Source organism: Bacillus sp. V2I10, from assembly GCF_030817055.1.
Classification (GTDB): Bacteria; Bacillota; Bacilli; order Bacillales; family Bacillaceae; genus Bacillus_P.
The window spans coordinates 1,954,659-2,012,329 of record NZ_JAUSYV010000001.1 but is presented as its reverse complement, the minus strand read 5'-3'; the positions used below and the strand labels follow the sequence as shown (position 1 = coordinate 2,012,329).

The window sequence follows — 57,671 nt, the reverse complement described above, 5'->3', positions numbered from 1 at the left end:
TGTTAAGCTCTGATACCATCAGGTTTGCGTTTAATCCTGAAAAAGGCTCCCCAACATGGGTTTCAACTCCGCTGCAGTAAAATCCCGCAAGCACTTTGCCGATTGAACCGCTGTATACATAATAATTCTTATCGTTTGGATATCTCGAGAACATTGGTTCTGAATTTACGCATGCCCGGTATGAAAGGTTAAACTGGTTTTTCAGATCTTTCAAAACAGGTACCGCGCCAAGCATACCGGCAGAATTCACTTCTTCATCAGGGACGGTCAGCAAAAGAAGATTCCCTTCAAACTCCCCTTCCATTGCTCGTTCAAGCATTCCAAGCTGTACGGTCAGACCCGCTTTCATATCCATTGTGCCCCGGCCAAACAGCCAGTCGCCTGTTTCAATATCTTCTTTTACATGAGGAGGCAGCAGATCCGCTGAATTCAGCAGCTCCTTCGTTAATTCGTGAGGATGGAACGCTAAATGCTGCAGGTGACCATAATCTTTCACATCAACAACATCAAAATGACTCAATAAAAGAACGGTTTCGTCTGTCTGCTTCTTGCTTTTTACAAGCGCAGTCAGAAAATACCGTCCATCAGCAAGCGGATGCAGCTGAAGAAAATCAGGATTTTCTTTAAAATAAGGAAAATCATTCAGTACATAATAAAGATGCTGGGCAAGTGCAATCTCATCTTTTGATCCTGTAATGCTTGCAAGGTTCACTAGGCCTGTTAAAAGTTCCGTCAACTGCTGTTTTGATTGCCATTTTGAATTCATGATGAGACCTCCTATAATAAATGCTGTTTCTATTCTATAGAATTTTCGCAATTTTTAAAAGAGGTGTCAGGCAACTTCAATGAAGTATGCATTTAAAGCTGTTATACTTTTTATGAAATTCATTTCAGGGAGGCAAAGCTAGATGAAAAATCATTTATTCACACCATATACCGTAAAAAATGTCACACTGAAAAATCGCATAGTGATGTCTCCAATGTGTATGTATTCTTCCCATCGCGAAGGCGGCATGGTCGAAGATTTTCACATGACACACTATATCAGCCGGGCAGTCGGCGGTGCTGGACTGATCATGGTAGAAGCAACATCTGTCACTCCTCAAGGAAGAATCTCCCCTCAGGATTTAGGGATTTGGAACGAAGAACATGTAGATGGACTTGCAAAGCTTGTAGACAGCATGAAGCAATATGGGGCGAAAACAGCCATCCAGCTTGCACATGCGGGACGAAAGGCTGTTTTAGAAGGAGAAATCATTTCGCCTTCAGCACTTGCTTTTAATGAAAAAATGAAAACTCCCGCTGCAATGACGAAGGAACAGATCTCTGAAACCATTCAAGCATTTAAGGACGGGGCGAACCGCGCTAAAAAAGCGGGATTCGATATCATTGAAATTCACGGGGCGCATGGTTATCTAATCAATCAATTCCTGTCCCCTCTGTCAAATAAACGGACAGATGAATATGGCGGAAGCAAAGAAAACCGCTACCGTTTCCTGCATGAAGTGATAGAAGCAGTAAAAGATGAATGGGATGGTCCATTGTTTGTCAGGGTATCCGCAACAGACTATCATCCTGAAGGATTAGACGTAGAAGATTATGTGGAATTCAGCACCTGGATGAAGGAACAGGGCGTTGATTTAATTGATGTCAGCTCAGGGGCGTTAGTGCCTGCTGATATAAAAGTTTTCCCTGGATATCAAGTGAAATTTGCCGAGCGCATCCGGGAAGGAGCAGGCATTGACACTGGTGCGGTCGGACTCATCACATCAGGAATCCAGGCAGATGAGATTCTCGGAAACGAACGTGCGGATTTGATTTTCCTTGCACGCGCACTTCTGCGCGATCCATATTGGCCTCGGACAGCAGCACTTGAGCTTGGAGCGGAAATTGAAGCTCCGAAGCAATATGCACGAGGATGGTAAGGAATTTTTAAGTTTATACCTGAAAAAGCAGCCATGACGGCTGCTTTTTTTAGAAAGTAATTCATCTATTCTTTTCTCTGGCACAAAGACAAGATACAATCGTCTGGAGAACGCAATAAAACTTTTTCAATTTCCGTTCCATCCTTCCTTGTTGAAAACCGAGTTGCGGTACCCAGACCTCTTTTCTCCCTGTTTCTTTCATTTCAGAGCAAGCACCAAGTCGTTCGTGTTGACTTTAAATTTATGGGACTGCTCCTGGTCATCGCCTTAGAATGCAATTGTACAATCAATATAGAAAATGTAAATTCAATAAAAAAGGAGCTACATCAGCCCCTCTCAACTATCGCTAAAAACCCTTTTCGTCTACAAGCTTCACTTTATCCTGAAGGAGCTCAACCTCTCCTCCTCCGGGCACCAGCTCATCTTGCTGATAATACCAGAGGACCGTGTTTTGCAGATTGTATTTTTGGGCGATTTCTTTCTCCAGCATGCCGCCTACTTGGAGAGTGCGTGCTTCGGCCCCGTTTATTTTCACTTCCAGAGATCCTTTCTCATCTGAGAGAAGACCATAGATCATTGAGTTTCCGTAGAAATGATAATTTAAAAGTTCACTTTCAGCTGGACGGTCTTCGAGCGGATTCGTTGAGATGGACCCAGCTTTCCATCCATAAATTCCTTCTTTTAAAAAAGCCATTCCCAGATGATTCTTTTGGTCAATAAAAAAGAAGAGGGCTTCATCATTTATTTTATAGGCTGGAATGACTACTTCCATATCATGTTTCGTATGCTGCAGCGCTTCAAGAGGCTCATCGAAGGATTGTGATATTTCTGTCATTGACCAGATGACAAAGGCCAGACCAAAACAAATGAATAAACCTAAGAATACTTTGTATTTATTCACTAAATCCCCCCATTCTTCAAGTGTCTCCTGTTATTTTTTATATTCTAGGCCTTTAAGCTGTATTCCTGTTATCCGTACAGGGAAATAATCTGCACTATTTCGCCATTTTCAGGCAAGAAAAAAGGAACTTCATCAAAATCTGATGCCGTTCCTCCTCAATCATTATTTTGTTTCGCGGTGCAGGGTTACTTTTTTAAGTCTGGGTGAATATTTTTTCAATTCCAGACGGTCTGGATTGTTTCGTTTGTTCTTTTTTGTTATGTAATTGCGATCACCAGTCTCGGTGCATTGCAGGGTTACGTTCACTCTCATGTCATATTTCCTCCTATAAATCATAAAACGTAATAGTTACGATTTGATAATATTATTTTATCTGGTCCTTTCTCCTTTGTCAACTCCATATTCTCTGAATGTCCGCTTTCCCATCGTGCTTGAGAATAATTTTAAACACATCGGGATTCGACATGCTCATCAAATGATCATATCCGAATGAATGATCAAAAGATCTCAGCAGCAAGGTTGTTAAATTTCCATGACTGACAAGTATTGTATGTTTTTCTTTTGCAGCAGTAATCTCGGCCAGAAGAGAACAAACCTGCTCCAAGCCCGATTGGTTAGACTCGCCTCCTTCAAATGCAAGAGACAGATCGTCAAATGTATCCTTAAGCCTGTCTTTCCAATCATCCATGCTCTTTCCGCTCATCACTCTTTCGGATAAACGCTTATCAAGGTGCAGTTCAAGCTTTTTCTTTTCGGCAAGCGGAGCTGCCGTTTGAATGGCACGGAGAAAGGGACTTGAGATGATTTTGTCAACTTCAAGTCCTTTAAAAAACTCAGCAAGATCTAAAGCCTGGGCAAGTCCTTCATTTGTAAGCTCAGCATCAAATGCCTGACCCTTCGCCTGACAATGCCGAACAGCATATATGATTTTAGTCATTTGCTCTCTCCACTTCAAAACATGAAAAATCCTCCGCAACCGATGTGTTAGTAAATATTGAGGCTGCTTCACTTAAGAGTGTGTCCTTATCATCATCCTGATAGCGGGCACTAATGTGAGTCAGAACCAGTTTTTTTGCATTTGCTTCTAAAGCAGCTGCTGCAGCCTGGGTTGTTGAGGAATGAAAATACTGGTATGCAAGCAGTTCATCTTCCTCACCGAACGTCGCCTCATGGACAAGCATGTCTGCGTTTCGTGCAAGATCCAGAATTTGCGGACATGTTCTCGTATCTCCTAATATTGCCACAACTCTTCCTTTTTTAGGTGCTCCAAGAAAGTCAGCGCCAGATAACACTCTGCCGTCTTCTAAATAAACGGTTTCGCCATCTTTTAATTTTTTATAAACAGGACCCGGCCCTACTCCTTCCTCTTTTAATTTGTCCACAAGGAGCATGCCCGGAGCATCCTTTTCAGTAATCCGGTAACCGTATGAAGGAACGCCGTGTTCCAGTTTCTTCGCCGCAACAGTAAATTGCTCATCTTCAAAAACAAGACCTTCGTCAATTTCAACGATTTCAAGCGGATATTTTAAATGTGTAAAACTAAGCTGAAGAGAAGACTGAACATATTCTTTAATTCCGGCAGGACCATAAATCGTCAGAGGCTCTTCCCCTCCCTGAAACGAACGGCTCCCCAAAAAACCCGGCAATCCGAATATATGATCACCATGCATATGTGTTATAAAGATTTTTTCAATTTTCCTCGGTTTTATTGTAGTATATAAAATTTGATGCTGCGTTGCCTCCCCGCAGTCAAACAGCCAGACGGATTTGCGTTCCTCTAAAAGACGCAGCGCGATTGAGCTGACATTTCTTGCTTTTGCGGGCATTCCCGCACCCGTTCCTAAAAACAGCAGATCCAAAATTGCTTCACCTCGTCCGATTTTCTTATCTATTAGAATACATGACTTCCCGGAAAATATGAAGAATGAAAAGGGATTTAAATGGTTTAGAAGAATATATCAATAGCTTGAAGAAAGGGGATTCTATGAAAACTCCAAAACACATCGTGGCTGTGATCTGCTTTCATTACAAATAAAAACAATGAAGTGCTGCTGGTGAAAACATTCCACCGAAAAGACACATGGGAGCTTCCAGGAGGCCAGGTTGAAGAAGGCAAGCCGCTCGAGCAGGCCCTCTGCCGCGAGATTCTTGAGGAAACAGGGTTTATTATTCAGCATATAGGCATAAGCGGAGTTTATTTCATCCCGACGGGCAGCATTTTAAACATCGTGTTTCATGCTGAGCTGCAGAGCGGGAAACTTGAAAAACAGCCGGATGAAATCATGGAAGCAGCTTTTTTTAAACTGGAGAAAGAAACGATCAAACACTATATTAGCCGGGATCACTTAGTTCCCCGTGTACTTGATGCCATGGTCTCTAAATCAGCCGTTCCCTGCGAAACTTGGACAACCGATCCTTTTAAAAGAATAGAACGCCTGAATTAATGCGAAAAGACACCGGGAGCGGTATCTTTGCACCAAAGATCTTGGAATCATAAACAGATCGTTCTCATTTTGTACGCCGTAAATGTAATCCGGCAAGTGCACATGCGCTGTTACGGTATAAATGTCCCCTCCGGCTTTCCACTTATCGCCGACCTAAAGGCTGTAGTGATTGCCATAAGCAACCGTGACGCAGCTTTCTTATCCTCGTCAGGGCGTGATCCTTTTTCAATAAAGGGAAGATTCATGCCGTTTTCCAGAGACAGGAAACGGACTTTGGTCCCTTCCATTCAACATCAACAAGGATCTTTCCTGCGACCGAGTATTATTTCATCTTTTATCTTTTTTTCCGATTTATGGATTTTAATCAATTGGTTCATACTACTTATGTATGAAAATAAACTTAAATGTTTGATTTACTTCATTTTTAGCATTAAAATTAAGTACTTAAACAGGTTACATACTTTTTTAATAAATCCGGCTGATATAAAGTGAGGTACAATACATGAATACGGAACAAAAACCAAAAGCAGTTATAGTAATATTCGGAGCAACAGGAGACCTTGCAAAACGCAAGCTTTTCCCCTCTCTCTACCGCCTGTACCGCAGCAAGAAAATCGATGCTGATTTCGCAGTTGTCGGTGTAGGAAGAAGACCCTGGACGAAAGAAGAATTCCGTTCGAATGTCAGTGAATCGATTCAATCATCGATTAAGCAATCAACAGAGCTTGAAGAATTCTCATCACACTTTTATTATCATCCGTTCGATGTGACAAATCCATCTTCATACTTAGAGTTAAAAGGTATCCTGTCAGATATGGACAGCAAGTATCAAATCCCGGGAAACCGGATGTTCTACATGGCCATGGCACCTGAATTCTTCGGAACGATTGCACGCAATCTTAAAAAAGAGGGATTAACTGCAACAGAGGGCTGGAGCCGCCTTGTGATCGAAAAACCGTTTGGACATGATTTGCCTTCAGCACAGCAATTAAATGATGAAATCCGCGAAGCTTTTTCTGAAGATCAAATCTACCGGATTGATCATTACTTAGGAAAGCAAATGGTCCAAAATATAGAAGTGATCCGTTTCTCAAACGCATTGTTTGAGTCTGTCTGGAACAACCGCTATATCTCAAATATCCAGGTTACTTCAAGCGAAGTGCTAGGTGTAGAAGACCGCGGACGTTACTATGAAAACTCCGGCGCACTTCGGGATATGGTCCAGAATCACCTTATGCAGATGGTTGCCCTGCTAGCGATGGAGCCGCCGATTAAGCTTGAAACAGATGAAATCCGATCTGAAAAAGTGAAGGTCATGCGAGCCCTTCGCCCGATGACGGAAAAAGATGTTGCTGATTACTTCGTTCGCGGACAGTACGGCAAGGGCGAATCTGAAGGAAAAACGGTTCCTGGCTACCGCGAGGAAAGCAATGTGGATACCGAATCCAATACAGAAACATACGTAGCAGGCAAAGTCATGATTGATAACTTCAGATGGGCAGGTGTTCCATTCTACATCCGTACAGGAAAACGAATGGCGGCAAAATCCACAAAGATTGTTGTTCAATTTAAAGATTTGCCGATGAACCTATATTCAAAAGATGTCGACAGCAAGCATCCAAACCTGCTCGTCATTCATATTCAGCCTGATGAAGGCATTACCCTTCATTTGAATGCAAAAGAATCAGGCGGCGGATCATATGTGAAACCGATCAAACTCGACTATTGCAGCAATTGTGTCGATCAGTTCAATACGCCTGAAGCCTATGAAAAATTAATCTACGATGGCCTGCGCGGAGATGCTACAAACTTCACGCACTGGGATGAAGTTTCATTATCATGGAGCTATGTTGATACCATCTCTAAAGCATGGGAATCAGCAAAAGCAGACTTCCCTAACTACGCTGCCGGGTCAATGGGCCCGAAAGCAGCAGATGAAATGCTAGAAAAAGACGGCTTTCACTGGTGGCCGATTACAGATATTGTAGAATAAAAAGTTTAAACGCCTGGAAATTCCAGGCGTTTTATTTTTGAATAAAAAAAGCCTCCTCACAGAGGGGCTACTGGTTGAAATCCTTTTTACTTTTAAGATAATACATAAGAAAAACGGTCAGTGAGCATATAATTAGTCCCGATAGCCCTGCAAAAATATTAGTATAAATCAGCTTAGGTGCAAGTCCCTGCTGCCATTCAATAAACAGCCCGGAGAGAGCAACTCCGAAAGCTCCCCCAAAGAATTGCACAAGCTGTGTCATCCCCATACCCGCTCCAATTTCTTTTTTTGGCAGGATGCGGGTTGCCTCATTTGCAATGCTTGATGTTAAGCTTGAAAAACCAGTGCTCATAAACATATAGGCAATTAAAATGGCATAAGGTGAGAAGCCTGAGAAAAAGACCAATATAACGGTTGAAATCAATAGTGCTGCATGACCAAATAAGATGAGCGGAAGATTTCCGAACTTATCGATCAAACGGCCAATAAACTGAGCTGCGACTGCAGACAAAATAGCTCCCGGGAAGATAATCATTCCGATGGCAGCCGGATCTTTCTCAAAAATGACTGTCAGGATAATCGGCATTAAAAACAGAGTTGAGAAATGAACAATAAAAGCAGAAAATCCGACTCCGGCTAATTTCAAGTATGGCCGATTACGCAAAAGAGACGGCTGGACAAACGGTATGTCGACTTTATGCACATGTCTCCAGAGAATAAATAATAGAATGATTGTGCCGGCAAGCAATGGTATGGACATCGTTGATAAAAATAACAGCAATCCAGTAACGCCAAGTCCAGTCAGCAAGCCTCCGAAAGAATCAAAGTGGACTTGCTTTGCATCTTCTTTCGGCAAGAGTTTTTGAAAGAGCGGCAAAAGCAGGATGACAAATCCCGTAATTAAAAAAAGATAATGCCAGCCGAAATATTGTGTAATGGCTCCTCCTATAACAGGACCTAGACCAAAACCAAGAGAGGCAGCTGATGAAATAAGCGACATAGCTTTTCCCCTTCTTGATATAGGAATGTATTTCCCTGCAAGAACCATTGCAAGACCAGGAACAGCCCCGGCACCTGCAGCCTGCAGGACACGGGCAGTTAAAAGCATATAAAAATCGTTAGAGAAAAATCCGATGATGGACGAGATTCCAAGCAGGATTAACCCAATAGAAAGCAGTTTTGATATCGGAATAAAATCAGATAAGCGGCTGTAAGTCAAAGTGGAAATAGCAAAGGCAATCGAATAGCCGGATACAATCCATGATGCTGTTCCAGATGATAAGCTCAGGTCATTTAACACACTTGGCAGCGCTACATTGAACATTGTCGTGTTCATTACGACAAGCCAGACTGTTAAGCTCCATAACAAAACAATCTTTGTTTCGTGGGCTAATCCATGTTCATTTTTTTCAATAGGTATTTCTGTTGTGATAGCTGACATGTGATCCCGCCTTTTTATTTCGTGTACCTAATGAAATATACGCGCTCCATCCAAAATCGTCAACTAATTTGAATTCATGAAAAAACCGGACATACGCTTACATGCCCGGCCTATCTATTAATAATGACTGCCATACTTTTTCGCTCGTTTATCTGCCTTCGCATCTTTTACAACCAGTACCGCATGAATGGCTCCCGGAATATAGAAAATCAATGTTAAAATCAAATTCAGCAGCGCCTGAAATGGTTTGCCAACAAAAAGCACGGCTGCAGGCGGCAGCAATATGGCCAGTAAATAAAGCATTCGTTTTCACCCCGTTTAATCATTCTGTTTCTTTTTTACCCAGAAACATCAAGGAGAAAACATAAAGAAAACACGGCGCTCGGGTGGCACCGTGTTTTGTTTTTCTTATTTTGACATCCATTCCGTATGGAAGATCCCTTCTTTATCCGTACGCTGATACGTATGAGCTCCAAAGTAGTCGCGCTGTGCCTGAATAAGGTTGGCAGGAAGCGTTTCTGTCCGGTAGCTGTCATAGTATGATAACGCAGCTGAGAAGCTTGGCACCGGAACTCCCTGTTCAATCGCAACCGTTAAGACTTTGCGAAGTGCTCCCTGGTAGCTTTCTGCTATTTCTTTAAAGTATGGATCAAGCAGCAGGTTTGCAAGGTTTGCATCACGGTCATATGCATCTTTGATTTTTTGCAGGAATGCAGCGCGAATGATACAGCCGCCTCTGAAAATCATGGCGATATCGCCGTACTGAAGATCCCACTTGTATTCATCAGAAGCTGCTCTCATTTGAGCGAAACCTTGTGCATAAGAACAGATTTTACTCATATAAAGAGCTTTGCGCACAACTTCAATCAGTTCTGCCTTGTCGCCTTCAAAAGGAGAAACAGCAGGTCCTGATAAGATTTTGCTTGCTTTCACGCGCTCATCCTTCATGGCAGAAATGAATCGTGCAAAAACTGATTCTGTAATAATCGGCAGCGGAACACCTAAATCAAGGGCGCTTTTGCTTGTCCATTTTCCAGTGCCTTTTTGGCCTGCAGTATCTAAAATGACGTCAACAAGCGGCTTTCCGGTTTCTTCATCCGTTTTAGTGAAGATGTCAGCTGTGATTTCAATTAAATAGCTGTCAAGCTCGCCTTGATTCCAGTCCGCAAATACTTCATGCAATTCCTCTGCAGATAGACCTAGAACATTTTTCAAAATAAAATAAGCTTCTGAAATCAGCTGCATGTCGCCGTATTCAATGCCGTTATGAACCATTTTCACATAATGGCCAGCACCATCAGGACCGATGTATGTAGTACATGGATCACCATCAACTTTTGCAGAAATCGCTTCGAAAATAGGCTTTACTAGATCGAAGGCTTCTTTTTGGCCGCCAGGCATAATTGATGGCCCTTTAAGTGCCCCTTCTTCACCGCCGGATACGCCAGTGCCGATGAAGTGTATGCCGCTCTCGGCAAGCTCCTTGTTGCGGCGCTGTGTGTCTGTATACAGCGTGTTTCCGCCGTCAATTAAAATATCCCCTTTATCTAAATGGGGAAGCAATTGTTCTATTGTAGCATCTGTTGCAAAGCCCGCTTTGACCATCAGCAAAATTTTGCGGGGAGTTTCAAGTGATTGAACAAATTCTTCAATGCTGTATGTACCAACCAGATTTTTACCGCTGTTTTCTTTCAGCATCTCTTCTGTTTTATCAGAAGAACGATTATAAACCGATACGGAATATCCGCGGCTTTCTATATTAAGAGCGAGGTTTTTGCCCATGACGGCCAAACCGATGACGCCAATTTGCTGTTTTGACATTATGATACTTCCCTTCTCAATCAATTTTTTATATACAGAGTTCATGCATACAGTCACATGGATTCTTCATGTAAAAATAACACAGGAGCCTTGCTTTTATCAAGTAAAGCGCATTAATCATTCCCTTAAAAAATCTTTATTAAAACTTGTGCCGCTTGTTTTATCATCTTCTGATTTGTCCACTTTCATCCCGCGTTTGACCATGCTGCTGCCGTATTTTCTATTAATATCTTCAATGGTTTTGTAAAGCGGTTCTTTTTTTGCGTCCTCCTGAAAAGAAAAAAGATCCAGCTGCTTATAAGCATCCTCTTTCGGAACAAGATCCTGGCATGTTACTCCAAGGAGCCGGATTGGTTCACCCGTCCAATGCTTATCAAACAGCGCTTTAGCATGTGTAAGAATATCCTCTGTCTCAACAATGGGGTTATTCAGTTTCTTACTACGAGTATATGTGCTTCGGTCAGAATAACGAATCGTCGTAAAGATTTTCGTGCCGAGAACATCCTTTCGTTTCATTCTGCTGCTTACCGAATGTGACAGACGGTTCAGAGTTTCATACAGAATTCTGGCCTCTGTCGTATCTTTTGATAAAGTAGTTGAGTTTCCGATGCTTTTAAAATCATAGATGGAGTCAGGGTTTACCTCTCTATCATCTATTCCATTTGCTCTTTTTTTCAGGCGCTCGCCGTTGATTCCGAGAAGCTGCTTTAATCCAATCGCATCAGCACCTGCAAGGTCTTTTATCGTTTGAATACCAATTGTTTTTAATTTCTCGGCCGTTTTTTCTCCAACCCCATGCATTTCGCTAACAGGAAGCGGCCAAAGAGTCTTACCCAGCTCCCGCTTTCTGAGTACAGTGATGCCGAGGGGTTTTTTCATGTTGGATGCCATTTTGGCGAGAAATTTATTAGGTGCTACGCCAATGCTTGCCGGCAGCAAAAGCTCTTCCATCAGCCTGTCCTGAATGGTCTTAGCGATTTGAAGAGGATTGCCCTCCTTTAAAAACTCCGTTAAATCCATATATCCTTCATCAATTGAAACGGGCTCTACCAGATGTGTAAACTCCCTTAAAAGGCCGAACATGGCTTTAGAGGCTTTTCTGTAACGGTCAAAGTTTGGTTTTCGGACAATCAGTTCAGGACAATGCCGTTTCGCCTGCCAAAGCGGCATGGTCGTTTTCACTCCCTTAGCCCTCGCTTCATAACTGCAAGTAACCACAATTCCTTTTCGTTCTTCTACGTTTCCTGCAATTGCAAGCGGCTTTCCTCTAAGTTCGGGGTCAAATGCCATTTCAACAGATGCATAAAAGCTGTTCATGTCCACATGTAAAATTACTCTAGGTCCACTTAGCTCTTTCATCTTATTCATCTTCTTTCCAAACAATCGTTCTCTTTTCATTTTATCATATAATCTAAAAAAGCCGCCATCAGATGAATGGCGGCGGTGCGGCTGTTCATTTTTTTCTGCTGTACTTTAACTCCGAACGGACCCTATTGTAATGGCAAGAATCAGAACCGTTCTTCTTAATAAGGAAAGTACCCTGCTGCACACTTTGACAAACTATTATCGGCACATTAAGATAAGCGCAAGTACGTTATTAAACCTTAAAAAAGCCCGCTGTCTTGTTATAAGGCAGCGGGCTTTTTTTTACTGATTCCAATTTTTCTTTATAAATTCTTCTCTTCCGGATTCTTCTCTTTCTTGCTTATATTTCTCCGGATTTTTAGCATAAAACTTTTGATGGTATTCTTCTGCATGGTAAAAAGGAGCTGCCGGAAGGATTTCCGTTACAATCGGTTTCTTAAAGCGGCCGCTCTCTTCAATCGCAGTTTTTGACTGCTCTGCTTTTAGCTTCTGCTGTTCTGTATGATAAAAAATGGCTGTGCGGTACTGGCTGCCCCGGTCAAAGAACTGTCCGCCATCATCTGTCGGATCAATTTGCGGCCAATATAACTCGAGCAGTCTTTCATATGAAAATACTTCAGGTTCAAATGTAATTTCCACAGCTTCCAGGTGGCCTGTTTCACCTGTTTTAATTTGTTCATAAGAAGGATTTTCTAATGTTCCTCCTGTATAGCCAGAAACAACCTCAATGATGCCTGGCTGCTCGTCAAACGGCTTCACCATACACCAGAAGCATCCTCCGGCAAAAGTTGCTTTTTCTTTCTTTTTCATGCTGAACACCTCTATTTCTGAAATAAGAAACAGCAGGAGCGATCGCTGCGCCTGCCATTCTTTTTGGATTATTCGCCTTTAGCTACTTCCTCAATGATCGCGACAACAAGCTCTGCTGTTTTCACAAGCTCTTCTATCGGCATCTTTTCATTGGTTGTATGAATATCTTCATACCCGACTGCCAAATTCACAGTTGGAATGTCAAACCCGGCAATAACATTGGCATCGCTGCCACCGCCGCTTGTTTGAAGCTCGCTTGTTCGGCCGATTGCTGCAGCCGCTTTTTTAGCGACTTCAACAACATGATCTCCCTCGCCAAATTTAAAGCCGGGATACATCACTTCAATATCCACTTCAGCGCGTCCGCCCATTTCAGCAGCAGCACTTTCAAAAGCTTCTTTCATTTTCGCCACTTGAGCTTCCATTTTCTCAGGAACCAAAGATCTTGCTTCAGCTAAAATATTCACTTGATCGCAAACGATGTTTGTTTGCGTGCCTCCTTCAAAACGGCCAATGTTAGCTGTTGTTTCATGATCAATTCTGCCTAAGGGCATTTTAGCAATTGCTTTTGCAGCAATGGTGATCGCAGATACGCCTTTTTCAGGGGCGACACCAGCATGAGCCGTCTTGCCAAAGATGGCTGCTTTTACTTTAGCTTGTGTTGGAGCTGCAACAATAATTGTCCCGACTTTTCCATCACTGTCTAATGCATATCCGAATTTTGCCGTGATTTGAGATCCATCAATGGCTTTCGCGCCTACAAGACCTGATTCTTCACCGGCAGTAATAATAAATTCGATTTTTCCATGAGAGATGTTATTTTCCTTCAACACACGAACGGCTTCAAGCATCGCGGATAAACCTGTTTTATCATCAGCACCTAAAATCGTCGTACCGTCTGTCACAATATAATCATCTTTAATAGAGGGCTTAATGCCTTTTCCAGGAACAACAGTGTCCATATGTGAAGTAAAATAAATCGGATCTACTCCGTCTTTTACAGCTTCCAGAGTACAAATTAAATTTCCTGCACCATGTCCGGTAACACCCGTTGTATCATCTTCAACAACATGAACACCAAGTGATGAAAACTTTTCTTTTAATACTTTTGCAATTTCTGTTTCGAATTTCGTTTCTGAATCAATTTGCACAAGCTCCAGAAATTCATTAACTAAGCGTTCTTGATTAACCATATGTATTCCTCCATAAAGTGTATTAAAGCGGAATGTTCCCATGCTTTTTGGCAGGTCTTTGCTCTTGCTTTGTCCGGAGCATTTCAAGTGCCTGAATCAATTTAATTCTTGTATCCCGCGGATCAATGACATCATCAACCATACCCTGACTCGCAGCAACATAAGGATTTGCGAACTTCTCTCTGTATTCTTCGATTTTATTTGCTCTTGTCTCTTCAGGATTATCGCTGTTTTCAATTTCTTTAGCGAAAATGATATTCGCAGCACCCTGAGGACCCATCACGGCAATCTCGGCATTCGGCCATGCAAAAACAAGATCCGCTCCAATCGATTTGCTGTTCAGTGCAACGTATGCTCCGCCGTAGGCTTTTCGCAAAATAACCGTCAATTTAGGAACGGTTGCTTCTGAATAGGCATACAAAATCTTTGCCCCGTGTCTGATGATTCCCCCGTGCTCTTGCTTAATACCAGGGAAAAACCCAGTAACATCTTCAAACGTAATAATCGGAATCTGGAACGAATCACAAAACCGGATGAAGCGGGAAGCTTTATCCGAAGAATCAATATCAAGTCCGCCGGCCATGTATTTTGGCTGATTGCAGACGAGTCCAACGACCTCACCTTTTATTCTCGCAAAACCGACAACTATATTTTTTGCAAAGTCCTTTTGCACTTCATAAAAAGAATCGGCATCAGCCACTTCTTGAATAACCACTCGAACATCATAAGGCCTGAGGGCATCAAATGGGATGCAGTCTGTCAGGTTCGGACGATAATCCGCATCATCATCGAATGGCAAAATCGGCGCTTTCTCCTGATTATTCTGCGGCAAATAGGTGATTAATTTCCGGACTTGAGAAAGCACCTCTTCTTCTGTTTCGCCTGAAAAATGGGCATTTCCGCTGATCGTATTATGTACTTTAGCTCCGCCTAAATCTTCGGAACTGATTTTTTCGCCTGTTACCGTTTCAATCACTTTAGGACCTGTTATAAACATTTGACTTGTTTTCTCGACCATAAAGACAAAGTCTGTAATTGCAGGAGAATATACGGCACCGCCTGCACACGGACCAAGGATAACCGAAATTTGCGGTATTACGCCCGAGTAGATGGTATTGCGGTAAAAAATCTGCCCATATCCATCTAATGATACCACACCTTCCTGAATTCTAGCACCTCCGGAGTCGTTAAGGCCAATGAACGGCGTTCCGCTTTTTGCTGCCAGGTCCATAACCGCAGCAATTTTCTTTGCATGCATCTCTCCAAGGGCTCCTCCAAAAACCGTAAAGTCCTGTGAAAATAAATAGACAGGTCGTCCGTTCACTTTGCCGTAGCCTGTGACGACTCCGTCACCCGGCCCTTTTTTCCCGCTCAGACCAAAGTCATTGCACCGGTGCTCTATGAATGGATTCATTTCAACGAATGTTCCTTTATCAACGAGAAGATCGATGCGCTCTCTTGCTGTCAGCTTTCCTTTTTCATGCTGTTTTTCAATGCGCTCATCTCCGCCGCCCATTTCCACTTCACGTCTTCGATCATATAATTCATTTATTTTATCGAAAATATCAATGCTCATAGAACTGTACCCTCTCTCTTTTCACATAGTTCCACTAATACTCCGTTTGCAGATTTCGGATGCAAAAAGGCAATGGCAGCGCCGCCTGCACCGTTCCTTGGAGTTTCATCAATCATTTTCACTCCATTTACCCTCAATTCTTCAATCCTTTTCTTTATATCATCCACTCCCAAAGCCAAATGATGTATGCCTTCTCCCTGTTTTTCAATAAATTTGGCTACAGCACTGTCCTCAGAAGTGGGCTCAAGTAATTCAATTTTGGTATCGCCTATTTTCAAAAAAGCGACGTTCACCTTTTGTTCTTTTACGTGTTCAATGCCTTGAAGCTGTAAACCGAGAGTTTCCTCATAAAACGGAAGCACCTCAGAAATCGAACGAACAGCTACCCCTATGTGATCTACCTTTTTAATCATCTTTTCCCCTCCTCTTGATGAAAACGCTTAACTCCTATGAACATGACTTACTTCTTTATTAGCTGTCAAAATTCCTGCTGCTTCGACTAAAATGTGCAATTTTGTTCATATCTCATCCCTTGTCCAACCCATTTATTCACGTTAAAATATAGATAGAATCCTATATAGGAGTGAAAATTATGTCTAAAAGATTTCAAAAAGTGGTTATTTATCTGATGCTTGCCGTAATGATTGCCACGACTTTACTTGCTGGAATGAGTATGTGGTTTTAATAGAAAAGCGGCTTTGCCCGTTTAGCTCCGACAGACAGATAAGGCTCCGGCAGAAAAGGCGCTTTTTCCTTTACTGCCGGAGCCTGACATCGTGAAAAATCGTAATCGGCATATGACCGACATTAAAAAATAAAAAAGGTGATTCCCTCGGGTCAGGAATCACCTTTTTTCATTGCTCCTTTTTCAGCAGCAATTTCTTCAAACGGCTTGGCGTTTTTTGTTATAAATACTTTTGTTCCAATTGGAATATGTTCAAACAGAATTTCTACTTCCTCATTGTACATGCGCACACATCCCTGTGTAACAAAGGTGCCAATTGAATCTTCATTATTCGTTCCGTGAATGCCGTACGTTCTGCCATCTGAATCTTCCGCATCAAATCCAATCCACCTGGTGCCGAGCGGATTTTTAGGGTCACCGCCCGGAATGTTCTTTTTTCGGTAATACGGATCTGCCGCTTTCACGGTGATGGTAAATTCGCCTTCGGGTGTAAGCTCTTCATTCTTGCCTGTAGCAACGTCAAATACTTTCACTACCTGACCATTATCAATAAATGCAAGTTCGTTTGTCTGCTTATTGATAATGATATAAGGATCGCCGACAGATGGATTTTCACCAAGCGGCCAAAGCGGAGAAAGGAACATGATGAAAAGAAGCAATGCCTTCATTATGAATCACCCTTTTTTCTTTATGTTGCACGGGAAGGGCGAAATTCATGCTCTGCAATTATGCCTTTAAACTGACTTTTTAAGACAAGATACTGCTCCATTTCCCGCACAAAGTGCAAGAGAGCAGCTCTTGCTTCAAATTCTTCGCGTGTTTCAGGAAGCGGCATCTCTTCAAAGCTTTTTCTCATATGATGCAGCTTGACTAAAAACTTGTGTGCCGTATTTCCAGGATGTATCGCTTCTCTCACTTCCTGAATAAAGTCAGCGATAATTTGCGCCTGATCAACCGTCACATTAATAGAAGTAATAATTGGGAGAACACGTTCAATAATTTCAAATTGTTTTTCCCTCATCTTGAAATAGTGGTAGTATAGATTTTCATGTCTCATAAAGTGGTTTTCGACATCTCTGAATGCCAGAGTTTTTGCTTCATTAATTAATAGAGCGGTCTCCGTTATTTCTTTTCCGTCCCATGAACTATCGTTTGAAAGTAAATATTCTTCGATCTCCAGAAAGATTTTTGAAAGATTATCTTCAATTTTCAGCTGATATTCCTTCAGCTTTTTATCAACACTCGGCATATAAAGGTTCATAATCAGGGCCACCCCTATTCCAGTGGAGATAAGTGCGATTTCATTCAAAACAAGGCTGAACGTAATATGTGAGGATGTGTTTAAGTGCAAAATAATGACGGAACTAGTTACAATCCCTTCTTTTGCATGAACAATCACAGTCACAGGGATAAAGAATAATAAAAGAAGTCCTATGACAAAAGGATAATAGCCAATTCCTTCAAAGAAGACAAAAGAAAAAAGAATGGCAATTAAACAGGCAAAAAATCTAGCCCAGGATGTCTGCAATGATTTTTTCTTTGTTACCTGAATACAGAGAATCGTTAAGATTCCGGCTGATGCAAAATTATCAAGCTGAAACAGCTGTGCCAGACTGATGGCAATCGCTGCTCCCAATGCTGTTTTAAGCGTGCGGTATCCGATTTTAAACATTTTCTTGCCCCTTGCTTCATCATTCTGTTTGTTAGTGTAACCAAAAGAAGAATAATTTTTTGAATAATTTAGATGTTCGCTGCTGAAGATTTTTTTTGAGCAGTTAATGAAATAGCGTTTCTTTTGAATTCGATATCTATAAATGAATAGGACTAAATCATTAGAAAGCGCCAAAAAGAAAAAGATGATCATCATGATCACCTTTTTCTTTAGGATTATAGCATTTTTTCAAGGAAAATTTGAGCACGTTTCGTTTTAGGATTTGTAAAAAATTCCTTAGGCGGTGCATCTTCAACTAAAATGCCCTCATCCAGAAAGAGGACTCTGTCTGCTACTTCTCTTGCAAATCCCATTTCATGGGTAACAATCGCCATTGTCATACCGGAGAACGCCAGATTTTTCATAACCTCTAACACTTCCTTGACCATCTCTGGATCAAGAGCAGAGGTCGGTTCATCAAACAGCATAACCTCTGGGTTCATCGCAAGGGCCCTGGCAATGGCAACCCGCTGCTTTTGTCCGCCTGATAACCTGCTTGGATATACTTGAGCTTTTTCAGCAAGACCGACTTTCTTTAAAAGCTCGTGCCCCTGTGCTTCTGCTTCCTTCTTGGAAGTTCCCTTAACAGTTAATGGAGCGTATGTTAAGTTTTCAAGAACGGTTTTGTGAGGAAAAAGATGAAAATGCTGAAAGACCATGCCGACATTTTGACGAACTTTGTTTATATCTGTTTTGGGATTCGTAATATCCTGATCTTTAATCCAAACATGTCCGTCTGTAGGGTCTTCCAAACGATTTAAACAGCGGAGAAAGGTTGATTTTCCAGAGCCCGATGGCCCAATAATCGCCACTACTTCTTTTTCAGCAATAGATGTAGTGATTCCTTTCAGCACTTCTAATTTTCCAAATGACTTATGAAGCTTGTCTACTTTAATCACTGCGCGCCATTCTCCTTTCAACGAGTTTGCCAAGGAGCGTTAATATGATAACCATGACATAATAGATTAAACCCGCAATTAAGATCGGTTCAAAATAACGGTATGTTTGTCCGCCGACAATATAAGAACTTCTCATAATATCCTGAACTCCAATGATGGTTACAATAGCTGATTCCTTTGTCAGTGTAATGAACTCGTTCATTAAAGCAGGAAGAATATTTTTAATAGCCTGAGGGAAAATGATATCCTTCATCATCTTTGAATAAGGAACACCAAGAGCCATCGCAGCTTCGCGCTGTCCTTTATCGATTGCCATGATGCCTGCTCTGATGACCTCAGAAATATATGCACCTGAGTTCAGGGCAAATGTTGCAACTGCTGCAGGATATGGATCAATCTCAAAGCCAAGGATTTGCGGTGCACCATAATAAATAATTAATAATTGCAGAATGAGCGGCGTGCCGCGAAAAATGGACGTATATGCATCAGCAATCCACATTAGCGGCTTAATTCTGCTGATCTTCATGAGAGCAAGAATGACAGCCAGAATAAATCCAATTAAAGCAGAAAGACCGACAATTTTCAATGTAACAGGTATCCCTTGAAGAATAAAGGGTATGGAAGGCGCTATAGCCGGAAAATCCAGATTCATTTTTCATGACACTCCTTTCTGTATATGGAAATAAAAAACGTTCAACATTCGTTCCGTTGAACGTTTATTTAAAGAAATAAGAAAGTATAAAGTTTTGGGCTATGCTGCCCTAGCTCCATCTCCCAACGCCTCAGCCAGAACAAATCCGGCAAAAAAGTCAGGACCCAGACTTTTCTGCCGGATTCTTACCTGTCATGCCTGAGCTAAACGGGTGTTTCCGCTTTTCTTATGTTTTGCTTATTTTGCTCCGCCGAACCATTTCACTACTAATTTTTCCAGCTCGCCGTTTTCTTTCATTTCCTGAAGTACTTTGTTGAATTCTTCAGTATATTTGCTGTCTTTAGGGAAAGCAATCGCAGAACCTGCTTCTTCAGTTTCCCCGTCTTCAATTGTTATGCCTTCTAACTCTTTATCCTTTTCAAAATAGCCTTTTGCTACAGTATCTTCAATAATTGCTGCATCGAAACGGCCTGATTTCATTTCTTGGATAAGTTCAGGAATTCTGTTGCGGTTTTCAACTTTGATATTTACTTCTTTAGCAATTTCTTCCGCTTTGCCCTCTTGGATGGAAGAAAGCTGAACACCAACCGTCTTTCCTTCTAAGTCTTCAACAGATTTAATGCCGCTGCCTTTTTTAGAAATAATCATATGTTTAGCTGTATAATATACATCTGAGAAATCCACGCTTTTTTTGCGTTCTTCCGTTGGCGTCATCCCAGCTAAAACCATATCAGCCTTCTTAGCCTGAAGTGCTGGAATTAAACCAGTGAAATCCATGTCTTCTACTTTAATTTCGTAGCCAAGCTCTTTTCCGATTGCTTTTGCAAGATCAACATCAAATCCGATGATGTCGCTGCCTTTTGCCGTATCAATGTACTCAAACGGAGGATAATCTGCAGATGTTGCCATTTTTAATACCTTTTTCTCTTCTCCTGATTCATTCTCTGAAGATCCGCATGCAGCGAGAACTCCAATTACTAAGATCGAAATCATAAACAATAATACTTTCTTCATTTTCTTCCTCCTTGTTATTTTCTCAAAATTCTAAATTTAATAATATTATCTTCTATAGAATAATATTTTACAAGTATTTTTTCACTAATGAATATCCAACTTAATGTATTTTAACACATACTTATAAATATGCAATATAAAGATAAATTATTTATTTTTATGCAAAATTACTATATTGGTAAAGAATGTTAAACTTTTCAGAAATAAAAAAACAAAAAAAAAACTGCCGTATTAACGGCAGCTTAAATTTCTTCACAATGCTGATCAAAAGCTTCTTGAAGCTTTGCTACAACACTCATTGGATCGTGTCCTTCAATTTCATGGCGCTCAACCATAGCCACAAGCTTGCCGTCTTTTAGCAGGGCAAACGATGGTGAAGAAGGCGGGTACCCAGTAAAATGCTCTCTTGCATACGCTGTTGCTTCTTTATCCTGTCCTGCAAAAACAGTCACAAGATGGTCAGGTCTTTTATCATAATGAACAGAGTGTGCAGCTGCAGGTCTAGCAATACCGCCTGCACAGCCGCAAACCGAATTGACCATCACAAGGGTTGTTCCCTCTTTTTTAAACGTTTCTTCCACCTCTTCAGGTGTTGTCAATTCTGTATATCCTGCAGCCGTGATTTCTTTTCTTGCCTGTGCGACTACATCATTCATAAACATATTAAAATCGATATTCACGTTATAACCTCTCCTTTGCATACAATAAATACATTTTACCAAGAGTTGCGGCAATTGACCACTGAAATGCGGAACTGCCCCCAAAGCTTCGGCAGAAAAAAACACTTATCTGCTTAAAAAAGCAGATATCAGCTCTTTCACACTGCCTGAAACCGGCCGCTTTCCTTCCACCACGTCTTTTTCATAGTTCAGCATATTGCCTTTTATATAGGTATGCTGAAAAAAGTGATGCTTCAGCTGTTCCTGAATCATTTCATAGAGCCATTCCTTTTGCTGAAGTTTCCTTCTGCCTTCAAATGTTCCGTTTTCTTTCGTTTTATATGCGAAAACGGATATGGTCTCCCATATTTCGCGTATTCCTGTTTCATGAAGTGCAGAAGCGGTCACTGCTTTGGTTTCCCATCCTTGTGTATAGGATTTTAGAAAATGAAGAATATGATTGTACTCATGTTCAGCTTTTTTTGCATTTTTAAGGTTATCGCCATCTGCTTTGTTGACAACCACGAGATCGGGAAGCTCCATAATTCCTTTTTTCATCGTCTGCAGCTCATCTCCGGCACCGGTTAATACTAATAAGAGGAAAAAATCAACCATGCCCCTTATTGCAAATTCCCCCTGCCCGACACCCACCGTTTCAACGAGAATCACATCATACCCTGCTGCCTCGCATACAATAATGGATTCCCTTGTTTTTCTCGTTACCCCTCCAAGTGTTCCGCTTGATGGAGAAGGTCTGATAAAAGCATCAGGATTACGGGAGAGCCTCTCCATTCTCGTTTTATCACCCAATATACTTCCTTTTGAAACCTGGCTGCTCGGGTCGACAGCCAACACAGCAACTTTATGTCCGAGACTGCACAAATACGTCCCGAAAGAATCAATGAACGTACTCTTTCCTGCACCCGGAACCCCTGTTATCCCAATTCTTATGGAAGAGGTCTCTTTTTGCTGAAGCTCTTCAATCATTTGCTGCGCTTTTTCAAAATGCTTTTCGGCGTTGCTTTCCACTAGAGTAATCGCCTGCGCAACAGCCACTCTGTCGCCATTCAGTACACCCTCAATATATTGTTCTGCACTCTTTTCAATGCTTCCCGCTTTTTTGCGCTTTTGAGGACTTCCTGTCATTCTTCTGCATCCTCATAGCCAAGTCTTTCGTAGATCTTCTCGAGCATCACCTTCGCTGCATTCGGAATAACGGTACCGGGTCCAAAAATAGCAGATGCCCCGCTGTTTAATAAAAATTCATAATCCTGATAAGGAATAACGCCCCCGACTATTACAACAATATCTTCTCTGCCGAGCGCCTTCAGTTCTTTTATTAATTGAGGAAGAAGAGTTTTGTGGCCGGCAGCAAGAGAACTCATGCCGACAATATGAACATCATTTTCAACTGCCTGGGCAGCAGTCTCCGCCGGTGTTTGAAATAAAGGACCAATATCCACATCAAAACCAAGATCTGCATAAGCCGTTGCCACAACCTTTGCACCGCGGTCATGACCATCCTGGCCCATCTTGGCAATTAAGATGCGGGGTCTTCTTCCTTCCAGCTCGGAAAATACATCCGTCATTCTTCTGACACCTTCGATTTCTTCTTCATTTGAAAATTCAGAGCTGTACACACCGCTGATGGAACGGATCACTGCCTGATGCCGTTTGGATGCCTTCTCAACCGAATCGGAAATTTCGCCTAAAGTTGCTCTTGCTCTTGCTGCCTCTACAGCAAGCTCAAGCAGATTGCCTTCTCCGCTTCTAACAGCTTCTGTTAACGCTTCAAGGGTTTGGTCTACCTTGACCTGATCTCGTGTATCCTTCAAAGTCTGAAGTCTTTCGATTTGTTTTCTTCTTACTTCTGTGTTATCAATATTTAAAATTTCAATTGGGTCCTCTTCCTCCACTTGAAATTTATTGACGCCAATTATGGTTTCCGTTCCGGAATCTATTTTAGCCTGGCGCTTGGCTGCTGCTTCTTCGATTTTCATTTTAGGCAGTCCTGTTTCAATCGCCTTTGCCATTCCGCCAAGGTTTTCAACCTCTTCAATATGCGCCCAGGCCTTATCCATCAGCTGTTTTGTAAGAGATTCTACATAATAAGAACCGCCCCATGGATCGATCACATCACATATTCCGGTTTCCTGCTGCAAATAAAGCTGAGTGTTTCTGGCAATACGTGCTGAAAAATCAGTTGGAAGAGCGATGGCTTCATCCAGAGCATTTGTATGAAGTGACTGTGTATGGCCCATAACGGCAGCATGGGCTTCAATGCATGTTCTGACAACATTGTTAAACGGATCCTGTGCCGTCAAACTCCATCCTGAAGTTTGTGAATGCGTTCTGAGGGCCAGTGATTTAGGGTTTTTAGGATCAAATCCCTTCACAATTTTTGCCCACATTAATCTGGCAGCCCTCATTTTTGCAACTTCCATAAAATAATTCATGCCGATTGCCCAGAAAAAAGACAGTCTCGGAGCAAATTGATCAATATCCAGTCCTGCTTTTAACCCTGTCCGGATATATTCAAGCCCGTCGGCCAAGGTATATGCGAGCTCAATATCCGCTGTGGCCCCCGCTTCCTGCATATGGTACCCGGAAATACTTATGCTGTTGAACTTAGGCATATACTTCGCCGTATACTCAAAAATATCCCCTATTATCCTCATCGATGTATCTGGAGGATAAATGTATGTATTCCGGACCATATATTCTTTTAAAATGTCATTTTGAATGGTGCCTGCAAGTTTCTCCATTGAAACACCCTGTTCCTCAGCTGTCACAATATAAAATGCCATAATGGGCAGGACAGCTCCATTCATCGTCATCGATACAGACATTTGATCCAATGGAATTTCATCAAAAAGGATTTTCATATCAAGAATGGAGTCAATAGCTACGCCTGCTTTACCCACATCCCCTTCGACCCGCGGGTGATCTGAGTCGTATCCTCTGTGCGTCGCGAGATCAAAAGCGACTGATAAACCCTTTTGTCCCATTGCTAAATTCCGGCGGTAGAAAGCATTGCTGTCTTCTGCGGTTGAAAAACCGGCATACTGTCTGATCGTCCACGGTCTGTTTACATACATGGTTGAATAAGGACCTCTTAAAAATGGCGCAATACCCGGATAACTGTCCAAATAAGGCATATTTTTCCGGTCTTCTGAAGTATAAGCAGCTTTTAAAGGAATCCCTTCATTCGATTTAAAAGGTTCTGCAGCTTGTCCGTTCTCCTGATTTTTTTCAGCAAAACGATCGCTGATCAATTCTACATTTGCAAAATTAATTCGAGCCATATTACGATACCCCCAGTTGAAACTGCAATTTTTTCAAGAAGGCATAAACATCCATTCCCTGATAGATGCCTTCATGAATGCCGCACTGCTCAAGTTGATCTTTATTAAGACGGCCCGCTGCGTAAACATTGGCGCCTTGCGTTACCTGTGTGAAATCAAACGATTCGTATGCCTCATCTTTCCCGCATACGATTATAGGCTTGTCCCCTGAAAAGCTTTCAGGCTGATCAGGCTTCAAGATCACAGCTTCTATTCCTCCTGCAGAGAGCAGACCTGTAACAAAATCAAGTCTTGGTTTATAGTCGAGCAGATTCCCGAGCACCATAATATGAACGTTCGGATAATGGCCAAACTTGCTTTTGTATTTAATGGAATCAGCCCTTAGTCCTTCGAATTGTTCAGCGAGCCTCATTGATGACAGAGGTTTCACTTCAGCCATTGACTGATCACTTAATATTCCCGCATTTATTTCACTTGCTTTAACCGTTTTTGCTGCTATCATCCAATCTTTCAACCTCTTACCGCGGTCATTTTCAACAGCTTCTGTAATATGGATATACGCTTCAGCTTTTTGGATTTCTCTTTCGGGCTCCTGCAAATTCGCATAATGGTTCGTTCCAATTAGCTGTACCTTGCGTTTATTGACATCTTCAAGCCTTTGCGCAAGAAGTTCCCGCAATTTGTCCTGAATATAATTTTGCCTTGCTGCCTGCACGAATCCGCCCATGGTTTCGATAGACTGAATTTCCTTCCAGGCAAGATCTGCAAGCTCTGCTGTGAGCTCTTCAATGTACCATGAGCCGCCTGCAGGGTCAGCGACTTTAGACAGCAGACTTTCTTCTTTCAAAATAAAATGAGTATTTCTTGCAATCCGGTCTCCTGTTTTACTAACTTCTCCAAGCACTTCATCAAAAGGTGCAACTGTTATGCTGTTCACTCCGCCGATAGCGGCTGAAAATGCTTCTGTAGTTGCTCTCAGCATATTCACGTGCAAATCATGCTTTGTTTTGTTAAAAGAAGATGCTGCAGCATGTAAAACGATTGGATGACGCTCGGGACTTGTCCCGAATGCTGCCAAAATGGTTGCCCATATTTTTTTAGCCGCTCTGAACTTGGCAATCTCCATAAAAAAATGAGATCCGGCAGAGAAAGAAAAGCCGACCCTCTCAGCAAGTTTATCGATGGAAAAGCCTCGTTCTTTTAATGCATTAATAAGCTCTATTGCATTGGAAAACGTATATGCCAGCTCTTCTCTTGCAGATCCCCCCGCATTATGGAATATTTCACCACCGAATAAAACAGCTCTTACATTAGACAAATTCTCCTCATCCAGTATAGTGATCATCTCGGCCAGCATTTCAATCTTCTTTGCCGGTGAAAGCAGATCCGTTCCGCCAATCCATTCTCCATATGGATCAAAAGCGAATGTTCCTCTACATTTCTTGTTTTTCAAATAAGTAATAAATAATGGAAAAAATCCGATATTGCCCTGCAGTGAAAGATGGAATTCTTTTTGTTCAAAATCAAGTCCATCAAATGCTGTGCAAATGTCCTGATAGGTTTCCAAATAGCCAATGTCTTCTATGTGAATGATATCCTGTCCCCGCTTCAAAGCTTCCTGGATTTCTTCTTTTAACTGAGCAGGCGTATTTGAACGCTGAAGCTTTTGGCTGACAGACCACTCATTTTTCTGCTGGGCAGTCATACCCAGTTTTTCCCCGCTGGAGTGTGTATTGTGCTGAGTATATAATGGAATTAAAGAAATACCTTCATATGTTTTTTTTGAAAGACTTTGAATGCTTTTCCCCTTTAAAGCTTTCTCAGCCTCTTCCACCCACATTTGTTCGGATGCTTTTTCAAAATCATTTATTTCGTGATTGATTCTTTGCTTCATACTCCTGCTTCCCGGTTAGGAAGCCCACCCCCTTGACGCAAAAGAATGCGTTTACATTTTTGAAAATAGTAAAAACTTAATCTATTTCATTTTATTATACCTTTAGGAAATCAGCAATTCCAATTCACTATTGAAACCTTAAAGCTCAGTGAGGCGTATTTATCTAATAAATGTTTCAATTATAGTAAGAGAGGTTATTTTAATGATGAAGAGAAAATTCGGAGAAAAAATGAAACGGAAAAAACGGGGGAAACGGGTAATCGACACTTTACTGGAGTGTACCAACTTCATTGAATTTCTTATTCTCCTTCCGATTAGAATTCTTATCTCTACTATAAGGTTCATTATCAATTTACTAAATTTCTAAACCTATTCTGTAAGCACATAAGGGGTTTTTTTATGGCAAAATATAAAAAAGGCATGCTGATATATAACGGTAATGCCGGCCAGAAAGATGCAGAAAAGACGCTTGGCATCTGCGTTCCGATTATTTCCCTGCATGTGGAAAAGCTTTTGCTGCTTCAAACTTCAAAACCTCTCGATGCACAGGAATACTGCATGAAGCACGGTGAAGACATGGAAATCGTGATTATTCTGGGTGGGGATGGCACGGTACATGAGTGTATAAACGGACTTGGCGGATTGATTCAAAGGCCGGTAATCGCCATTTTGCCCGGCGGTACATGCAATGACTTTTCAAGAACGCTTGGCATTCCGCAAAATTTAAAGAAAGCTGCTGAAGCATTATTTACAGGCGAAATTCGGGGTACGGATGCTGCAGAAACAAGCGGGGGATACTTTCTCAATTTTTGGGGCATCGGCCTTGTTGCTGAAACATCAGAAAATATTAATGACACCGAAAAATCTCTGCTCGGAAAAGTCAGCTATTTTCTGAGTGCCTTTCGGACGATCAAAAGCATGAAGCCATTTCACTTCAAACTGAAGCTTGATGACACCTGGATTGAGGAGGAAGCCATCCTGGTGCTGATCGCCAATGGCAAAATCATCGGCACAAATGTGCTGCCATATCCAGATATAAAAATTGACGACGGTCTAGCCGATATTTTTATAATCAAAGAAGCCAGTTTTTCACTTATTAAAGAAGTATTAACGATGAAGGATAACATTGACTGGAATCATATTAATTCTCAACTGATGCACTATCAGGCAAGCAGCATGCAAATTGAAACAAAAGAAGAAATGTGCGTCGATACAGACGGTGAGGTTTATTTAAAAACACCGGAAACCATCACGATTTTACATAATCATTTTCAAATGCTCGCTCCTAAAGATGAATGATAAGGAACGTAATGGATTCGTCCTGACCGGGGGGAGTTCGTACAGATACCCACTGCTGAAATTAATCTTTCATAAAACAAAAAAAGCCATCACATGACAAAATGTGATGGCTTTTCTATTAATAAACAGAAGTCGTGTCTTTAGACGTATTCTCTAAAATTTCTTTTACTCTGGCCAGGAACCTGCCGCACACTAATCCGTCAAGAACACGATGATCAAGCGACATGCACAGATTCACCATATCTCGCACTGCAATCATGCCGTTGTTCATTACTACAGGACGTTTTACGATTGATTCCACCTGAAGAATGGCAGCCTGCGGATAGTTGATGATTCCCATAGACTGCACAGATCCAAATGAACCTGTATTGTTTACAGTAAAGGTGCCGCCTTTCATTTCATCTGCAGTTAATTTACCTGCACGGACCTTGCCTGCAAGTTCAGAAATTTCACGGGCTATGCCTTTAATTGTCTTCTCATCTGCATGCTTAATCACCGGCACAAACAGAGCATCATCTGTTGCAACCGCGATTGAGATATTGATGTCTTTCTTCTGAATAATGCTTTCGCCAGCCCACATAGAATTGATTTGCGGAAATTCTTTTAAAGCTTGAGCGACAGCTTTGACGAAAAACGCAAAGAAAGTAAGATTAAATCCTTCTTTTTGCTTGAATTCATTCTTGATAGAATTTCGGTATTCAACCAGATTGGTTGCATCCACTTCGATCATCGTCCAGGCATGAGGTGCTTCGTGTTTGCTTCGAAGCATGTTAGAGGCGATCGCTTTACGGATGCCAGTAACAGGAATTTCAATATCTCCCGGCTGTGCCGAAACAGAAGCTGCAGCTGGTTGTGCAGCTTTCTGAGGTGCAGCTGCCGGTACATTTTGCTTCGCTTCAGCTTTAGCTGGCGCTTCTTGAACAGCTGCATTTCCCTTGTTTCCTGATGACGGGATATTTCCGCTCTCAATGATTTGCTGCAGGTCTTTCCTTGTGATTCTTCCTCCGGCGCCTGTACCGGTAACCTGTTCAAGATCAATGTCGTTTTCCTGGGCCAAGCGCAGGACAGCAGGAGAATATCGTTTCTTATTTGACTGATCCGTTTGCTGTTCAGGCTGCTCTTTTATTGTTTCCTCAGAAGCCGATATGACGGGTTCATTTGCTGCTGGAGCCCCTTCGCTTCCTCCGCCGACTTCGACTTTACAAATGATTTCGCCGACAGCAAGCGTATCGCCCTCATCTGCAACCAATTCTTTGATTACACCTGTAAATGAAGATGGAACCTCTGCATTTACTTTATCTGTCATAACCTCAGCAATCGGATCGTATTTGTTTACTGTATCACCAACTGATACAAGCCATTTACTGATGGTGCCTTCCGTTACACTTTCCCCAAGCTGGGGCATGGTCATCTGTTCAACTGCCATGTCTGTTCCCTCCTCATGAAAATCTTATTTAAAATTCAGCAAGCTTCCGCATAGCCGCTTCTACTTTATCTGGATTGATCATAAAATGTTTTTCCATTGTTGGAGCATATGGCATTGCCGGCACATCAGGACCTGCAAGACGCATGATTGGGGCATCCAAATCAAATAGGCAGTTTTCAGCGATGATGGCTGACACTTCGCTCATGATGCTGCCTTCTTTGTTATCTTCCGTCAGCAAAAGCACTTTTCCTGTTTTAGATGCAGCTTCAATAATCGCTTCTTTATCCAGCGGATAAACTGTGCGCAAATCAAGAATATGCGCTGAAATCCCATCTTGAGCAAGCTTTTCTGCAGCTTGGAGAGCAAAATGAACGCACAAGCCGTAAGTGATGATTGTAAGATCTTCACCTTCACGTTTTACATCAGCTTTTCCGATCGGCAGCACATAATCATCATCCGGAACCTCGCCTTTGATGAGACGGTAAGCTCTTTTATGCTCAAAGAACAGAACTGGATCATTGTCTCTAATAGCAGCCTTTAACAGTCCTTTTACATCATAAGGAGTTGAAGGCATCACAATTTTCAGACCCGGCTGATTAGCAAACAAAGCCTCGACTGATTGAGAGTGATAGAGAGCGCCATGTACGCCTCCGCCATAAGGAGCGCGAATCGTAATCGGGCAATTCCAATCATTGTTTGAACGATAGCGGATTTTGGCTGCCTCTGAAACGATTTGATTGACTGCAGGCATGATAAAGTCTGCAAATTGCATTTCTGCGATTGGTCTCATTCCGTACATGGCTGCGCCAATTCCTACACCTGCAATCGCTGATTCTGCAAGCGGAGTATCAATGACGCGCTCTTCTCCAAACTTGTCGTACAATCCAGCTGTTGCTTTGAAAACTCCGCCTTTTTTGCCTACATCTTCCCCAAGCACGAAAACTTTTGGATCACGTTCCATCTCTTCACGAATCGCCATCGTGACAGCATCTATATAAGAAATGACTGGCATTGTTCTTCCCCCTTACTCTGCGTATACGTATTTAAGTGCCGATTCTGCATCTGCATATGGAGCACTTTCAGCGTAATCTGTTGCTTCGTTTACAACCTTCATGATCTCGTCATGAATTTCTTTTTCCTTCTCATCCGTCATGACGCCAGTCTCTTTTAAATAAGAGGCAAATTTTAAGACCGGATCATTCTTCTTAGCTTCTGAGACTTCTTCCTGTCCGCGGTATGAACGATCATCGTCATCACTTGAGTGAGGAGTTAAACGGTATGAGATTGCTTCTATCAGTGTAGGGCCCTCTCCACGGCGCCCTCTGTCTGCAGCTTCTTTTACTGCCTGATACACTTCAAGAGGATCATTACCATCCACCGTATAGCCAGGCATTCCGTAGCCAATCGCGCGGTCTGAGATTTTCTCACATGCAACTTGCTTCTCGTATGGAACGCTGATTGCATATTTATTGTTTTCGCACATTAAAATGACAGGAAGCTTATGCACTCCGGCAAAGTTTGCTCCTTCATGGAAGTCTCCCTGATTCGATGATCCTTCGCCGAACGTGACAAACGTAACAAGATCCTTCTTCTCCATTTTGCCGGCAAGAGCAATTCCAACCGCATGAGGCACTTGAGTTGTAACCGGTGATGAGCCTGTTACAATGCGGTTTTCTTTTTGTCCAAAGTGTCCGGGCATTTGGCGTCCGCCTGAGTTTGGATCTTCTGCTTTTGCAAATCCCGAAAGCATCAATTGCTTTGCAGTCATGCCAAACGCAAGAACGACACCCATATCCCGGTAGTAAGGAAGTGCATAGTCTTTTTTGCGGTCAAGAGCAAACGCAGCACCAACCTGAGCCGCTTCCTGTCCCTGACATGAAATAACGAATGGAATTTTTCCTGAACGGTTCAACAGCCACATGCGTTCATCGATTTTGCGCGCCATGACCATTGTTTCATACATTTCAAGAACATCTTGATCAGATAAACCAAGTGTTTTATGACGATTCTCAGCCATCATTTTGCCTCCTCAAAAATCAGTATGTAAGGGACATGATCCCTTTAAGAGTGGATTGCTTTCCCATCAACTGCAAGTGCCGCTTCACCTATTGCTTCAGAGAGCGTTGGATGAGGATGAATGGTTTGTCCAATTTCCCAAGGAGTTGCATCAAGCACCATTGCAAGGCCTGCTTCAGATATCATATCTGTCACATGCGGTCCAATCATATGAACACCAAGGAGATCATCTGTTTTTGCATCAGCTATTAATTTGACAAACCCATCAGATTCCCCATAAACAAGCGCTTTGCCGATTGCACGGAATGAAAATTTGCCTGTTTTCACTTCAAAACCTGCTTTTTTCGCTTCATCCTCTGTATACCCGACGCTTGCAATTTCAGGTGTACTGTATACACATCTGGAAACTTTTTTATAATCAATTGCAGAAGGGGTATGTCCTGCAATATGCTCAACAGCTGTAATGCCCTCATGTGAAGCAACGTGAGCGAGCTGAAGACCGCCTACAACGTCGCCAATCGCATAGATATGTGATTCTTTAGTCTGCATAAATTGATTCGTTTTAATAAAGCCATTTTCAAGCTGAATATCTGTATTTTCAATGCCGATGCCTTCAACATTTGCCTGACGTCCCACTGAAACAAGAATTTTTTCAGCAGAGAAGGTTTTCACATCACCTTTATGTTCAGCACTGATAGAAACAGCTTTTCCTTTTTCAAGGGTTTCAGACAGCACTTTAGCACCTGTTACAAGGTTAACGCCTTTTTTCTTAAGCAAGCGCTGCATTTCTTTCGATATTTCAGCATCTTCAGTAGGCAGGATACGCTCTGCATACTCAAGTACAGTAACTTCCAGTCCAAAATCAGAGAGCATAGAAGCCCACTCTATTCCGATTACCCCTCCGCCGACAATAATGATTGATTTAGGCAGCGATTCAAGCGCAAGTGCTTCATCAGACGTTAAAACAGATTCACCGTCAATTTCTAAACCTGGCAGACTGCGGGGTCTTGAGCCTGTAGAGACAATCACATTTTTCGGAATAAGCATTTCATTTTCCTCGCCGTTATTCATCTCAACAGAAATTGTTCCGGGCATTGGAGAGAAAATAGAAGGACCTAAAATACGGCCAGTTCCTTCATAAACATCAATTTTTCCTTGCTTCATTAAATGCTGAACGCCTTTATGAAGCGTATCAATAATCGATTGTTTCCTTTCCTGAACCTTCGAGAAATCGAGCTCAACTCCTGAAGTGATGACGCCAAACTCTTCGCTTCTTTTTGCAGTTGCAAAAACTTCTGCACTTCTAAGCAGTGCTTTGCTTGGAATACATCCCGCATGAAGACAAGTGCCTCCAAGTTTTCCTTTTTCAACAATGGCTGTTTTTAAGCCAAGCTGGCTTGCGCGAATTGCGGCTACATATCCGCCTGTTCCGCCGCCTACAATGACGAGATCATAATCTGTTGCCATACTGATGCTCCTCTCTATTAAACCTGGTTGTAGATCTTAGAGTTCACTTTTTTATTCGGATATTCTTTCGCCTCTTCTTCACCTCTGAGAACGCGAAGAGCTCCTTCCGTTAATGCCTGAAGTTCATTTTCACCGGGAAATACATTCACATCGGCGATCCAGTCTATGTAGGAAGAGATTTCTTTAACGAATTTTTTCCCGTAGGCAAGACCGCCTGTTAGAATAATCGCATCTACTGTCCCTTTTAAAACGGCGCTTGCTGCACCTATTTCTTTGCCGATTTGATAGGCCATTGCATCAAATATCAGTTTAGCCTTTTGATTTCCTTCAGCAATCATGCGTTCTACCTTCTGGCCATCATTGGTGCCAAGATAACCAACAAGCCCGCCATTGCCGACAAGCATTTTCATAACTTCCTCGCGATAATAGTCACCTGAATAGCATAGATTCACCAGATCCCCGGCAGGAACTGTCCCTGCACGTTCAGGACTGAATGGTCCATCGCCATGAAGGCCATTGTTGACATCAATTACTTTCCCGAGCTTGTGAACTCCGACCGTTATCCCGCCGCCCATATGAGCCACAATCAGGTTCATTTCGCTGTATTTTTTTCCGTACTGCTGAGCAACTTTTCTCGCAACGGATTTTTGGTTTAAGGCATGAAAAATGCTCTTTCGTTCAATAGATGGAACTCCGGATACTTTCGCGATCGTTTCCATTTCATCAACAACGACCGGATCCACAATGAAAGAAGGAATATTTAACCCGCCGGCTATTTCAAATGCGATGATGCCTCCCAAATTTGAAGCGTGCTGTCCTGCAAAACCGATGCGAAGATCGTGAAGCATTTGTTCATTCACATGATAAGTTCCGCCTTCTATTGGACGAAGCAGTCCGCCTCTTCCGCATACAGCGCTTAATTTAGAGATATTAATGCCTTCTTCATCCAGCGTTTCAAGTATCGTCTGTTTTCGGAATTCATATTGATCAATGATGCTGTTAAAGGCATTTATTATATCCGCATCATGCCGGATTGTTTTTTCAAAAATAGATCGTTCATTATCAAACACACCAATTTTCGTCGAGGTTGAACCGGGATTTATGACGAGAATCCGATATTCTTTTTCTTGCAACTTCTAAAACCTCCAAATATGAGAAAGATCAGACAGCGCTCTTACACGCTGTCTGCGTATCTCATCTCAAAAAATTGCCTATTAGCGTCGGCTTAAAATGTGATTGCTATTTTGCAGAAACTGGCTGCGTGAATTTCTCATTCTTTCGATGCGCTCTTCTGCCAGGCGATCAGCAGCCGCATACGTAGGGATGCCGTCGCGTTTTGCAATTTCAAATACTCGTTCAATATTTTGATAAATGCCCTCTACTTTTTTCATTGCTCTTTCGCTGTTGTACCCAAGCAGCTCATCAGCTACGTTTATCACGCCGCCTGCATTAATGACATAGTCTGGCGCGTATGCAATTCCCATTTCATGAATCGTATCGCCATGACGAGTTTCTCTTAACTGGTTATTTGCAGCACCTGCAATGACCTTAGCTTTGATTTGAGGAATTGTATCGTTATTAATAGTAGCCCCAAGCGCACAAGGTGCATAAATATCGCAGTCCACTCCGTAAATTTCATCAGGATTTACTGCTTTGGCACCGAAAGCTTCAACAGCTCTTTGAACAGCTTCTTTATTAATATCCGTCACAATCAGCTGTGCGCCTTCTTCGTGCAAATGTCTGCAGAGGTTGAAAGCAACGTTGCCGACACCTTGAACTGCAACAGTCTTGCCTTCTAAAGAATCTGTTCCAAACGCAGCTTTTGCAGCAGCTTTCATTCCGCGGTATACGCCGAATGCCGTTACAGGTGAAGGGTTTCCTGAAGATCCGAAAGCAGGTGAAATACCCGTTACAAAATCTGTTTCTTCGTGGATCAAGTCCATATCTTCAACAGTAGTGCCTACATCTTCAGCAGTAATATAACGGCCATTTAGTCCTTGAATGTAACGGCCGAAAGCGCGGAACATTTCTTCATTTTTATCTTTGCGCGGATCTCCGATGATGACTGTTTTTCCTCCTCCAAGGTTTAACCCTGCAGCTGCATTCTTGTAAGTCATGCCTTTAGCCAAACGAAGAGCATCTTCAATAGCATCGGCTTCTGAAGCGTATGTCCACATGCGCGTTCCGCCAAGTGCAGGTCCTAAAGTTGTATCATGAATAGCGATAATAGCTTTTAAACCTGATTGTTTATCTTGGCAAAAAACCAATTGCTCATAATCATATTGTTCCATATATTTGAAAATTTCCATGTGTAAATCCTCCTAATGTCTTTTCGAATTCTTAAGCTTAGCATTTCCTCTTAACTTGAACATATCGCCAAAGCGAGCGAATAAAGTTTGCTTTCGGCTGAATCAGCACGGCTTGTTAAAACAATCGGCGCTTTTGCCCCTGCAATGATGGCTCCTACTTTTGCATTTGCAAAATACATGAGCGATTTATATAAAACATTTCCAACTTCAATGGTTGGTACTAAAAGGATATCAGACTGCCCTGCCACTTCGCTTTTGATGCCTTTATGCACTGCAGCTTCAAATGAAACTGCATTATCAAGTGCAAGGGGACCATCGACGATACAATCTTTAATCTGGCCTCTTTTGTTCATTTGCGTTAGAGCAGCAGCATCAATCGTTGCCTGCATGGAAGGATTAATAACTTCAACAGCTGCAAGCGGAGCTACCTTGGGCATGTCTATCCCAATCTTCCTTGCAACCATGACAGAATTTGCAAGAATTTGCTTTTTCTGATCTAGATCTGGTGCAAGATTCATTGCTGCATCCGTTACAATTGTAAATCTGTCGTAGCCGGGCACTTCAAAAACAGCGACATGAGAAAGAATTTTGCCTGTTCGAAGTCCGTATTCCTTGTTTAAAACAGCCTTTAAAATAACGGCAGTTGGAATATTTCCTTTCATTAAAACATCAGCTTCATTTTGAAAGACAGCTTTAACAGCAAATTCTGCAGCCTGTTCTACGGATCTTGCATGCTTAATTGAAAACTTTTTTACATCAGCACTTCTTTCTAGAAGCATGATTTCGAGTTCCTCTTTATTTCCGAACAAAATAAAATCGGCAAGCCCCCGCTCTGAAGCCTCAATAACTGCTTCAAGCACTTCTGCATCTTCTGCAGATGCAACTGCTACCGTTTTGTTCTCAAGCCGGGCTGCTTTTTCTAGCAGGTCTTCTAAGTTCATCGTGTTTTCAATCCCTTCAAGATGTATTCACAGCACCCGTTATTTTATAATGCAAGAAGCGTGCCAACATAAAAACTTGTAAACGCTTCATCTTTTCATACAGAAAACATGCATTTTTTTTCATACCTTGCAATTAATTGCATGCATCACTTTGCAAGGCTGTATTTTTCTATTTTATAATACAGGTTTCTAAGCGAAATACCTAATGAAAGGGCCGTTTTTGTCCGATTAAAATTATGCTTGACCAGCGCTTCCCTTATAAGCACTTCTTCAAGCTGTTCTACGGATTCTGCAAGAGTTTGGTTGCCTGCACTTTCTATATGATAGGCTTGTCCGCCAGACTTTCTTTCATCATCCTGCGCGAGTTCCGGCAAATGCTGAGCGGCAATTTCCGTTTCATTGTATTTCATAAAAATCATGGCTCTTCCAAGGACATTCTCAAGTTCTCTTACATTACCGGGCCAGCTGTGCGCAACGAGCATGTCCAAAGCTGATTCTTCAATTCCTTCAATGCTTCTGCCATAGTCCTGATTTAGTTTCCTGATAAGGTGCTCAGCAAGCATTAGGATATCGCTTTTTCTGTTCCTGAGCGGAGGAATCGAAATTGGGTAGCGATTTAATCTGTAATACAAATCTTCACGGAAAGTGCCGTCTGCCATAGCTTTTTCGATATTAATATTTGTTGCGGCAATGACTCTCACATTGATAGGAATGGACTTTGTTGAACCGACCCTGACAATTTCTTTTTCCTGCAGCACCCGAAGCAGTTTTGCCTGTACATTTGCTGAAAGCTCCCCAATTTCATCCAGAAAAATGCTCCCTTTATTGGCTTCTTCAAAAAATCCTCTTTTTCCGCCACGTTTCGCTCCTGAGAATGCCCCTTCCTCGTAGCCAAACAGTTCACTCTCCAGCAAAGTTTCTGAAATAGCCGCACAATTCACGCGGATAAACTTGTTGTATTTCCTGTCACTTGCGTTATGTATCGCATGGGCAAATAATTCTTTTCCTGTCCCTGATTCCCCTCTCAGAAGAACAGTCGCAGGTGTCTTAGCTCCAAGCTTGGCCTGCTCAATCGCAAGTTTTATTTCTTCGCTTTCTCCAATGATATCTTCAAAGGCATACTTCGCTTCAAGTGTTCTGATAATTTGTCTGGCCCTGTTCAATTCTGTTGTTAAAGTTTGTATCTCGGACATATCATGAATAATGCCCACACTTCCTTTAAGTTTCCCATCCACAATGATTGGGGCTACATTTACAATGACATCTTTCTTGCCCGGACCAACTTTCATCCGCACGCCTCTTACAGGTCTTCTCGTTTCAAGAACCTTCATATGCATGCTTTCACCTTCAGAGATGTCAGCCGTTGCAGGCATTCCCAGCACTTGTTCTTCTGTTAGACCAGTCATCCTGGAATAGGCAGGATTAATTAGAATCCCTCTTCCTTCTTCATCTACAACAGTAATGGCTTCGTCAGATGATTGAATAATGGCTTGAAGAAGCGTTTGAATCTCCTTTAAGTTCGTCATCTCCTCTGCCAGGTTCACAATATCGGTGATATCTTTAAACAAGGAAAGGGCACCGAGCAGTATTCCCGAGTCATCAAAGATCGGGATTCTTGTCGTAATGATTTTAAGTCCATTTTCAAGAACTTGTTCCTGATTCATTTCGACTTCTTTTGTTTTCAGGATTCTTGGAAGCTTGCTTGAAGGAATCATCTCTTCGATAAGTCGGCCAATTACATCTCCCTTTTTTAAACCTGTCATCCGCTCTGCTGTTTTATTAAATAGGATAACCCGTTCCTTATCATCAATGACGATCATGCCATCATTCGTTGAATCAAAAATGGTTTCATGCTTATGTGTGATATCTTTTAAAGCTGTAATCAAATTTTCTTTCTGATTGATAAGATTGGAAATGATGTGAGCGACAGTGCCCGGAATAATAACCGTATTCCTGCTTCTGCATTGAAGCAGGTCCTCAAACACCTCATTGCAGCCAGTTGCCTCTATGACAATATTGATCTGATCGGATAAAAGCGGCTTCCATTCAGAACTTGTCAAGATTCCCAGCTTTTTTGCAAGCTGCATGCCTGGTGCCTCCGGCTCAATATCCACAACCGCCATGATTTCCATAGCTTTTATTTCCAAAAGCATTTTGAGCAGTGTTGTCCCGCCTTGTCCCGCCCCCACCAGCATGACCTTTTGCATAATGATTACCCCTTACCGTTTTTATGTAAAATATATATATAAATGATTTTTGCAAAATTTTGCACAGTTTCATCATATCACTTTTTGTTCACTTGACAAATTGTTTTTTTCGTTGAACAATTTAAACAGACGAAGGGGAAAGGATTATAAAAAATGATACGAATTTTCGCTCTATTAATAATGGTGATTCCTGGAGTTTTGGCAGGCTACGGCATTAAATTAATGCGTGACATGCTCTTCGGTATTCTTCAGGCGCCTTTTCCAAACCTATGGCTGCAATTCACTTCCGGTCTGCTTTTATTTGCCGGAGGATTAAGTTTTGTCGCAGGATTTATTTTTTACCGTGACCGCAAACGAAATAAAGTGCAGAAAAAATTTCAGAAAAACAAAAGAACCCCGTTAGTTTGAGATAAACGGGGTCAAATTATTTCTTTTTTAACGATAAAGCTTTTTCGGGATAATCCGTGAAAAATCCTGCACACTGTGCTTTAAAAAGGAATTGCATTGTCGGCTCATCGTTGACAGTAAAAGGACGAACTTGGATTCCGTTAGCCTGAGAATGGAAGATGACATGCGGGTCAGCAGCATAATGAACAGGATGGATTGCTCTTGCTGAAAGTGTCTTAGCATAATTCCACGGTTCAAACAGCCTTTCGCTTAAAAGAGCTGCCGTTTCCAGTTCATTTGAGATTCTATGACACAGCATTAGGCTTTCATGATTAAAAGATGAGAGAATGACTCGATTTTGCAGCTTGTGAGTGAAAATCAGCTGTATCACCTTTTCTTCAAGCTCCTGATATTGAATTCGGTCATTTTTAAGTTCAATATTCAGGAGAAAATCTGAAGAACTGCTCCATACCAGCACTTCTTCAAGTGATGGGATAAATGCTTTTCCTGAGTACTCAGGAAAAAGATAGCTTGCATCAAGGCTTTTAAGCTGCGAAAAGGTTAAGTCCTTTACAAAACCTATGCCATTTGTTGTACGATCAACCGATTCATCATGAATGACAACAGGAACTCCGTCCTTTGAGAGGTGAACATCTAATTCAATTCCATCTGCACCTGATTCAATCGCTGCCTTAAAAGAAGGCATCGTATTTTCAGGACAGGTACCTGCAGCACCGCGGTGTCCAAATATTTTGGTCAAAAACATCACCTATCACCTGTTTCATTATTTTTAGAAAGGAGCATGAAAGACCTATGAGACCACTTCCAATATCCGCTGAAACAGCAATAAAGCTTGCTGAGGAACTAAACGTGCCGATTGAACAAATTATGCATATGCCTCAGCATATCCTTCTTGCTAAGCTCGCTGAAATGCAGAATAAGAAAGACAATAAAGAGTAAAAAGGCAAAGAACCCAATTTCCGTTGATTGGGTTCTTTTTTTTCATCCAGCTTCTAAGATTCTATCGCTCTCAAGAAGCTTTATGCTCTAAACGCAATTTGTCCGCGACCATTGCGATGAATTCAGAATTAGTCGGTTTAGCTTTAGACATGCTTACTGTATACCCGAATAAAGAGGAAATGGATTCAATATTCCCGCGGCTCCATGCTACTTCAATTGCATGACGAATAGCACGCTCGACGCGGCTTGCTGTCGTATTATATTTTTTGGCGATATCAGGGTACAGTACTTTTGTTATAGAACCGAGCAGTTCAATATCATTATAAACCATCGAAATGGCCTCTCTTAAATATAAATAGCCTTTAATGTGAGCAGGAACGCCAATTTCGTGAATAATGCTTGTAATGTTCGCATCAAGGTTTCTTCCTTTATTTTCTGACTGGGATCGGAGAGAGGAGTTCGATCTTGAAAGAATCGGTGCTGCTGATTTTCCGCTGACTTGGCGAATATGATTGACCAGGTTTTCCATATCGAAAGGTTTTAAGATGAAATAAGAGGCACCAAGGTCAACTGCTTTCTTCGTAACATCTTCCTGTCCAAAGGCTGTCAGCATGATGACGTTAGGCTGTTTGGATTTTTCCATTTCCCTCACTTTTTCTAAAACAGCAAGTCCGTCCAGATGAGGCATGATAATATCCAAAACAAGCACATCAGGGTCTTTATCCTTTAACATATTCAGACACTCTTGTCCGTTATATGCAATGCCAAGCACTTCCATGTCTTCCTGACTTGAAATAAATTCATCCAAAAGCCCCACTAACTCCCGATTATCATCAACGACACACACTTTTATTTTCTTCAATTAAGCTTCCTCCTCAGTCTTCATTTCCCGCTTAAATCGATAGTATCTCTATACATCATTCTAAATGAGAATTTCGACAATGCAACAAAAATTCCTCTTATTTTTTTTGAAAAATACCAAAAAAATGAAATATCTAAATTTTTCTTCAATTCCCTCACGATTTCGACGTTTTGCGCTATTTTACATTTCCAAGGTTAAACAGTTTTGTCGAAAAATCTTCTTTCATTTATTTTACCTAATTATGAACGATAAATAAAGCCAAAAAAATAGCTGTTAAGAAACTTGTCTCAACAGCTAATTCATCAGCTCGCTTTTTTTGTATCTTTATGATAAATATCAATGCCCGCCTCGCTCAGCATCCACTCGATATGAACGCCATAACCTGAAGTTGGGTCATTTACAAATACATGTGTGACGGCTCCTATCACTTTTCCATTTTGAATAATCGGGCTGCCGCTCATCCCTTGAACAATTCCGCCTGATTTCGCTAAAAGCGTCGGATCGGTAATCTTTATAACCATCCCTTTTATAGCAGGAAACTTTTGAGGTGTTGAACTGACAATTTCCACATCAAATTCTTCCACTTTGTCCTGATCGACAACCGTCAAAATGTGAGCTGGACCTTCCTTTACTTCGTTGGATAAAGCGATTGGCATCGGCTTATCATAAAGACCATTTGACATATCCTCATTCAGCTTGCCAAATATTCCGAATGGGCTGTTGCGGGTAATATTTCCGATCACTTGACGGTCGCTTGAAAACCTTGCCAGTTTTTCACCTGGATTTCCGTTGCTTCCTTTTTCAATCGAGGTCACTGTTGATCTTACAACTTGGCCATCCTGAACGACTATCGGCTTTTTCGTATCCATATCGGAAATCACATGGCCTAGAGCCCCATATTTTTTTGAATTAGGATCATAAAAAGTCATGGTCCCAATTCCGGCTGCAGAGTCACGTATATATAAACCAATTCGATACGCACGTTCATTTTCATCTTTAAGAGGAACTAATTTCGTTTCAATTTCTTTATTTTCTCTTGATATGACTAAATCCAAAGGCTTGCCTGTTTTTCCAGCATCCTGAATAAAAGGTGTTACATCACTCATGTTTTCAACTGTAGAGCCATTTATCTTTTTAATTATATCTCCGACTTGAACACCTGCAATTTCGCCAGGTGATTTTTTACCTTCGGCTGTTTTAATTTGATGATGACCTACAACCAGAACACCAAGCGTATTCAGTTTTACACCGATTGATTGGCCGCCTGGTATGATTTTAAAATCTTCAAGCACTTTTACATTCACTTTTTTAATCGGAATTCCGGCTAGATCAAATACTATTTCACCAACTCCGCTTTGCTTGCCTTCAATCTGAAGGGATTCAGCGCCAGTTTTAATAGAAAAAACATGTTCTGAATCGCCCGTGTTAGCACCAGCCTGCAGAGATGTTTCCATTGATAATTGCTGATTTACAAATACGGTTAAAGAATTTGGCAATTGAATGTATTCTTTAACAGGTTTTACAAATCCTAAACTCATTAAAGAAACAAGGAGAATACAACCAATTATTTTTCTAATTTTATCAAAGCTCAAATATACACACTCTCCTCGCTCCTGACACCACACCAATACATTGGCTACATTCATTAATTTTGCCTTCTGAAGGCGCATTTATAACTGATATAAAAAGAAAATGTTGCTGATTTGACGTATAACGTGCTTAATGCCCATAAAAGCGGAAGGGATTGAATCCTTCATCCGAATAAATCCGGTCTGTATAGCCGACAAAAAAAAATACTGCCGATGATGGCAGTATTTACAGGCTCTTGACCGCATCAGCAAGAGCGAGCAGTTCTTTTGCATGCTGTTTTGTTAAATCCGTTACTTCAACGCCGGCAATCATCCTGCCGACTTCCTTTATTTTTTCCTCTTCCAAAAGAGGTTTTACGCTTGTTTTGGTTCTTCCTTTAACCGTTTCTTTTGAAATGAAAAGGTGTGTATCGGCCATTGCAGCAACTTGCGGAAGATGTGTAATACAAAGTACTTGCGAACCGACAGAAACTTTATAGATTTTTTCTGCAATTGCCTGGGCAACACGGCCGCTGACACCTGTGTCCACTTCATCAAAAATAATCGAGGTGACCCCCTGATGCTTTGAAAAGATGCTTTTCATTGCAAGCATGATTCTTGAAAGCTCTCCGCCCGAAGCAATTTTAGAAAGCGGCTTTAATGGTTCTCCAGGATTTGTCGATAAGTAAAATTCCGTTTCATCCACACCATTTTCACCAAATTTTGCAGGGACACCATCGATTTGAGGAGCATCCTTGCTACCTTCCCTAACGCCGAAAACAACTTCAAATTTTGTTTTTTCCATATATAATTCTTTCAGCTCCCGCTGAATTTGCTTCGTCAGCTCGGCGGCACTTTTTTTCCGGACGGCTGTCACGTTTTTTGCTTCAACGATAAGATCTTTCACAAGGCTGTCTAACTCATTTTTCAGCTTGAACAAATGACTGTCTCGGTTTTGGATCGTATCGATTTCCTCTTCAATTGCAGCTGCATATTCAAGGATTTCTTCAACATCCTGTCCGTATTTTCTTTTGAGATGCGTAATTTCGCCAAGTCGTGTTTCAATTTCATTCAAACGCTCCGGATCAAATTCCAATTGATCGAGCTCATTTCGAATCTGAAAGGATAAATCCTCAAGCATGTAATAGCAGTTCGAAATGGTTTCGGACATTTCTTTCAGCGAGTCATTAATAGCTGATACCTCTTCTAATTGACTCATGGAATGTCCAATATAATCGAGCCCTCTTTGTTCGCCGTGCAAAGCATTATAGCTGTTTTGAAGTGATTCAAATATTTTTTCAAAGTTGGATATTTGGCTTTTTTCCTCCATAAGCCTCTCATCTTCTTTGATTTTCAAATCTGCCTTTTCTATTTCTTCAAGCTGAAATTGAATTAAGTCAAGCCTGTGGGCCATTTCCTGTTCATTTTCAGACAGCTGTTTTATTTTTTTTACGAGCTTAGCATATGTATTGTAAATTTCTCTGTATGAAGCAAGAGCATGATTAATTTTTCCGGAGCCGAACTGATCGAGGAGCTTCCAGTGATTTTCTTCGTTCATAAGCTCCTGATTATCATGCTGTCCATGAATATCAATAATCATTTGTCCGATTTCCCTAAGAATTCCAATGGTTACAAGCTTCCCGTTAATACGGCAGATGCTTTTTCCCGAGGATGAAATGTCGCGTCTTAAAACAATCATGCCGTCGCTGGTGTCGATTCCAAAATCATTGCATCTGTCTATACATGGATGTTTTTCATCATCAAGTAAAAAAAGACCCTCCAACTCAGCACGTTTCTCCCCGTAACGAACAAATTCAGATGAGCCTCTTCCGCCGACAAGTAAATGGACGGCATCAATGATAATTGATTTCCCTGCTCCGGTTTCTCCAGTAAGTACTGTCAGCCCTTTCTCAAAGGAGACAGTCAATGATTCAATGATTGCAAAGTTTTTTATTGAAAGTTCCGCTAACACAGCGCCGGATCCCCCCTCAAATGTTCCATTATTACAGCATATCTAGAAAACGCTTGGAAATAGTCGCAGTATCCTCTGGCGAACGGCAAATGATGAGAATCGTATCATCTCCGCATATGGTGCCCAAGATCTCATTCCAATCAAGATTATCAATTAATGCCCCAATGGCGTTTGCGTTGCCCGGCAATGTTTTCATGACAATGTTATGCCCTGCTGAATCAATTTTTACGAAGGCATCCATTAAAGCCCGCTTCAGCTTTTGCAGCGGATTAAAACGCTGATCTGCCGGAAGGCTGTATTTGTATCTTCCGTCTAGCATAGGCACTTTAACTAGATGAAGCTCTTTTATATCCCTTGAAACAGTGGCCTGTGTCACGTTGAAGGCAGCTTCCTTAAGCATGTCCACTAACTCATCCTGAGTTTCAACTTCATTATGAGTAATCAGCTCGCGGATTTTTATGTGTCTTTGACCTTTATTCATTAGGCACCCCTTGTTATCTGTATGTTTATACTGAATATGTTATATGATATCTGCAAAAAAGTACACGTTTTTGTCGAAGTGTGTGTTCTTATTTTAATCAAAACAAACAGGAATAATAGCTGCTCTATTATTCCTGTTCCGATTTTTTGCTCTTTAGTTCATCATGGGCTTTTTCAACTACACTGTCGATTGTATTTGGCAGCCTCATTGTCCCAGACTCGTCTGATCCATTCCAGCGCAGATGCAGCAGGAATTCAATGTTGCCGTCTCCTCCTGTTATTGGAGAAAAAGACAGGTTACAGCAGTCATATCCTTCTTTTAACGCAAAATCAGTAATATATTCCAAAACCAGTCTATGCGTTTTTGGTTCTCTGACAATCCCTTTCTTGCCCACCAGTTCCCTTCCTGCTTCAAACTGAGGTTTAACAAGAGCGATGCAGTCACCGCCGGCAATAAGAATTTTTTTAAGTGCAGGCAAAATTAATTTCAGAGAGATAAACGAAACATCTATGGAAGCTATTTCAGGCAGCCCTTCCGTAAAATCAGCAGGAGTGGAATATCTGAAATTTGTCCGTTCCATCACAACTACCCGTTCATCCTGACGAAGTTTCCACGCAAGCTGATTATAGCCAACATCAAGGGCATATGACAGCTTGGCCCCATTTTGCAGGGCACAATCTGTAAATCCGCCAGTTGAAGATCCAATATCAAGGAGAATTTTATTTTCTACGGTAAGATCAAATTCCTTTAATGCTTTTTCAAGCTTCAATCCGCCCCGGCTTACATACGGCAGCATATTGCCCTTAATGGTAAGGTTCAGGGCCGGATCCACTTTCTCGCCCGGCTTTTCAACTCTTTCTTCATTTGCATAAACAAGTCCTGCCATAATGGCGCGCTTAGCTTTCTCTCTCGTTTCAATCAGCCCTCTTTCAACGAGGAGAATATCAATTCTTTCTTTTTTCGAACTCATTCACTAAACCCTTTTCTCTTTCGCTTTTGATATGCTTAATATCCGTCTCTCTGCGTGAGCAGCTGTTAAACCTATTTCATCCAGCAGTTTACTTACGCTGCCATGTTCAATGAAACGGTCAGGAATGCCCATTCGGTCTATAACGGCATCTGAATGGCCTTGCTCTTGAGCAAACTCAAGCACTGCACTTCCAAATCCACCTTGCAGAACAGCCTCTTCGATTGTCAGCACCGGCAATTTTTCAGAAAAGATCTGTGAAAGCATGGCATAATCAAGTGGTTTGATAAACCTTGCATTGACAACACGGACTGAAATGTCTTTTTCCGCCAGGCTTTCTGCAGCCTGCATAGCCATTTCAATAGTGGTGCCGAATGTCAGAATAACAGCATCTGTACCCTCTCTGATTACTTCCCAAGTTCCAATAGGAATTTCTTTTAACTCATCATCCATTTTCACGCCAATTCCATTTCCTCTCGGATAACGAAGCGCTATTGGCCCATCATTGTATTTCAGCGCGGTATAGACTAAATGCTGTCCTTCATTTTCATCTTTAGGCATCATGACTACCATGTTCGGCAAATGTCTCAAGAACGCGATGTCAAAAACACCCTGATGCGTCTCTCCATCAGCACCGACTAATCCCGATCGGTCAATTCCTATGAATACATTCAGATTTTGACGGCAAATATCATGAACAACCTGATCGTAAGCACGCTGAAGGAAGGTTGAATAAATGGCCAAAAACGGTTTCATATCTTGTGTTGCAAGACCTGCAGCTACAGTTGTTGCATGCTGTTCTGCTATTCCTACGTCAAACATTCGGTCAGGAAACTCGCTTGCAAAGCCCTCAAGCTTCGAACCGACGGGCATAGCCGGTGTAATTGCAACGATACGATCGTCTTCCCGCGCCATTCTTCTAACTGTCTCACTGACAAGACTGCTCCATGCAGGACCTGCTGTTTCACCCTTTACAAAATCGCCCGTTTCAATCTTATATGGGCCAGTTCCATGCCATGTTCCAATTTTATCTGTTTCTGCAGGCTGGTAACCCTTGCCTTTTTTTGTGATGACATGCAAAAGTACAGGTCCTTTTGTTTTCTTAGCATACTGCAGATTTTCAAAAAGATCATCATAATTATGTCCATCCACAGGACCAAGATATGTAATACCAAGCTCCTCGAAAAAGATGCCTGAAACAAGCATATATTTTAAGCTGTCTTTTACTCGCTCGGCAGTAGCTGCAAGCTTTCCGCCAACTGCAGGGATTTTCTTGAGAATATATTCAAGCTCATCTTTAACCCATTGATATTTGCCGGCAGTTCTTAATTTTCCAAGCACATTATGAAGAGCACCGACATTTGGTGCGATAGACATCTCATTATCATTTAAAATAATAATCATATCTTTTTGTTCATGTCCGATATGATTAAGCGCTTCGAGAGCCATTCCGCCGGTCAGGGCGCCGTCCCCGATAATCGGCACGATATGATCTTTCGTTCCCTTTAAATCTCTTGCAATGGCCATTCCCATTGCTGCAGATAAAGAAGTGGAACTGTGTCCTGTTTCCCAAACATCGTGTTCACTTTCGTTGCGTTTAGGAAATCCGCACAGACCCTGATATTGTCTGATTGTATCGAATTCGCATGCCCGTCCAGTCAATATTTTGTGAACATACGATTGATGCCCGACATCCCACAGGAATTTATCATTTGGGCTGTCAAATATTTTATGCAAAGCAATTGTCAGTTCAACAACACCGAGGTTAGGACCGATATGCCCGCCGCTGACAGAGAGCTTCTCAATTAAAAATTTACGGATTTCAGCACTCAATTGTTCGAGTTCATTATTTGATAGCTTTTTAAGGAATGAAGGGTCTTTAATGGATAACAGATCCAAATGGATCACTCACTTTCAGTTCATTTTCTACTTGGTTCTTTTAGTTTAAAATAGCCGCTAACACAGCTGTGATAACGGCGACATTTGCAGCATTTCATGAAATTCTTTATTCATCCTGATATCCCGCGCTGTTTGGAAGAGATATGTATAAAATATGGTGTAAGTATAACATACCGTTATAAAAACCTCAATTTGATGGTGTACTATAACAGATTGAAGAGATATTCATGCAGTTGGAAGAACGGAATGGAGGGAAAAAAACCGTTTAAAACCAAAAACGTGACAATCAGCTGTCACGTTTTTGAATTAATGATCTCTTGAAGCAATTAAATCGCATAATTCTTCAAGTAAGCCCGATTGGATATTTATATTTGCCAAAATGGCTTTAGCATGGCTGATGTGATCTTCGAGTTTCTGTTTTGCACCTTGTAAAGTCAGCAGTGATGGATAAGTTGTTTTTTTATTTGTTTCATCCGATCCGACAGGTTTTCCTATTTTAGATTGCTGGCCTTCAATGTCTAAAATATCATCCTGAATTTGAAAAGCAATTCCAATGTGATAAGCAAACTCACGCAGCTTGTCGATTTCATCATTGGATGCTTCAGCTAAGATTGCTCCTGCGATAATGCTAAAAGCCAATAGTTTTGCCGTTTTGTGTTCATGAATATACTCTAATTCTGAGAGCGGCAGGTTTTTTGCTTCTCCCTGCATGTCTGCCACCTGACCGCCAACCATTCCTTCAATGCCTGAAGCTTTTACTAATTCACTGATCAGTGCAAGGCGTTTCTCCGCAGAGATGTCCTGCTGATCGGCTATAAGCCCAAAACTGTGGGTCAGCAGCCCGTCTCCTGAAAGAATAGCGAGCGCTTCTCCGTATACTTTATGATTTGTTGGTTTTCCCCTTCTCAAATCATCATCATCCATTGAGGGAAGATCATCATGAATGAGGGAATATGTATGAATCATCTCCACTGCACAAGCAGCAGGAATACCAATCTCTTCACGCTTTCCAAAAGCATTCAGAACAGCTAATACCAGAGCTGGACGAATCCTTTTGCCTCCGGCGCTCAGGGAATAAATCATCGCTTCCTTTATAGAAGAAGGAGCTATAAGGCCGCTGACGTATAAAGGCAATTTTTCCTCAATTAATTCTTTTTTTGAAGAAAGAAAATCTTCTAGAGACTGCTTCATTACTCTTCCTCCTGCAGATCAAACGGAGCAAGCTCTCCGTCCTCGCGGAGAATCTGATCCATTTGCTTTTCAACCGTCTGCAGCTTGTCATGGCAAATTTTTGAAAGCTTCATCCCGTCTTGAAAATAAGCAATTGCTTTCTCTAAAGGCACATCGCCCTCTTCAAGCTTTTCAACTATTTGTTCGAGCTCTTCCATAGCTTGTTCAAAAGTAGCTTCTTTTTTCTCACTCATAAGCTTTTCTTTCCTCCACTCCTGTAACTTGGCAATTAACCTGCCCGTCCTGCATTTGAATGTGAAGTTTATCACCGGGTTTGACTTGTGAGATGCTTTTCACGAGATCTTCGTCCTGATAAGCAATGCTGTATCCGCGCTCCATTATTTTCAGCGGGCTCAGTGCGTTCAGGTTTGCGGCCATTGACTGAAATTCAGTCTGTTTTTGACGCAGCAGAACGGACATGTCTCTAGTCATTTTCTTAATTAATTGCTGATGCTTCTCTTTTTCGCGATGGATTTGTTCACGGGGATGCAGACGGTATAACCGGTTTTTTAATTGATCATATTTGTCCTTTTTCAGCTCAATGGACCTGAGGCTTTCTTTTTGCAGTGACTCTACTAAATCATCGAGCTGCTGTTCCTTTTGCTGATACAGCTGCTTCGGATATTTGAAGGCATATGACTTTTGGTAGTAGGCCAATTGCTCTTTTTTCGCTGAAATTTTTTCCTGCATAGCACGAAGCAAACGTGTTTGCCTATTGGTTGTCCTCTCCAGCAGCTCTGCAAAATGCGGCACTGCAAGTTCTGCTGCTCCCGTTGGAGTAGGCGCCCTTAAATCTGCAACAAAATCTGCAATTGTATAATCCGTTTCGTGCCCGACGGCTGAAATGACCGGAACACTGGAATTGAATATCTCTCTTGCAACCATTTCTTCATTAAAAGCCCATAATTCTTCTATGGAACCACCGCCGCGGCCAACAATCAGCACATCCAGATAGCCTAATGCATTTGCCTTTTTAATTGCTTTGACAACAGATGGGCCTGCATGAATTCCCTGCACAAGGGCAGGCAGAATAATGACTTTTGCAGAAGGATAACGGCGCTTGATCGTAATTAATATGTCCCGGATTGCTGCTCCAGTTGGCGAAGTAATAACACCAACTGAGGAAGGATATTTAGGAATCGGCTGTTTGTGCTTTTGATCGAAAAGCCCTTCTTGCTCAAGTTTCTTTTTCAGTTCCTCATATGCCAGATACAGGCTTCCTATTCCGTCAGGCTGCATTTCTTTCACATACATCTGATAGTTGCCGCTTGGTTCATAAACAGAAATTTCGCAGCGCAGCAGCACTTTCATGCCATTTTCAGGCTTGAATTTAAGCGATGAATTTTGACCGGCAAACATAACGGCTGCAATTCGCGCCCCTTCATCCTTTAATGTGAAATACATATGGCCTCGGCTGTGCATTTTAAAATTCGAAAGTTCACCCTTCACCCAGATATCCTTCAGGTGGGGATCGACATCAAACTTCCGTTTAATATACTTTGTTAATGCCGTAACTGTCACATGCTTGATTTCACTCATTGCGCAGGACTCCTTTAAAGCTGTTTACTTCCCTGCCGTTTAACAGCTGAAATTCTTGCTGATTTTACGACATTGTGAGCAAGCATTGTAATCGTCATCGGACCTACTCCGCCCGGAACTGGCGTAATATGACTCGCTATTTGCTTCGCATCTTCAAAGACGACATCTCCGCACAGCTTCCCTGTCTCAAGTCTGTTCACACCAACATCGATAACTGCAGCATTCTTTTTTATGTGCTCGCCTGTTATGAAATTAGCTCTGCCCACAGCTACAACCAGAATATCAGCTTGCTTAGTTACTTCCTTTAAATTTGGAGTTCTTGAATGACAGTAGGTAACTGTTGCATGCTCATTCAAAAGAAGTATGCCTACTGGTTTTCCGACGATATTACTGCGTCCTACTACTACAACATGTTTACCGGCAATTTCAATGTCTGAAGATTTTATCATTTCTACGATTCCTGCAGGTGTACACGGCAAAAATGTATCTTCACCGATCATCATTTGTCCAATATTCAGAGGATGAAATCCATCTACATCTTTTGCAGGAGAAATTTTTTCAATGACTGCTTTTTCATGAATATGATCCGGCAATGGAAGCTGTACAAGAATACCGTGGCAGCTTTCATCAAGGTTATATTTCTCAATCACATCCAGAAGTTCATTTTCTTGCATTGTTTCAGGAAAATGTTCAAGCGTGAATGCCACGCCAATTTCTTCTGACGCTTTCTGTTTTCCTTTGATATAAGAAATAGAGGCTGGATGATCGCCTACTAAAATTACGACAAGTCCCGGCACGACACCTTGCTCTTTTAATTCTTTCACTTCTTGTGCAAGCTGTTTGCGTTTTTCCTGTGCTAATTCTTTTCCGCTGATAATTGATGCTGTCATTGTTTTGTTCCTCCTTTAATGTGATTGGTTATTTTTCAATCGTTTGTTTAATGTTCGAGAGGACACCATTAATAAACTTCGGTGATTGGTCATCTCCAAAAGTTTTTGCGAGTTCAATTGCTTCATCAAGAGTTACATTGACTGGAATTTCTTCAATATAAATCATTTCGTATACCGCTAGGCGCAATACAGATCGATCTACATTTGCAAGTCTCTCTAGCTTCCATTTCACTAAATGAGGTTTAATTTGTTCATCAATCTCTGACATATGCTCAATTGTTCCAAGAACAAGAGCTGTCATGAACTCATCCAGTTCTTCCCCATCAAGCGCATGAGACATCGCTTCTTTTGGTTCAATATCACTTACATCTATTTGAAAGAGTGCCTGCAGCGCTTTTTCCCTTGCTAATCTTCGTTTCATTTATTCTTGCTCCTTTATGTACAAAAATGTCGAAATGTCATAAAAAGATAATACCATATTTCACAGACAGAAGCACATCGTTAATAACGTTTTCTGGTGAAATACCGAATAAAAAACTTCACATACATTTTATTATTCGTAGTTAATCAAATGTTCAATCTATTTAAGCAAAAAAAAACCAAAGGAAGATCTCCTCTGGCTTTACATTTCCTGGTCAATTTCAATTTCCTGAGACTTTGTTTCAAACTGAATTCCAACTACATGGATGTTGATTTCATTGACTTCAAGTGCAGTCATGTTGTATAAAGCTTGTCGCGTATTATCCTGAATGCGCTGAGCAACTGTAGGAATTGAAACTCCGAACATCATGACACAATATACATCAATCGTAATTCCTTCTTCTGAAAGATCAACTTTTACACCTTTTCCGTGATTCTTTTTCCCTAAACGCTCAACTACGCCAGATGCGAAGTTGCCTCGCATTTGAGCAACGCCTTCTACTTCGGAAGCTGCAATCCCGGCAATAACCTCAATGACCTCAGGAGCAATTTCAACTTTGCCAAGACCAGTTTCTTCATGAGTCATTTCAAGTAATTTGTTTTCTTTCAAGAATCAGCACCTCCAATAATTTTCAAGCTTCCATTACTTTATGGATTTCTAAAAATTTCGTATTAAACTCTCCTGAAACAAACGTTTCATGTTCAAGCAGCTTTTGATGAAAAGGAATCGTTGTTGAAATCCCTTCAATCACAAATTCACCCAGGGCGCGTTTCATTCTCGCGATTGCTTCCTCCCGCGTTGCACCATACGTAATCAGTTTCGCAATCATCGAATCATAGTATGGCGGAATTGAATAGCCCGGGTACACTGCTGAATCTACTCTAACACCCAGTCCGCCGGGCGGCAAGTACATGTCTATTTTACCTGGTGATGGCATAAAATTCTTCTCCGGATTCTCTGCGTTGATCCGGCATTCGATAGACCAGCCATTGAAGACCACATCTTCCTGTTTAACTGACAGGGCAGATCCTGATGCTACTTTAATCTGTTCTTTGATCAAATCAATGCCGGTTACCATTTCAGTCACGGGATGCTCTACTTGAATACGTGTATTCATTTCCATGAAATAAAACTTATTTTCAAGATAATCAAAAATAAATTCTACCGTTCCCGCTCCTGTATAGTTTACAGCTTCTGCTGCTTTAACAGCGGCTCTCCCCATGATCTCGCGCATTTCCGCCGACAAAGCAGGAGAAGGTGTTTCTTCCAGCAATTTTTGCAGCCGGCGCTGAATTGTGCAATCTCTTTCACCTAAATGAATGACATTGCCAAGCGAATCTGCCATAACCTGAATTTCCACATGTCTGAAGTCCTCAATGTATTTTTCAATATAAACTCCAGGATTTCCAAAAGCAGTTGCTGCTTCCTGCTGAGTAATTTGAATGCCTTTTATCAGCTCTTGTTCCGTTTTTGCAACGCGGATTCCTTTTCCGCCGCCGCCTGCTGTTGCTTTGATTATAACAGGATACCCGATATCATTCGCAAGCGAAACAGCGTCGCCTGAATCTTTAATAATTCCCTGTGAACCTGGAACAATTGGCACTCCCGCTTTTCTCATCGTTTCCCTTGCAACATCCTTGGTTCCCATTTTTGAAATCGCGTCAGCGCTTGGTCCTACAAAGATTATGTTGCATTCCTGACACAGCTCTGCAAAGTCAGCATTTTCAGCTAAAAACCCGTAGCCCGGATGGATTGCATCACTGCCTGTCAGTGTTGCAACACTAATAATGTTCGTGAAATTCAAATAGCTGTCTTTTGACGCTGTCGGTCCGACGCAAAATGCTTCATCAGCCAGCTGAACATGCAAAGAGTCTCTGTCTGCTTCTGAGAAGACTGCAACCGTCTCTATTCCAAGTTCTTTGCATGCCCGAATAATCCGAACCGCAATTTCTCCTCTGTTTGCTATAAGCAATTTCTTAATCATAGTTTCTCTCCTTACTCTGGTCTGACAAGGAATAATGGCTGACCGTATTCAACAAGCTGACCATTTTCAGCTAAAATCTCAACAATTTCCCCTTTTACTTCTGATTCAATTTCATTAAACAATTTCATTGCTTCTACGATACAGACAACTGAATCAGAAGTAACTTTAGATCCTACTTTTACATAGTCGTCTGTTTCAGGTGAAGATGCAGCATAAAACGTTCCTACCATTGGAGACGTGATTTTATGTAATGATTCTTCCTTAACAGGGGCCTCGGCTTCTTTCTTAGGCTCTTCTTTTATTTCCTGCAGTGCTGCCACAGCTTGCGGAGCAGGGTTTGGGCTCAGTTCAACTGCTGCAGCTGATGTAATGCGATTTGCAGGTTTCTCTAATTCATCTAAACGTTTTTTTAATTTGATTTTTGACCCTTCATGTTCATACGTAAATTCATCAATAGAAGACTGGTCAATGAGTTTGATCAGTTCTCTGATTTCTTGTATCTTCAACATCTGCTGGCACCCCTATTCAAATTCTTGATGATTTAGACCATCTTTTTCATTTTATAATCTAGTACTAAAACTTAGTCCTATTATATATCTTACGACAGGTGAGTCATGGAATTCAATATTAATTCTTTCCTAAGGAAGAGGATCTTAAAATGTAAGACTACTTTAAATTATAAGTTAAATTAAAAAAATATGAAACGGTTACACCAATTTAATAGAAAATCCCCGTGTGGCAGACACACGGGGAAGTCGTTATTTATTGATTGGAAGGCTCCAGTGTAACCGCTACATCTTCCATGCCTTTCATTTCACTGCTTACTAGCTGAATAATTTTATTGGCTTCAGATGCTGAGCTCTCTTTCGCTTTCACGGTTACTTTCACTTTCTCTCCTTCAATGCGGACAAGAGCATCGTCATAGCCATTTGATTTAATGAACGTTTCAAGAATTTCCTCATTTGCAACCGCTTCATCAATCGCATTCATTTCATCTCTTGCAGCACTTTTTTCAGAGGCTGTTACATCTTTGCTTGCCACGATATCCTCTAAGCTTTCTTTTCTTGCACTTCTCGTATCTTCAAGCTGCATGCGCATTGTAGCAAACAGCTCATCATTTGAGACCGATACAACAGTTCCATCTTCTGCTTCTTCGATTGTTACTTCCCCTTTATCGCTTTCTTTTTCTGTTGCTTTATCAGCGTCTGCTTTTTCACCTTTTTCAGCCTCTGCCCCAGTCAATGCCACATCGTTTTTCACTTCATCAGGAGTTGTAATATAGTAGACAGACAAAACTACAACCAAGCTTAACATTGTTAATAACCAAACCGTTTGTTTTTTAAGCATCATTCGTGAATCCTCCTTTATTTCCCTTTTTTAGCTGAAACTGCAACGCGGTGGCTCGGTACCCCAAGCACTCTTGTAACAGCTTCAACAATTGATTTTTTTATTTGAATGTTATCAGCACCCGCAGCAACAACAAGCACTCCCCTGATTTCCGGTTTTTTAGTCTGAAGGATGATTGGGGTTTCCTGCTCTCCCTTTCGGATAATGACAACGGATTCTTCAGTTGATCCATCTTCGACCGTCCTCTTTCCTCCTTGAGGATCCGTCTCTTCTGTCGTCTGGCTTTGCGTCACGCTGTTTTTTTCAAGAATTTGCTCTGATGTGGCATCTACATTGACGACTACAAGTGCATTCTCAATTCCGATCATTGAATCGAGCGCTTCTTTTAATTGATTCTCATATTCCTGTTCGTATTTATCGATAGACCCTGATCCCCCGCTTTCATCAGAGGGTTTAAAGACATCGGCATCTTTTTCTGTTGATGATGTTAGACCTGATACTTGCGACACCTTCGGCAAATTTGTCTCATTAGTAAAAAGATTGCTGACAAGCATAAAACCTATGCCAAGTGCCAAAACGATTAAAACATAGTGATATTTAGTCGGTTTTTTGCCGTTTTCTGTGTTTAGCATGCTTTTTAGTTTCTCTAACAAATTCTTTGGATTACTCATCTGTGCTGCCCTCCCCTCCTTCCATTTTCAAGGAAATCTTCTCAGGGTCAACTTCCCAGATACTTGCAAGATATGCTTTAATCTCTGATGCCCGCCTGATTTGATTTTCTTTTTCAGTCTCTGCTGTTTCTGCTGCACCTAGAACAACTGGCTGAATGGTTTCAACTGCTTCGGATCCTGCTTCCTCTGCTTCGAGTGTTACCTCTATGCCCTGCAGACTATTTTGAATTTCTTCAAATGGTTCATCTACAGAAAGAGAAATTTGTTTAATCGTTACATCATAGCTTTGCACCAGCTCCTCTTTTGCCTGTGATTTTAATTGGACAGCCATGTTTTCTAAAATATATGCATCATTAGAAGCTTGTATTTCTTTTTTCTGCAAATCGATCATTTTTTTTATTTCTTCTTCTTTTGCAGGGGATTCCATTTGTACATCTGATACAAGCGTATTGATGTCTGCAGACAATAATTTGAAGACCGGCGAGAGAATGATGACGATAAGCAGAAGACTGATGACCATCTTGGCGTACTTCTGCATAGCTGAATTGGGCAGGAGCAAATCAAGGATGACAGCAAGCATAATAAATAGAATGATATTCGCTATCCATTCAGTTAAAAAAGACATGCCCCCATCCTCCTATCGCACCATCATGGTAATGTTTCCAGCTGCAATAATGACCGTAATACTTAAGAAAAACATTAATGAAACAATAGCAAGTGCTGCAAAAATATAAATCACGCTTTTGCTGATGATATCGAGGCATTTAATAATCGGGCCTCCGCCAAGCGGCTGCAGCAGAGCAGCCGTAAATTTATAGATAAAGGCAAGTGTCAGTACCTTTATTGCAGGAAATGCAGCGATTAAAAGCAGGATCGCAACTCCGATAATTCCAACCGTATTCTTAAGAAGGACTGAAGCACTTATGACTGTATCCGTTGCATCGGTAAACATTCTACCAAGCACCGGAATAAAGTTGCCTGTGACAAACTTAGCTGTTCGAATTGCCATTCCGTCAGATACGGCTGCAGATGCCCCCTGAACAGAGATAACACCGAGAAAGACTGTTAAAAAAGTGCCGAGAAGCCCAATACTGATATTGCGCAGCAGCTGTGCAAGCTGGGTCACTTTGTATTGATCTGTCAATGTGCTTACGATGCTTAACAGAGCTGAGAGAAATAACAGCGGCAGAACGATCTTTTCAATCAATACCCCGCTTGTGTTCATAAGGAAGAGGATGACTGGATGGAAAAACGCTGCTGAGATAAGTCCTCCAGAAGCCGCCATGAGCGCGAGAAGCAGCGGAATCAGCGCCAGGATAAAGCTTGTCATCGTTTGGATGGCTTCCACTGTGTATTCGATCGCTATATGAAAACTATTAAGAGCGATGATCATCAGCACCATATATACAAGCGCATATGCTACTTTGCTTACAGTGCTTTGGCTGAATGCATCCTGAAGCAGCTGAAGAAGCATGCTGAAAATCGTCAGCAGAATAAGGGTCCCGAGCAGTTTGCCGTTTGCAATAATTTCATGAAAAATGTATTTCAAAAACGCTTTTGACCATTCCTGGAAGGACAATTCCTTTTCTCCATTTAGAAATTGAAGCAAGCTTCCCTTTTGACTCTCAGGAAGATACCCTCCATACTCTGTCATAATGTCATCCCAGAATTTTTTGATTTCTTGAATTCCGAGCTTGTCTATTTGCTGATCAATTAAATCCTGCTGCGGTGGAGGGGGTGAAGCTTGTACAATGACAGGAAAAGAAAAAAAGAATAAAAAGAAGATGGCGATGATTCCTTTTTTCATTTTACTCACCCCTTATAGCCTCGCTATTATGCCGGTATTAATCCGATAATTGTTTCAATAATGACAGTTAAAATAGGAACAGCCATGGACAGAATCAAGATTTTTCCGCCAAGCTCAATTTTTGAGGCAATCGCGCCTTGTCCGGCATCTTTTGTCAATTGGGCTCCAAACTCTGCTATATATGCAATTCCGATTATTTTTAAAATGGTTTCTACATACATCATGTTTATATTTGCATTCAGCGCAATTTTTTCAATCATGGTGATAATTTGGGAAACCTGATCAACCAGAAATAAAAAGATGACGCAGCCGACAAATACGACAAGCATAAAAGCATATGTCGGCTTTTGTTCTTTTACGATTAACGCGAGAAAGGTTGCAACTAAACCAAGTCCGACAATCTGGATAATTTCAATCGCAGAGCCCCCCTATCCCTGAAAGAGGAAGACTGATTTTATTTTTTGGAACAGATCCTCAACAATGGAAGCTACCATAAACAGAATGTAGATAAACCCAAGCAATGTGACCCATTGTGCATACTCTTTCTTTCCCATTTGATCAAGTATCGTATGAAGAAATGCTACAACAATTCCAATTCCCGCTATCTGAAAAATGATATTCACATCTACTCCCATTGCATATAATCCTCCTGACTGCTACATCAATAAAATAACGAGCAATAATCCAGATAAAAAACCTAAGCTTTTCAGCATTGTTTCATAGCGGCTTTGTT

58 protein-coding genes and 1 pseudogene (2 of these 59 cut by a window edge) are annotated in these 57,671 nt (G+C 41.5%); 7 read left to right on the top strand and 52 right to left on the bottom strand.

Translation table 11 applies throughout. The features are described from left to right. Nucleotides 1-766 carry the 5' portion of a M20/M25/M40 family metallo-hydrolase gene (locus QFZ72_RS10160; RefSeq protein WP_307432631.1) on the bottom strand. 863 nt of this gene lie to the left of the window's left edge, so the window shows 766 of its 1,629 coding nt (coding positions 1-766); the start codon lies at nt 764-766; its stop codon lies off the left edge, out of view. Nucleotides 767-908: 142 nt separating this feature from the next. Here QFZ72_RS10160 and namA point away from each other — a divergent pair, with 142 nt between their 5' ends. Further along, complete coding sequence (namA, locus tag QFZ72_RS10155; protein WP_307432629.1) at nt 909-1,925, top strand: NADPH dehydrogenase NamA; 1,017 nt, start codon at nt 909-911, stop codon at nt 1,923-1,925. 346 nt (nt 1,926-2,271) lie between these two features. Here namA and QFZ72_RS10150 read toward each other — a convergent pair whose 3' ends face one another. From QFZ72_RS10150 to rnz, 4 genes are all read right to left on the bottom strand, one after another. After that, entirely contained in the window at nt 2,272-2,826 is a 555-nt protein-coding gene (locus tag QFZ72_RS10150) for a hypothetical protein (RefSeq protein WP_307432626.1), read from the bottom strand. Nucleotides 2,827-2,988: 162 nt separating this feature from the next. Then, nucleotides 2,989-3,138, bottom strand: coding sequence for a 50S ribosomal protein L33 (gene rpmG, locus QFZ72_RS10145; protein ID WP_070876717.1), 150 nt, complete (start codon nt 3,136-3,138; stop codon nt 2,989-2,991). Nucleotides 3,139-3,217: 79 nt separating this feature from the next. After that, nucleotides 3,218-3,763: a histidine phosphatase family protein gene (locus tag QFZ72_RS10140; RefSeq protein ID WP_307432621.1), complete on the bottom strand. Its 546-nt coding sequence runs from the start codon at nt 3,761-3,763 to the stop codon at nt 3,218-3,220. Further along, entirely contained in the window at nt 3,756-4,685 is a 930-nt protein-coding gene (gene rnz, locus QFZ72_RS10135; protein ID WP_307432618.1) for a ribonuclease Z, read from the bottom strand. The genes QFZ72_RS10140 and rnz overlap by 8 nt, the downstream gene beginning before the upstream one ends. Before the next feature lie 125 nt (nt 4,686-4,810). Between rnz and QFZ72_RS10130 the strand changes: the two are divergent. Both QFZ72_RS10130 and zwf read left to right on the top strand, forming a co-directional pair. Continuing rightward, a pseudogene (locus QFZ72_RS10130) lies at nt 4,811-5,270 on the top strand (NUDIX hydrolase). Between the two features lie 502 nt (nt 5,271-5,772). Then, nucleotides 5,773-7,263 carry a glucose-6-phosphate dehydrogenase gene (gene zwf, locus QFZ72_RS10125; RefSeq protein WP_307432616.1) on the top strand — a complete coding sequence of 497 codons (1,491 nt, stop codon included), beginning with the start codon at nt 5,773-5,775 and terminating at the stop codon, nt 7,261-7,263. 67 nt (nt 7,264-7,330) lie between these two features. Here zwf and QFZ72_RS10120 read toward each other — a convergent pair whose 3' ends face one another. From QFZ72_RS10120 to mce, 8 genes are all read right to left on the bottom strand, one after another. Then, entirely contained in the window at nt 7,331-8,704 is a 1,374-nt protein-coding gene (locus QFZ72_RS10120; RefSeq protein ID WP_307432612.1) for an MFS transporter, read from the bottom strand. A gap of 117 nt (nt 8,705-8,821) precedes the next feature. After that, nucleotides 8,822-9,007: a YqaE/Pmp3 family membrane protein gene (locus QFZ72_RS10115; RefSeq protein ID WP_307432610.1), complete on the bottom strand. Its 186-nt coding sequence runs from the start codon at nt 9,005-9,007 to the stop codon at nt 8,822-8,824. Between the two features lie 105 nt (nt 9,008-9,112). Next, nucleotides 9,113-10,525 (bottom strand): NADP-dependent phosphogluconate dehydrogenase, encoded by a 1,413-nt coding sequence (gene gndA, locus QFZ72_RS10110; RefSeq protein WP_252201447.1) that lies wholly within the window; start codon nt 10,523-10,525, stop codon nt 9,113-9,115. Between the two features lie 117 nt (nt 10,526-10,642). Then, nucleotides 10,643-11,884 (bottom strand): DNA polymerase IV, encoded by a 1,242-nt coding sequence (locus tag QFZ72_RS10105; protein ID WP_307432608.1) that lies wholly within the window; start codon nt 11,882-11,884, stop codon nt 10,643-10,645. Between the two features lie 288 nt (nt 11,885-12,172). Then, nucleotides 12,173-12,700, bottom strand: coding sequence for a peptide-methionine (S)-S-oxide reductase MsrA (msrA, locus tag QFZ72_RS10100; RefSeq protein WP_307432605.1), 528 nt, complete (start codon nt 12,698-12,700; stop codon nt 12,173-12,175). A gap of 68 nt (nt 12,701-12,768) precedes the next feature. Beyond that, entirely contained in the window at nt 12,769-13,893 is a 1,125-nt protein-coding gene (locus QFZ72_RS10095) for a M20/M25/M40 family metallo-hydrolase (protein ID WP_307432602.1), read from the bottom strand. 22 nt (nt 13,894-13,915) lie between these two features. After that, entirely contained in the window at nt 13,916-15,469 is a 1,554-nt protein-coding gene (locus QFZ72_RS10090; protein ID WP_373464465.1) for an acyl-CoA carboxylase subunit beta, read from the bottom strand. Further along, on the bottom strand, nt 15,466-15,882 hold the full coding sequence (gene mce, locus QFZ72_RS10085; RefSeq protein ID WP_307432599.1) for a methylmalonyl-CoA epimerase: 417 nt from the start codon (nt 15,880-15,882) through the stop codon (nt 15,466-15,468). Before mce ends, QFZ72_RS10090 begins: the two co-directional genes overlap by 4 nt. A gap of 179 nt (nt 15,883-16,061) precedes the next feature. Here mce and prli42 point away from each other — a divergent pair, with 179 nt between their 5' ends. After that, nucleotides 16,062-16,154, top strand: coding sequence for a stressosome-associated protein Prli42 (gene prli42, locus QFZ72_RS10080; RefSeq protein WP_307432596.1), 93 nt, complete (start codon nt 16,062-16,064; stop codon nt 16,152-16,154). 152 nt (nt 16,155-16,306) lie between these two features. Here prli42 and QFZ72_RS10075 read toward each other — a convergent pair whose 3' ends face one another. The 9 genes from QFZ72_RS10075 to QFZ72_RS10035 all read right to left on the bottom strand — a co-directional run bounded on the left by QFZ72_RS10075 (nt 16,307) and on the right by QFZ72_RS10035 (nt 26,288). Beyond that, a complete protein-coding gene (locus tag QFZ72_RS10075) occupies nt 16,307-16,822 on the bottom strand; it encodes a L,D-transpeptidase (protein WP_307432594.1) in 516 nt (171 codons plus the stop codon). Between the two features lie 20 nt (nt 16,823-16,842). Further along, nucleotides 16,843-17,826 carry an aromatic acid exporter family protein gene (locus tag QFZ72_RS10070; RefSeq protein WP_307432591.1) on the bottom strand — a complete coding sequence of 328 codons (984 nt, stop codon included), beginning with the start codon at nt 17,824-17,826 and terminating at the stop codon, nt 16,843-16,845. Between the two features lie 215 nt (nt 17,827-18,041). Further along, complete coding sequence (locus QFZ72_RS10065; RefSeq protein ID WP_307432588.1) at nt 18,042-18,764, bottom strand: amino acid ABC transporter ATP-binding protein; 723 nt, start codon at nt 18,762-18,764, stop codon at nt 18,042-18,044. Next, entirely contained in the window at nt 18,757-19,416 is a 660-nt protein-coding gene (locus QFZ72_RS10060) for an amino acid ABC transporter permease (protein ID WP_307432585.1), read from the bottom strand. Before QFZ72_RS10060 ends, QFZ72_RS10065 begins: the two co-directional genes overlap by 8 nt. Nucleotides 19,417-19,653: 237 nt before the next feature. Further along, on the bottom strand, nt 19,654-20,430 hold the full coding sequence (locus tag QFZ72_RS10055) for a transporter substrate-binding domain-containing protein (RefSeq protein WP_307432582.1): 777 nt from the start codon (nt 20,428-20,430) through the stop codon (nt 19,654-19,656). A gap of 242 nt (nt 20,431-20,672) precedes the next feature. After that, nucleotides 20,673-21,110 carry a BrxA/BrxB family bacilliredoxin gene (locus QFZ72_RS10050; RefSeq protein ID WP_307432579.1) on the bottom strand — a complete coding sequence of 146 codons (438 nt, stop codon included), beginning with the start codon at nt 21,108-21,110 and terminating at the stop codon, nt 20,673-20,675. A gap of 105 nt (nt 21,111-21,215) precedes the next feature. Continuing rightward, nucleotides 21,216-22,235, bottom strand: coding sequence for a methylmalonyl Co-A mutase-associated GTPase MeaB (gene meaB, locus QFZ72_RS10045; RefSeq protein ID WP_307432577.1), 1,020 nt, complete (start codon nt 22,233-22,235; stop codon nt 21,216-21,218). Beyond that, nucleotides 22,232-24,394, bottom strand: a complete 2,163-nt coding sequence (scpA, locus tag QFZ72_RS10040) for a methylmalonyl-CoA mutase (RefSeq protein WP_307432574.1) — start codon at nt 24,392-24,394, stop codon at nt 22,232-22,234. The genes meaB and scpA overlap by 4 nt, the downstream gene beginning before the upstream one ends. A gap of 1 nt (nt 24,395) precedes the next feature. Then, nucleotides 24,396-26,288 (bottom strand): methylmalonyl-CoA mutase family protein, encoded by a 1,893-nt coding sequence (locus tag QFZ72_RS10035; RefSeq protein ID WP_307432571.1) that lies wholly within the window; start codon nt 26,286-26,288, stop codon nt 24,396-24,398. Between the two features lie 399 nt (nt 26,289-26,687). Between QFZ72_RS10035 and QFZ72_RS10030 the strand changes: the two genes are divergently transcribed. Beyond that, on the top strand, nt 26,688-27,587 hold the full coding sequence (locus QFZ72_RS10030; protein WP_307432569.1) for a diacylglycerol/lipid kinase family protein: 900 nt from the start codon (nt 26,688-26,690) through the stop codon (nt 27,585-27,587). Between the two features lie 118 nt (nt 27,588-27,705). Here the strand turns inward: QFZ72_RS10030 and QFZ72_RS10025 are convergent, their stop codons facing one another. From QFZ72_RS10025 to QFZ72_RS09990, 8 genes are all read right to left on the bottom strand, one after another. Then, entirely contained in the window at nt 27,706-29,013 is a 1,308-nt protein-coding gene (locus QFZ72_RS10025; RefSeq protein ID WP_307432566.1) for a dihydrolipoamide acetyltransferase family protein, read from the bottom strand. 28 nt (nt 29,014-29,041) lie between these two features. Further along, complete coding sequence (locus tag QFZ72_RS10020; protein ID WP_252201464.1) at nt 29,042-30,025, bottom strand: alpha-ketoacid dehydrogenase subunit beta; 984 nt, start codon at nt 30,023-30,025, stop codon at nt 29,042-29,044. A gap of 12 nt (nt 30,026-30,037) precedes the next feature. After that, complete coding sequence (locus QFZ72_RS10015; RefSeq protein ID WP_307432561.1) at nt 30,038-31,030, bottom strand: thiamine pyrophosphate-dependent dehydrogenase E1 component subunit alpha; 993 nt, start codon at nt 31,028-31,030, stop codon at nt 30,038-30,040. 44 nt (nt 31,031-31,074) lie between these two features. Further along, nucleotides 31,075-32,496 carry a dihydrolipoyl dehydrogenase gene (gene lpdA / locus QFZ72_RS10010; protein WP_307432558.1) on the bottom strand — a complete coding sequence of 474 codons (1,422 nt, stop codon included), beginning with the start codon at nt 32,494-32,496 and terminating at the stop codon, nt 31,075-31,077. A 17-nt stretch (nt 32,497-32,513) separates the two neighbouring features. Continuing rightward, on the bottom strand, nt 32,514-33,629 hold the full coding sequence (buk, locus tag QFZ72_RS10005; RefSeq protein ID WP_252201467.1) for a butyrate kinase: 1,116 nt from the start codon (nt 33,627-33,629) through the stop codon (nt 32,514-32,516). Nucleotides 33,630-33,710: 81 nt separating this feature from the next. After that, complete coding sequence (bcd, locus tag QFZ72_RS10000; protein ID WP_307432555.1) at nt 33,711-34,805, bottom strand: branched-chain amino acid dehydrogenase; 1,095 nt, start codon at nt 34,803-34,805, stop codon at nt 33,711-33,713. Nucleotides 34,806-34,855: 50 nt separating this feature from the next. After that, nucleotides 34,856-35,746, bottom strand: a complete 891-nt coding sequence (gene yqiS, locus QFZ72_RS09995; protein WP_307432553.1) for a phosphate butyryltransferase — start codon at nt 35,744-35,746, stop codon at nt 34,856-34,858. 146 nt (nt 35,747-35,892) lie between these two features. Then, the gene (locus QFZ72_RS09990) at nt 35,893-37,953 is read right to left on the bottom strand and encodes a sigma 54-interacting transcriptional regulator (RefSeq protein WP_307432550.1); all 2,061 of its coding nucleotides are present in this window, start codon (nt 37,951-37,953) and stop codon (nt 35,893-35,895) included. A 153-nt stretch (nt 37,954-38,106) separates the two neighbouring features. Between QFZ72_RS09990 and QFZ72_RS09985 the strand changes: the two genes are divergently transcribed. Next, nucleotides 38,107-38,361, top strand: a complete 255-nt coding sequence (locus QFZ72_RS09985; RefSeq protein WP_307432547.1) for a DUF2627 domain-containing protein — start codon at nt 38,107-38,109, stop codon at nt 38,359-38,361. Between the two features lie 16 nt (nt 38,362-38,377). Here QFZ72_RS09985 and QFZ72_RS09980 read toward each other — a convergent pair whose 3' ends face one another. After that, nucleotides 38,378-39,100 carry a glycerophosphodiester phosphodiesterase gene (locus tag QFZ72_RS09980; protein WP_307432545.1) on the bottom strand — a complete coding sequence of 241 codons (723 nt, stop codon included), beginning with the start codon at nt 39,098-39,100 and terminating at the stop codon, nt 38,378-38,380. 53 nt (nt 39,101-39,153) lie between these two features. Here QFZ72_RS09980 and QFZ72_RS09975 point away from each other — a divergent pair, with 53 nt between their 5' ends. After that, entirely contained in the window at nt 39,154-39,300 is a 147-nt protein-coding gene (locus QFZ72_RS09975; RefSeq protein WP_223436582.1) for a YycC family protein, read from the top strand. 70 nt (nt 39,301-39,370) lie between these two features. Here the strand turns inward: QFZ72_RS09975 and spo0A are convergent, their stop codons facing one another. From spo0A to spoIIIAB, 21 genes are all read right to left on the bottom strand, one after another. Beyond that, nucleotides 39,371-40,162 carry a sporulation transcription factor Spo0A gene (gene spo0A / locus QFZ72_RS09970; RefSeq protein ID WP_070876669.1) on the bottom strand — a complete coding sequence of 264 codons (792 nt, stop codon included), beginning with the start codon at nt 40,160-40,162 and terminating at the stop codon, nt 39,371-39,373. A gap of 302 nt (nt 40,163-40,464) precedes the next feature. After that, entirely contained in the window at nt 40,465-41,754 is a 1,290-nt protein-coding gene (gene spoIVB, locus QFZ72_RS09965; RefSeq protein ID WP_307432540.1) for a SpoIVB peptidase, read from the bottom strand. 223 nt (nt 41,755-41,977) lie between these two features. Beyond that, nucleotides 41,978-43,702, bottom strand: a complete 1,725-nt coding sequence (recN, locus tag QFZ72_RS09960) for a DNA repair protein RecN (protein WP_307432537.1) — start codon at nt 43,700-43,702, stop codon at nt 41,978-41,980. 31 nt (nt 43,703-43,733) lie between these two features. Beyond that, the gene (gene ahrC, locus QFZ72_RS09955) at nt 43,734-44,183 is read right to left on the bottom strand and encodes a transcriptional regulator AhrC/ArgR (protein WP_223436595.1); all 450 of its coding nucleotides are present in this window, start codon (nt 44,181-44,183) and stop codon (nt 43,734-43,736) included. 127 nt (nt 44,184-44,310) lie between these two features. Next, the gene (locus QFZ72_RS09950; protein WP_307432534.1) at nt 44,311-45,153 is read right to left on the bottom strand and encodes a TlyA family RNA methyltransferase; all 843 of its coding nucleotides are present in this window, start codon (nt 45,151-45,153) and stop codon (nt 44,311-44,313) included. Nucleotides 45,154-45,156: 3 nt separating this feature from the next. After that, nucleotides 45,157-47,049: a 1-deoxy-D-xylulose-5-phosphate synthase gene (dxs, locus tag QFZ72_RS09945; protein WP_307432531.1), complete on the bottom strand. Its 1,893-nt coding sequence runs from the start codon at nt 47,047-47,049 to the stop codon at nt 45,157-45,159. A gap of 306 nt (nt 47,050-47,355) precedes the next feature. Beyond that, complete coding sequence (locus QFZ72_RS09940) at nt 47,356-48,240, bottom strand: polyprenyl synthetase family protein (RefSeq protein WP_307432529.1); 885 nt, start codon at nt 48,238-48,240, stop codon at nt 47,356-47,358. Beyond that, nucleotides 48,240-48,473, bottom strand: a complete 234-nt coding sequence (locus tag QFZ72_RS09935) for an exodeoxyribonuclease VII small subunit (protein WP_307432527.1) — start codon at nt 48,471-48,473, stop codon at nt 48,240-48,242. Before QFZ72_RS09935 ends, QFZ72_RS09940 begins: the two co-directional genes overlap by 1 nt. After that, on the bottom strand, nt 48,466-49,818 hold the full coding sequence (gene xseA / locus QFZ72_RS09930; protein WP_307432524.1) for an exodeoxyribonuclease VII large subunit: 1,353 nt from the start codon (nt 49,816-49,818) through the stop codon (nt 48,466-48,468). Before xseA ends, QFZ72_RS09935 begins: the two co-directional genes overlap by 8 nt. Before the next feature lie 14 nt (nt 49,819-49,832). Beyond that, nucleotides 49,833-50,708 carry a bifunctional methylenetetrahydrofolate dehydrogenase/methenyltetrahydrofolate cyclohydrolase FolD gene (gene folD, locus QFZ72_RS09925; RefSeq protein ID WP_307432521.1) on the bottom strand — a complete coding sequence of 292 codons (876 nt, stop codon included), beginning with the start codon at nt 50,706-50,708 and terminating at the stop codon, nt 49,833-49,835. Nucleotides 50,709-50,736: 28 nt separating this feature from the next. After that, the gene (gene nusB, locus QFZ72_RS09920) at nt 50,737-51,129 is read right to left on the bottom strand and encodes a transcription antitermination factor NusB (RefSeq protein ID WP_307432518.1); all 393 of its coding nucleotides are present in this window, start codon (nt 51,127-51,129) and stop codon (nt 50,737-50,739) included. Nucleotides 51,130-51,330: 201 nt separating this feature from the next. After that, nucleotides 51,331-51,738, bottom strand: coding sequence for an Asp23/Gls24 family envelope stress response protein (locus tag QFZ72_RS09915; RefSeq protein WP_307432515.1), 408 nt, complete (start codon nt 51,736-51,738; stop codon nt 51,331-51,333). Between the two features lie 22 nt (nt 51,739-51,760). Continuing rightward, nucleotides 51,761-53,113: an acetyl-CoA carboxylase biotin carboxylase subunit gene (gene accC / locus QFZ72_RS09910; RefSeq protein ID WP_307432512.1), complete on the bottom strand. Its 1,353-nt coding sequence runs from the start codon at nt 53,111-53,113 to the stop codon at nt 51,761-51,763. A gap of 11 nt (nt 53,114-53,124) precedes the next feature. Further along, nucleotides 53,125-53,622 carry an acetyl-CoA carboxylase biotin carboxyl carrier protein gene (gene accB / locus QFZ72_RS09905; protein WP_307432510.1) on the bottom strand — a complete coding sequence of 166 codons (498 nt, stop codon included), beginning with the start codon at nt 53,620-53,622 and terminating at the stop codon, nt 53,125-53,127. A 253-nt stretch (nt 53,623-53,875) separates the two neighbouring features. Next, on the bottom strand, nt 53,876-54,460 hold the full coding sequence (locus tag QFZ72_RS09900; RefSeq protein WP_307439691.1) for a SpoIIIAH-like family protein: 585 nt from the start codon (nt 54,458-54,460) through the stop codon (nt 53,876-53,878). Between the two features lie 17 nt (nt 54,461-54,477). Continuing rightward, nucleotides 54,478-55,131 carry a stage III sporulation protein AG gene (gene spoIIIAG, locus QFZ72_RS09895; protein ID WP_307432507.1) on the bottom strand — a complete coding sequence of 218 codons (654 nt, stop codon included), beginning with the start codon at nt 55,129-55,131 and terminating at the stop codon, nt 54,478-54,480. Next, nucleotides 55,124-55,756, bottom strand: a complete 633-nt coding sequence (spoIIIAF, locus tag QFZ72_RS09890; RefSeq protein ID WP_307432504.1) for a stage III sporulation protein AF — start codon at nt 55,754-55,756, stop codon at nt 55,124-55,126. The genes spoIIIAG and spoIIIAF overlap by 8 nt, the downstream gene beginning before the upstream one ends. Nucleotides 55,757-55,768: 12 nt before the next feature. After that, nucleotides 55,769-56,938, bottom strand: a complete 1,170-nt coding sequence (gene spoIIIAE / locus QFZ72_RS09885) for a stage III sporulation protein AE (RefSeq protein WP_307432501.1) — start codon at nt 56,936-56,938, stop codon at nt 55,769-55,771. Between the two features lie 26 nt (nt 56,939-56,964). Further along, complete coding sequence (spoIIIAD, locus tag QFZ72_RS09880; RefSeq protein ID WP_307439690.1) at nt 56,965-57,354, bottom strand: stage III sporulation protein AD; 390 nt, start codon at nt 57,352-57,354, stop codon at nt 56,965-56,967. 12 nt (nt 57,355-57,366) lie between these two features. Further along, complete coding sequence (spoIIIAC, locus tag QFZ72_RS09875; RefSeq protein ID WP_029279768.1) at nt 57,367-57,573, bottom strand: stage III sporulation protein AC; 207 nt, start codon at nt 57,571-57,573, stop codon at nt 57,367-57,369. 21 nt (nt 57,574-57,594) lie between these two features. Further along, nucleotides 57,595-57,671 carry the 3' portion of a stage III sporulation protein SpoIIIAB gene (gene spoIIIAB, locus QFZ72_RS09870; RefSeq protein WP_307432496.1) on the bottom strand. The gene runs 439 nt beyond the window's last position, so only the last 77 of its 516 coding nucleotides appear in the window; its start codon lies beyond the right edge, outside the window — the gene reads right to left on this strand; it ends in the stop codon at nt 57,595-57,597.

Excerpts from the sequence above, each read along its gene's own strand:
- namA (WP_307432629.1), top strand. The coding sequence starts at position 909 with ATGAAAAATCATTTATTCACACCATATACCGTAAAAAATGTCACACTG.
- rpmG (WP_070876717.1), bottom strand. The coding sequence starts at position 3,138 with ATGAGAGTGAACGTAACCCTGCAATGCACCGAGACTGGTGATCGCAAT.
- QFZ72_RS10140 (WP_307432621.1), bottom strand. The coding sequence starts at position 3,763 with ATGACTAAAATCATATATGCTGTTCGGCATTGTCAGGCGAAGGGTCAG.
- zwf (WP_307432616.1), top strand. The coding sequence starts at position 5,773 with ATGAATACGGAACAAAAACCAAAAGCAGTTATAGTAATATTCGGAGCA.
- QFZ72_RS10120 (WP_307432612.1), bottom strand. The coding sequence starts at position 8,704 with ATGTCAGCTATCACAACAGAAATACCTATTGAAAAAAATGAACATGGA.
- QFZ72_RS10115 (WP_307432610.1), bottom strand. The coding sequence starts at position 9,007 with ATGCTTTATTTACTGGCCATATTGCTGCCGCCTGCAGCCGTGCTTTTT.
- gndA (WP_252201447.1), bottom strand. The coding sequence starts at position 10,525 with ATGTCAAAACAGCAAATTGGCGTCATCGGTTTGGCCGTCATGGGCAAA.
- QFZ72_RS10105 (WP_307432608.1), bottom strand. The coding sequence starts at position 11,884 with ATGAAAGAGCTAAGTGGACCTAGAGTAATTTTACATGTGGACATGAAC.
- msrA (WP_307432605.1), bottom strand. The coding sequence starts at position 12,700 with ATGAAAAAGAAAGAAAAAGCAACTTTTGCCGGAGGATGCTTCTGGTGT.
- QFZ72_RS10095 (WP_307432602.1), bottom strand. The coding sequence starts at position 13,893 with ATGGTTAATCAAGAACGCTTAGTTAATGAATTTCTGGAGCTTGTGCAA.
- QFZ72_RS10090 (WP_373464465.1), bottom strand. The coding sequence starts at position 15,469 with ATGAGCATTGATATTTTCGATAAAATAAATGAATTATATGATCGAAGA.
- mce (WP_307432599.1), bottom strand. The coding sequence starts at position 15,882 with ATGATTAAAAAGGTAGATCACATAGGGGTAGCTGTTCGTTCGATTTCT.
- prli42 (WP_307432596.1), top strand. The coding sequence starts at position 16,062 with ATGTCTAAAAGATTTCAAAAAGTGGTTATTTATCTGATGCTTGCCGTA.
- QFZ72_RS10075 (WP_307432594.1), bottom strand. The coding sequence starts at position 16,822 with ATGAAGGCATTGCTTCTTTTCATCATGTTCCTTTCTCCGCTTTGGCCG.
- QFZ72_RS10070 (WP_307432591.1), bottom strand. The coding sequence starts at position 17,826 with ATGTTTAAAATCGGATACCGCACGCTTAAAACAGCATTGGGAGCAGCG.
- QFZ72_RS10060 (WP_307432585.1), bottom strand. The coding sequence starts at position 19,416 with ATGAATCTGGATTTTCCGGCTATAGCGCCTTCCATACCCTTTATTCTT.
- QFZ72_RS10055 (WP_307432582.1), bottom strand. The coding sequence starts at position 20,430 with ATGAAGAAAGTATTATTGTTTATGATTTCGATCTTAGTAATTGGAGTT.
- meaB (WP_307432577.1), bottom strand. The coding sequence starts at position 22,235 with ATGACAGGAAGTCCTCAAAAGCGCAAAAAAGCGGGAAGCATTGAAAAG.
- scpA (WP_307432574.1), bottom strand. The coding sequence starts at position 24,394 with ATGGCTCGAATTAATTTTGCAAATGTAGAATTGATCAGCGATCGTTTT.
- QFZ72_RS10035 (WP_307432571.1), bottom strand. The coding sequence starts at position 26,288 with ATGAAGCAAAGAATCAATCACGAAATAAATGATTTTGAAAAAGCATCC.
- QFZ72_RS10030 (WP_307432569.1), top strand. The coding sequence starts at position 26,688 with ATGGCAAAATATAAAAAAGGCATGCTGATATATAACGGTAATGCCGGC.
- QFZ72_RS10025 (WP_307432566.1), bottom strand. The coding sequence starts at position 29,013 with ATGGCAGTTGAACAGATGACCATGCCCCAGCTTGGGGAAAGTGTAACG.
- QFZ72_RS10020 (WP_252201464.1), bottom strand. The coding sequence starts at position 30,025 with ATGCCAGTCATTTCTTATATAGATGCTGTCACGATGGCGATTCGTGAA.
- QFZ72_RS10015 (WP_307432561.1), bottom strand. The coding sequence starts at position 31,030 with ATGGCTGAGAATCGTCATAAAACACTTGGTTTATCTGATCAAGATGTT.
- lpdA (WP_307432558.1), bottom strand. The coding sequence starts at position 32,496 with ATGGCAACAGATTATGATCTCGTCATTGTAGGCGGCGGAACAGGCGGA.
- bcd (WP_307432555.1), bottom strand. The coding sequence starts at position 34,805 with ATGGAAATTTTCAAATATATGGAACAATATGATTATGAGCAATTGGTT.
- yqiS (WP_307432553.1), bottom strand. The coding sequence starts at position 35,746 with ATGAACTTAGAAGACCTGCTAGAAAAAGCAGCCCGGCTTGAGAACAAA.
- QFZ72_RS09990 (WP_307432550.1), bottom strand. The coding sequence starts at position 37,953 with ATGCAAAAGGTCATGCTGGTGGGGGCGGGACAAGGCGGGACAACACTG.
- QFZ72_RS09985 (WP_307432547.1), top strand. The coding sequence starts at position 38,107 with ATGATACGAATTTTCGCTCTATTAATAATGGTGATTCCTGGAGTTTTG.
- QFZ72_RS09975 (WP_223436582.1), top strand. The coding sequence starts at position 39,154 with ATGAGACCACTTCCAATATCCGCTGAAACAGCAATAAAGCTTGCTGAG.
- ahrC (WP_223436595.1), bottom strand. The coding sequence starts at position 44,183 with ATGAATAAAGGTCAAAGACACATAAAAATCCGCGAGCTGATTACTCAT.
- QFZ72_RS09950 (WP_307432534.1), bottom strand. The coding sequence starts at position 45,153 with ATGAGTTCGAAAAAAGAAAGAATTGATATTCTCCTCGTTGAAAGAGGG.
- QFZ72_RS09940 (WP_307432529.1), bottom strand. The coding sequence starts at position 48,240 with ATGAAGCAGTCTCTAGAAGATTTTCTTTCTTCAAAAAAAGAATTAATT.
- QFZ72_RS09935 (WP_307432527.1), bottom strand. The coding sequence starts at position 48,473 with ATGAGTGAGAAAAAAGAAGCTACTTTTGAACAAGCTATGGAAGAGCTC.
- xseA (WP_307432524.1), bottom strand. The coding sequence starts at position 49,818 with ATGAGTGAAATCAAGCATGTGACAGTTACGGCATTAACAAAGTATATT.
- folD (WP_307432521.1), bottom strand. The coding sequence starts at position 50,708 with ATGACAGCATCAATTATCAGCGGAAAAGAATTAGCACAGGAAAAACGC.
- nusB (WP_307432518.1), bottom strand. The coding sequence starts at position 51,129 with ATGAAACGAAGATTAGCAAGGGAAAAAGCGCTGCAGGCACTCTTTCAA.
- accC (WP_307432512.1), bottom strand. The coding sequence starts at position 53,113 with ATGATTAAGAAATTGCTTATAGCAAACAGAGGAGAAATTGCGGTTCGG.
- accB (WP_307432510.1), bottom strand. The coding sequence starts at position 53,622 with ATGTTGAAGATACAAGAAATCAGAGAACTGATCAAACTCATTGACCAG.
- QFZ72_RS09900 (WP_307439691.1), bottom strand. The coding sequence starts at position 54,460 with ATGCTTAAAAAACAAACGGTTTGGTTATTAACAATGTTAAGCTTGGTT.
- spoIIIAG (WP_307432507.1), bottom strand. The coding sequence starts at position 55,131 with ATGAGTAATCCAAAGAATTTGTTAGAGAAACTAAAAAGCATGCTAAAC.
- spoIIIAF (WP_307432504.1), bottom strand. The coding sequence starts at position 55,756 with ATGTCTTTTTTAACTGAATGGATAGCGAATATCATTCTATTTATTATG.
- spoIIIAE (WP_307432501.1), bottom strand. The coding sequence starts at position 56,938 with ATGAAAAAAGGAATCATCGCCATCTTCTTTTTATTCTTTTTTTCTTTT.
- spoIIIAC (WP_029279768.1), bottom strand. The coding sequence starts at position 57,573 with ATGGGAGTAGATGTGAATATCATTTTTCAGATAGCGGGAATTGGAATT.